Genomic DNA, 57,671 nt, shown 5'->3' with positions numbered 1-57,671 from the left:
AAAATTTTCTTCGCAGGTGTGTCCATCAATTTCATCAAGTTCCGAGGATCTTTTTGCTTATTCATCCATTTTTTTACAATCTGCCATCCTACAAACTGACCAATAAAACCTGGTGAAGCCTGGCCCAAAGTAGGGGTATTGGGTGCATCACTCATATAATCACGTACCATTTCCGGGTCAATGATGTACAACAAATTATTTTGTATAAAAAAACTCCAGATACTCTTTTCATTCTCTAAACAACCCTCCAATTGTTTAGCGGTATATCCGGTTTTCAGGGTATCGGCTGTTTCAGGAAGCAAATGATCCAAGAGATACAATCTTTTGCCCGCTTCTATCATTTGTTCTACCAGCGGCTTATCAGCATAATTGGGTGGGTACAGATCATCGATGATATTCTTGATGGCATTGACAGGAATATAGGCTCTGTCAAATCTTCTAGATATATATTTCGGATACATCTGTTGCCCCTCCTCAGACTGATAAATCGTATGATTGCTCCCTAAATATAATTGCAAGCCAACGCCCAATCCATCAGGCGTAATGATACTACCATAACTATTTAGTGGACCAATAAATGTAATTACTTTTTCGGGTAGTTTATATTCTGGAAAGTAGTATTTAACGAATTGAAGTCCTTGTTGTATCTCGTTCAACTCACGGCTCATGTCTTTGAACTGTGGTTGAATTTCTTTGAATAAAGATTGATATGAACGAATAAAACTAGGGATATCTTGTCGTACAGCATCCGGACGTGTACCCATGATATTAAACAGAAAGTCCTGAGGAAAACCGCGGTATTCATTGGTGAGTTCCATCAATGATTCTTCGAGTTGTAAAGTATCGATGGTAAAAAAGGATTGTTCAAATCTTTGCAAACTCAAGGGTGCTTCAATTCCGGCAACATCGGGAATGAATTTTTTTTCACCACAAGCGAAAAGTATCCATAAACATGAAAATAAATACCATCGACGCATCATATCCTGAATTTTGACAAAGATGCTGATAAAACCATCAGCTACCTGCAAAGAATCCTGTGAAACCTATGTAAAAGTTACTGAACTTTGCACCTAACCAGTAGTAAAAGCTAGTATTCATGAAGATCAGCATTGCACAACAGAATTATCATATCGGAAATTTTGAAGAGAATACACGCAAGATCATTGCTGCGATTGAAGCAGCCAAGGCAGAAGGATCTGAACTGATCATCTTCAGTGAAATGAGTGTATGTGGCTATCCTGCCAGAGATTTTGTGGAGTTCAGCGATTTTATTGATAAGTGCTACCAAGCTGTCGATCAAATAAAAGCACATGCGGATACCATTGCAGTTTTAATTGGTTCGCCGGCTCATAATACCATACAAAAAGGTAAAGACCTCTTCAATGCTGCTTTCTTCCTCTATGAAAAAGAAATCAAAGCAGAGATACACAAGACATTATTACCTACCTACGATGTATTTGACGAATACCGGTATTTCGAACCTGCCTACGAATGGAAAATCGTTCCTTACAAAGGAAAAAAATTAGCGATCACCATTTGTGAAGACATCTGGAACTTAGGCGACAACCCATTGTACAGAATTTGTCCAATGGATCAATTGATGGATCAACAACCGGATGTGATGCTGAATATTAGCGCCTCTCCTTTTGACTATACCCATGATGAAGACCGAAAATCTGTGATCAAGGCCAATGTGCAGAAGTATAAAATCCCGATGTTTTATTGTAACTCAGTGGGCAGTCAGACAGAAATTATTTTTGATGGTGCTTCATTGGTATTTGATAAAGATGCTAATCTGTGCGGAGCTTTACCTATGTTTCAGGAAGCCATGTCAACCTGGGAACTGAATGATGATGGTAGTATCAATGCTGCGATTTTGGAGCCTGCCAGTCGCGTACCCGATAAAGAACTCAACCCCGCTACTTTAGAACCCGAGTTGAACATTGCACAAGTATATGACGCATTGATTATGGGTATCCGTGATTATTTTACAAAGATGGGGTTCAGTAAAGCGATCCTTGGATCTTCCGGAGGTATTGATTCAGCAGTAACATTGGCGATTACTTGTGATGCATTGGGAAAAGAGAATGTTCGTGCAATACTTATGCCTTCACCTTATTCTACGGATCATTCAGTGAATGATGCTGTTCAATTAAGTAAGAATTTGGGTAATCCTTATGATATCATTCGTATTGATGAAGTATATGAGTCATTTTTACAAACATTAAAACCTGTTTTCAATGACTTACCATTTTCTTTAGCGGAAGAAAATATACAAAGCAGAAGCAGGGGAAATTTATTAATGGCTATCGCGAATAAGTTTGGATATATCTTACTCAATACTTCCAATAAAAGTGAACTGGCTACCGGATATGGAACTTTGTATGGAGATATGGCGGGTGGTTTAGGTGTATTGGGAGACTGCTATAAACTACAAGTCTATGCGCTGGCTCAATACATCAATCGTGAAAAAGAGATCATTCCTTCGAATATCATCACAAAAGCCCCCAGCGCAGAATTAAGACCGAATCAAAAAGACAGTGATAGTTTACCGGATTATACGGTGTTGGATCAGATACTTTACCAATACATTGAAAAACGAAAAGGTCCGGCTGAAATCAAAGCCATGGGATATGATGTAGCATTGGTAGACGGAACACTGAAGATGGTCAACAACAATGAATACAAACGCAATCAGTTTTGTCCGATTATTCGCATTTCTCCCAAGGCTTTTGGGGTGGGTAGACGGGTACCTATTGTGGGGAAGTATTTGAATTAATCTTACTCATGTATCACCATAATCGGCACATTACTATGATAAGCTAGTTTCTTAGTCGCACTGCTATGAAACAATCCTTCAAACAATCCATGTTTTTTTGGAATGGTAATGATGAGGCCGATCATTTTTTCCAGAGTTACAATGTTGACAGCTTCTACAAAGTTGTTATTGTTTTCAAATAGGTATTCGGGTTGATAACCGTATAGAAGTGTATCCAACATCAAACTTTCAAAAGGCGTATCTGCAGACCACTGTTTATTTTCATGATCAACATGTAACACAAACAATTTGGCACCAGTAGTATCCAATATATTTTTGATGGGTTGAACCGGGGTAGTTTCTACTACTTTTTTAAAATCACAGGCAAGCATTACTTCTTCAATTTTGGTAAACACTGCTTGTGGAGGAACAATGATGACCGGCACAGTTCCATTTTCTGCAACACTCAAAGTATTACTACCGATCAACTTCTCTTCCAATAAACCTGCACCTGTAATACCCATTACAATTAATGCGGCCCCCGTTTCGTGACAGATATCATCTAGTCCATCTCCTAAATGGTCATACCGCGCCAACGTAGACACTTTAATACCGGGCTCACAAAATGGACATACAACTGATTTAAAATGCGCTAAGGCTTTTTCACTACTCTCTCTCAAAGTATCAATATCCGGCATTACCACGGTTGGAACCATGGGATCAATATTCACAGGTGCCTGATAACCATGGTATAAGATCACTTCTTCAGCGCATAATTGTTCGACCAGCTTGAACGCATACAATGCGGCATTTTTTGCTGTAGCAGAGAAATCGGTAGGAACAAGAATCTTTTTCATAACGCTTATTTATAGTATAAAGCTACTCAGCCATTGATGCATAAAAAATGACATTGGTCAGTAAATCTTATTTTCTTTTTAATCATGCAGAAATGCCGTTTATCAACCCTAATATGCTGATCATGTAGCCTTAACAAATTCATTTACACCGCACAAATACCTTCGCGGACGAAATTCTAAGCAATGAAAACTGTTTTTCGATTTGTATGGGTCATCATAACAACTATCAGTGTTTTTGCAAGTTGTAAAACACTATCCTTTACGGAAAAGACCATTTTGGCTGAAATACCCGTACAGTATTATTCAAAATCCATCGTCGTAGTAGATGCAGGTGAAGTATACACACCCGGACTCGCCATCACTAAAAAAAGAGAAGAAGTAGTAACACAGATCAAACGTAAATATTTTTCCAATCTACCGGATGTGTTGAGAAAAGATCTGCAGATGACTGTGTTTACTGACACTTCTTTAACAGATGGCGAAAAGGCATTGTTACTTCAAAACGATAATAATGTGCGTGCAAAAATCATGGAGCAATACAAGGCGAATATTGTCATCATCTTACAGAATTATGAAGGTGGTTTTAGTCAGGATGAAATACAACGTTCCAGAAATAATGATGGGTCTGTTAATAAACAAGCTACTTACTCTGTTTTCTTCAATACCAATATAACGATCATACAAGGCGACCAACTGTATCGCAAACGAATTACTGCCAGTACATATCATCTCAAAGACAAGTACTCAGCGGACTCTTTGCACGCGGCCCCGGCTACGAAGCCAACAAAAAAGACATTGCTGCCATGGCCGATAGAAATGCTACTTATGTATCAGGATTGTTTAGAGATAGAAAGGGGCTTGTGAATGGTAGAGGGGAGTTTGTAGAGAAAGTTGATGGTCGATAGTCCATGGTTCATGGTAGATCCAAGAATTTTCCTAAACCATGGACTATCGACTATTGACTATTGACTAATCAAAGGTTCTCAATAATCCCCGCAATCCCCTGTCCACCACCCACACAAGCGGTTACCATACCGTATTTTTTATTGAGGCGTTTCATGTCGTTCAATAATTGCACGGTGAGTTTACATCCTGTGCATCCTAATGGATGTCCGAGTGCAATGGCGCCGCCATTGATGTTTACGATATCAGGATTTAAACCCAGTTCTCTGATCACTGCCAGTGATTGTGAAGCAAAAGCTTCATTGAGTTCAATCAAATCGATATCATTCTGACTCATGCCGGCTTGCTTCAATACTTTTGGTATCGCAGCAACAGGACCAATACCCATGATACGTGGATGTACACCTGCAGAAGCACAATTCACCAATCTACCGATAGGTTTCAATCCCAATTCTACCACCATGCGTTCACTCATCACGATCACAAATGCAGCACCGTCACTGGTTTGAGAAGAGTTGCCGGCAGTAACACTTCCCCCCATGGCAAATGCGGGTTTTAATTTTCCGAGCGCTTCAATATTGGTGTCAGCACGTACGCCTTCGTCGGTATCTACTACATAAGAGCGTACTGCTTTTTTCCCTTTTTCATTTAAATAAGTTTCTTCAACCGTAATAGGTAAAATGCCGGGTTTGAAATATCCATTCTCAATGGCTTGCATCGCTTTTTGATGCGACTGATAAGCAAAGGCATCCTGATCTTCACGGCTTACTTTGAATTCTTTGGCCACTGCTTCTGCGGTTAAACCCATGCTCAGGTAATAATCAGGTTCGTCTTTTGCGATGGAATAAGCTGGAACCGTTTTCCAACCTGCTGTTGGAACCAAACTCATACTCTCTGTACCACCGGCAATAATACAATCCGCCATACCGGTTCTGATCTTTGCAGTAGCAAGCGCAATGCTTTCCAATCCACTCGCACAATAACGATTGATGGTAAATCCGGCCACATCAATACCCAATGCACGGGCAGAAATAATTCTTCCAAACTGTAAACCTTGTTCTGCTTCAGGAACGGCATTACCCACGATCACATCATCCACTCTCTTTGCTTCCAATTGTGGCACGGCAGCCATCAGCCCTTTGATGACTTCAACGGCCAGATCATCCGGACGAAAAAATCTGAATCCGCCACGTTTACTTTTGGTCACAGCCGTTCTGTATCCGGCAACGATATAAGCTTCCTGCATAAACTCGATTTTACCTATCAAATGTAGGGAATTTTTCAAAAAAAGTTGTTTATGCAACCAAATTTAACGCAGACCGGTTCTTCCTACCGAAATCAAATGCCCCTTATCTTCGCAGCACCATGATCTACCCGCTTATCAGACAATTGCTTTTTTGTTTCCCACCTGAAGATGTACATTATTTTTCGATGGATATTTTGCATAGTATCTGTTCTGTACAGCCATTGAAAAAACTGATTACCGGATCCTTTTCCCCCAAACAAACCGGATTGGGGAAAGAGGTATTTGGATTGCATTTCCCGAATCCGGTGGGTTTGGGTGCCGGCTTTGATAAAAATGCTTTGTATCTGAACGAATTAGAAGCTTTGGGATTTGGGTTTGTAGAGATCGGAACGGTTACGCCACTACCCCAACCCGGTAATGACAAACCCCGACTTTTTCGATTACCTGCAGATCATGCATTGATCAACCGTATGGGTTTTAATAATTATGGAGCAAAAGCCATTGCAGGCAGATTGGAAATGCACAAGAAAAAACAGTCATCACTGATCGTCGGAGGAAATATTGGAAAGAACAAAGTAACAGCCAATGAAGATGCCTGGAAAGATTACCTGACCTGTTTTGATATTTTACACAATGGGGTCGATTATTTTGTAGTGAATGTAAGTTCACCCAATACGCCAGGACTGAGAGAATTGCAAGAAAAAGATTCCTTAAAGAAAATATTTAGTGAACTACAAAACAGTAATCAAGGAAAAGCAAATCCAAAACCACTCTTATTGAAAATTGCACCGGATCTTACCAAAGAGCAATTGGATGATATTGTAGCGTTGGCATTTGAAGTAAAACTTGATGGACTCGTTGCTACCAATACCACCATTAGCAGAGAACAACTTCAAACCACTGCATCAATCATTCAAAAAATAGGTGCTGGTGGATTGAGTGGTAAGCCTGTACAACAACGATCGACAGAAGTGGTACAATATCTTTCAGAACAAACCGGAAAACAGATTCCCATTATTGCCAGTGGTGGAATTTTTACGGGTGCAGATGCGAAAGAAAAAATGGATGCAGGCGCCAGTCTCGTTCAGGTATGGACCGGATTTGTGTATGAAGGTCCAAGTATTGTGAAACAAATTTGTAAGCATTTATAAATCATTTATGGAACATCTATTGACATCAGAGAGTTTGATCAGTTTTTTGATCCTTGTTGTTTTAGAAGTGGTATTGGGAATTGATAATGTGATTTTCGTGAGTATCATCATGAATCGCATGGATAAAAAACATCAGCCACGTGCCCGAATGTTATGGATGATCATGGGCATGAGCACCCGAATAATTTTATTATTTGGATTGGGATGGTTATTGGCGCAAAAAGGGAAACCGGTGTTTAGCGCATGGGGTAAGGATTTTGATCTGGCAAGTCTGGTGATGTTAGCAGGAGGATTATTTTTATTGTATAAAACAGTTCGTGAAATACATCATAAGCTGGAAGGTGATGAGGAAGCTTTACATGGTGGTAATGCAAAGAAGTTAGGTTTTGCAGCTGCTGTATTTCAAATCATGCTGATTGATATGGTATTCAGTTTTGATAGCATCATTACCGCCGGTGGTACCGCCAAACATATTGAAATCATGATAGCAGCGGTGGTGGTGGCAATGATTGTAATGTTTTTATTTAGTACCAATATTTCCAATTTCATTCACAAACATCCTACCTTAAAAATGTTGGCATTGTCATTTTTGGTGATGATTGGATTTGTATTGATCGTAGAAGGTTGGGATAGTGTGAATGCACATGAGTTACACCTCAAAAATTATGTGTACTTCGCGATGGCATTTTCATTTGTTGTGGAATTATTGAATATGCGTTTACGTAAAAAATATGTAAAACCGGTTGAACTACGCTCACCAGTTGTTCCGGAACAAAATGATCGTGATTCGGATATGGCTCACTAATCGTTCCTTATAGAAAAACAGCCATATTTGTTTTGATCTGTTTACTTTTAATCTCAAAGTGCTTTTATGAAAGAGGAACAAAAACATCTGGATACGCTTCAGGATATCAAGCAGATCATGGATCGAAGCAGTCGGTTCATCAGTTTAAGCGGACTCAGTGGTATTGCCGCAGGACTCTGCGCTTTGGGAGCTGTAAGCTATGTTTGGCCGCTGTGGAATACCTCTTTGGGTAGCAGTATTGAGGAATCCAATCCGGTTTTACTGATTTTAGATAGTCAACAGAAAGCACGTCTTTTAGTAACGGGTATTACTTGTTTTATTAGCTCCTTTATTTTTGCCGTTATTTTTACCTGGTTCAGAACCAAAAAAACATATGCTTCTCTTTGGAATAGTACGGTTCGCAAACTCGTCATGAATACAGGTATTCCTTTTGTTGCAGGTGCAATTCTCGTTGTGTATTTAATGAATTGGAATTTAACCGGATTGATCGCCCCGGTATGTCTTATTTTTTACGGTTTAGCTTTATTGAGCGGAAGTAAATACACCGTTTCTGAAATACGTTGGTTAGGTATCAGTGAATTGTTACTCGGGTTATTGACACTTCAATTCTTACAGTATGGCATTATCGCTTGGGGAATTGGATTTGGATTGCTGCATATCATTTATGGGGCATTGATGTGGTGGAAATATGAAAGAGTATGAAAAATCCGATTGAACAATTAAATAAAGTTTTTGATAGTCGTGTGCGACTGGGTATCATGAGTGCTGTGATGGTAAATGATGAAGTGAATTTCAATGAACTGAAAGAACTGATACAGGTTACGGATGGAAACCTCGCTAGTCATCTCAAAACACTCGAAGAAAATGGATACCTCCTGGTGAAAAAAGGTTTTATTGGTAGGAAGACCAACACTACCTATGCCATTACAAAATCAGGAGAGAAAGCATTCAAAGCACATATCGATGCTTTGGAAAAAATGATCAAGGGGTTACATTGAATTGATCTTTATATCATCACTTTGCATAAAACAAAAGCCCCGCAGAACGGGGCTTTAGATATAAGCAAGCAATCGAAAAGAGACTATCCATTGAGAACCTCTCGGGAGATGACCAGCTTCTGGATCTCTGAAGTTCCTTCTCCAATAGTACACAATTTTGCGTCACGATAGTACTTTTCTACCGGAAAATCTTTTGTATAACCATAACCACCGAATATTTGGATGGCTTCAGTAGCTGTTTTTACCGCTACTTCACTGGCATAATATTTAGCCATGGCCCCTTCCTTGGTTACTTTCTGTCCGCGATTTTTCAGGTCACAAGCCTGCCAGATGAGTAAGTCAGACGCCATGATCTCTGTAGCCATATCTGCCAGTTTGAAGCTGATGCCCTGAAAATTACTGATGGGTTGATCAAACTGATAGCGCTCTTTTGAGTATTTAGTGGCTGCTTCATAAGCCCCTTTGGCGATTCCGGCAGATAAAGCTGCAATGGATATTCTACCGCCATCCAGGATTTTCATCGCCTGTCTGAATCCGTCACCCACTTCACCCAAACGATTTGCATCCGAAATGCGGCAGTTTTCAAAGATCATCTCTGCTGTTTCACTGGCGCGCATACCCAATTTGTTTTCTTTTTTTCCGGCTGAAAATCCGGGGGTACCTCTTTCTACTACGAATGCAGTTGAATTACCGCTGGTTCTGGGCTCACCGGTTCTGCATATGACCACCGCTACATCGCCGCTTTTACCATGCGTGATCCAGCTTTTGGTACCATTCAATATCCAATCATTCCCGTCTTTTACAGCTACCGTTTTCATGTTTCCTGCATCACTGCCTGTATTGGGTTCTGTAAGTCCCCAAGCACCGATCCATTCAGCAGTAGCCAATTTCGGTAACCACTTCTTTTTTTGCTCTTCATTTCCAAAGGAAAGAATATGATTGGTACACAGTGAATTATGCGCTGCTAAACTCAGTCCGACAGATCCGCACACTTTTGATATTTCTTGAATAATGGCGTTGTATTCAAAGTATCCCAATCCTGCCCCACCATACTGCTCAGGTACCAATACCCCCATCAATCCAAGCTTCCCCATTTCTTTGAACACGTTTACAGGAAATTCCTGACTTTCATCCCAGTCCATCACATGAGGAAGAATATACTGTTGAGCAAAATCCCGTGCTGTTTGCGCTACCTGTTCTGTTAGTTCTGTTGGTTGGAAATGCATATATGATACTTTTTAAATAGACGAAGGTTGCCTAACTAAGCAATCGTTAACTAAGGCAACCTTCTGAAAACAAACTACTGTTTGTTAGTTTTCAATGCAAAAGAAATGCTTTTTGCTATCCCCTCCAAAAATGGTTTAAGGGTTAACATTTTTTTATTCGATGAAGAAAATGGCTTTAAATCGTCCAATCCATTCAGGTTTGAATCCGGGTATTGCTAATAATTCCTCTATTTCTGTGAACAAGCCATTTTCCTGACGCCAGCGAACAATATCTTTTGCGATCCCCATCGGAATGCCCGTTTTGACTACCAGTTGATACGCCGACGCACGGTTCAAGGGCATTTTTTGCAGGCTTGATTCATGAATCTGTAAATATGGATCAAGTTTTGTCAATAGACTATCGCTCAACCCAAAAATGGATCTCAATTCTTCTTTGGTACCGAATCCATGGGATTTTTCGCGGTATTTGATGATTCTCTCCGCCAACACATGTCCAATCCCCGGTAGAGATTTCCAGGCCTCTGCATCAGCTGTATTGATATCAATCGGGTATATCGAACGTATTGTCTTTTCAAAGACCTTTTCTCGATGCCGGATGCTGACATAAGGAATCAAACGGTTGGCCAATGATGGCGACATGCCCCATATTTTCCGCAGATCTTCTGCTTTGCGAAACCGTCCGCCTTTACTGAGATAATTCCTGATGCGCTTTGCTACTGCTACAGGTACACCCATTCTTTGCCATTCCGCTTCATCTAACAGATTGGGATCAAAAGGATACATAGTTGTGTTGATGGGGTTGGTTGCTGCAGCCACTAGTTCTTGGTTCAGCATCTCCTTCCATTTTGCTCCCTCTTTGGTCATAGTAGATACATCGGGCAATGGTTTCGGCGGTATCAGGTACGGGAGTAATAACAAACCTAGTGCAAATAGACATGCAGCTAGAATGCCGACTCGTTCCTTTTTACTGAAATGATCGTAAGCATGAAATTTCTTTTGCATACAATGGATTTGATTGTATGCCTTTCTTTCTGCTATACATGAACTTGTAATCCATCATACGCTAACTGTATATGTGATGGAAGTTCTTTATTGATTTGCTCGTGTAAGCCTAACTGATGACTAATATGCGTAAAATATACTTGGGGCACCGCCAGTTCCTGTGCTAAAGCAACTGCCTCATCCAGCGTAAAATGCGAAAGATGATTTTCTTTTCTTAGCGCATTCAGCACCAGTATTTTTGAACCACGTATTTTTTCTTTCTCGGATGCTTCAATTCTGTTAGCATCTGTAATATAGGTAAAATCACCAAACCGAAAACCAAAAACGGGCATCTTATAATGCCATACTTCTATCGGTAAAACAGGAATATCACCAACAAAAAAAGGATGTTCATCGATGGTGATCAAATTCAACTCCGGCACCCCAGGATATCGAGTATCAGAAAATGCGTAATAATAATCCCTGCGCAATGCCTCTTCGGTTAGTGTATTGGCATAAATATCCATGGGCTTTTTAGTGAAGTAATTGTATGCACGGATATCATCCAATCCGGCCAAATGATCTTTATGCGGATGGGTATATACAACAGCATCCAGTCTTCGATTATTGATACGCAACATCTGATACCGAAAATCGGGTGTTGTATCTACCACCAAAGAGGTTTGTGGAGATTGAATGAGTACACTACTTCTTAAACGATTATCATTGGGATCAGTAGAAGTACAGACTTCACAATCACAACCAATCATGGGTACACCACTACTGGTTCCTGTTCCCAAAAATGTTATGGTAAGAGACGGAATGTGCACAGATCAAATCTATGGAAATATGGGCAGACAAGGTATGCGTATTTTCCGTAAAAAATTAAGCCTCGGTAGCAGATTTTTTAACTACTTCTTCATAGAGTTTTTGTGACTCCAAAGTCAGCTTGTCAAAATCAATCTGTAATTGTGGAATGATTTCCATCAATGTATTGATCCTTCCTTCAATATTCAGGAATTTATTCAGTACTACGATACGCTTGGCTTCCAATAAACACCATCCGCTTTGAAAAGTGCCTCTCTCATATCGCACAACATACTCTGATTCACCCAGTATGTCTTCCAATTTGTCTAAAGTAGTTTGTGTGTATTTCATCCTGCTAATCGGTCATTAAATCATGAAACAATAACTCAGCAAATGTAAGATTCGAGGCTTGTTTGGAAGGGGGTGTTGGGGATTAGTTATTCACATTCAGCTGCTAGCTTTGCGCTGCAAGCATCAATCTGCCGGCTACAAGCTGCAAGTATATTGAATAGATGATGCTCCGACAGCAAACTTTGGAACCTGCAGCCTGCGGCTTGAAGCTTGTAGCTTGCAGCTATTTACTCACCATCTTAATAATCGGCACAATCATTTCCTCAAGACTGATGCCACCATGTTGGAAGGTGTTTTTGTAATAATTCACATAATGATTATAGTTATTGGGGTAACATAAAAAACCATCTTCTTTCGCGAAAATATAGGATGAATTTACATTGGGTACCGGAAGCCCTGCTTCCTTAGGGTCTTTGAATGCCAATACATCTCTAGGCTCAAAATTCAGGTTACGACCATGTTTGTATCTGAGATTGGTAGTAGTTTGTTTATCGCCTATGACTTTATGCGGTGTTTTTACTCGAACACTACCATGATCGGTAGCCAATACTACTTTAATAGATTTATCCGCAATTTTCTTCAAAGCTTGATGCAAGGGACTATGCTCAAACCAGCTTTTGGTTAAACTTCTATAACTCGTTTCATCACTTGCTAACTCTTTCAATACTTCCATTTCAGTTCTGGCATGACTGAGCATATCCACAAAATTGTATACGATCACATTCAGGTCGTTCTGTAACAGATTATGGATATTATTCACGAGTTGTTGTCCGTCGTTATGATTCAAAATCTTATGATAACTGATTTTGAGATCCTCTTTTTTCAAACGTTTTAACTGTGCACGGAAAAAAGTTTCTTCTTCATTATTTTTCCCGCCTTCCTCTTCATCATTTTTCCAAAGTTGAGGAAATTGTTTTTCGATATCTATCGGCATCAAACCTGCAAAGATGGCGTTGCGACAGTATTGTGTAGCGGTTGGAAGAATAGAGTAAAAGGTTTCTTCTTCTAATATCCGAAAGCTTTCTGCAAAAATGGGTTGGATGGCTTTCCATTGATCAAAGCGAAGATTATCTATGAGAATAAAAAAAAGTGGTGTTCCTTTCTCTACATGCGGCAGTACTTTAAACTTAAACAGCTGATGACTCATAATAGGAGACGCTGCGGAAGAAGGTGATACCCAGGATGCATAATGTTTACTGATAAATTTGAAGAACTCTGTATTGGCTTCTTGTTTTTGTGCATGAAACACTTCGCGCATTTCCGGACTATCGCTCTTTTCCATTTCCAGCTCCCAGTAAACGAGTTTTTTATAGATCTCCATCCACTGGTTGTAATCCGGATTATCATTCAATGCCATGAACAATTCCCGAAACTGTTGCTGATACGCTGTGGTAGTTGTTTCTGCCACCAATCTTTTATTATCAATGATTTTTTTTAAGCTCAGTAATACCTGATTGGGATTTACCGGTTTGATCAAATAATCACTGATTTGTCTACCAATCGCCTCATTCATCAAGTTCTCTGTTTCATTTTTGGTGATGAGCACCACCGGAATATTACTATTCACTTCTTTGATCCGAACCAAGGTCTCCAATCCGGTGATACCGGGCATGGTTTCATCCATCAACACCACATCTACCTGTTCATTTTTTACAAATTCGATGGCATCAAATCCGTTGGTAAGTGTAGTTACTGCATATCCTTTCTGTTCCAAAAACAATTTTTGCGACTGAAGGCTTTCGATCTCATCGTCGACCCATAAAATGTTGGCTAATGGCATATCCTATTTTGACTGATTACATGAAATCAACCATTGCGGTTGTATTCAACTGTTAAAATAAAGAAATAAATACGGTTTGTGTAACAGTAAAGAATAGGCGGAGTTATTGTTGCGTTTATAAGGCTTAACCGCCGTAAATCTATTTCATTCTGTTTGATCGGGTATCTATTTGTATTTTTGCCAACTGTCTTAATAACCGATTTAACAAATCACCAACAGGTATGGCTGATCTGAAGAGAAAAATCATCAATGACCCGGTCTATGGTTTTATTACCATCAATCATCCATTGATATTTGACATCATAGCCCACCCTTATTACCAACGTTTGCGTCGCATCAAACAAATGGCGATGGCTCAATTGGTGTATCCGGGTGCAGTACATACCCGATTGCATCACTCATTGGGTGCTTATCATTTGATGGGCAATGCAGTGAATGAACTCAGGAGTAAAGGCATTGATATTACCGTCGATGAAGAGATAGCTGTAAAAGCAGCTATCCTTTTGCATGATGTTGGACATGGACCTTTCTCACATGCGCTGGAGCAAGTAGTGGTTCAAGGTGTACACCACGAACAACTATCCTTACAAATCATGGAGAAAATGAACAGAGACCTGAACGGACAGCTATCATTAGCCATTGCCATTTTTACAGATCAATACCACAAACCTTTTTTGCATCAGTTGATCAGTGGTCAGTTGGATGTTGACAGAATGGATTATCTGAGTCGCGATAGTTTTTTTTGCGGCGTCAGTGAGGGTGTAATTGGTTATGACCGTATCCTCAAAATGCTGATGGTACATGAAGGACAATTGATGATAGAGGAAAAAGGGATTTACAGTGTCGAGAAATTTTTGGTGGCAAGAAGACAGATGTACTGGCAAGTTTATCTCCATAAAACGGTATTGGCAGCTGAAAAGATGCTGGTAAAAATATTGGAACGTGTTCGGGAAATTTATCAACCTACTGATACGGCTTTACAAACACAATCTGCCATCGATTTTTTTCTGGGAGGATTTGCTGGTCATATGAATGATGATACACTGGATTTGTTTTGTTCTTTGGATGATCATGATATCATGCATGCTTTAAAAAGATGGTCGAAACATCCGGATGCTATTCTTTCTTTATTGTGTACACGTTTTTTAAACAGACAATTGTACAAGTCTAGAATTCAGGCAGAACCATTTGATCCTACATGGGTAAAAGCGAAAGAAAAAGAAGTAGCAGAAAAGTTTGGCATTGGACTTGCACCTATTCACTACTTGTGTTTTACGGGTGAGGCAACCAATACGTTGTATCAAACCGTAGATGAAAGGATCAATATTTTGTTCAGAGATCAGACCATAAAAGACATATCCCAAGTGGATAACGCCCTGATCCACCAAAACCTTTCAGCACCGGTTAAAAAAAATTACATTTGTTTATTGACTTGACAATAGTCCATAGTCAATGGTCCATGGACTATGGACTATGGACTAAACCTAAACTCCACCATATGCAATTTACCGCCGCGCAGATCGCCATGATGATCAATGGCCAACTGGAAGGTGATGCCCAGGTTACCGTTTCTTCCTTTGGAAAAATTGAAGAGGCTGTTGATGGACAAATTTCTTTTTTAGCAAATCCGAAATACGAAGAATATTTATACAATACCAAAGCATCTGTAATTATCATCAACCAGCAATTGGTTCTAAAAAAGCCTGTAACAAATACATTGATCAGAGTACCTGATGCTTATACCGGTTTTGCTAGATTACTGACCATGTATCAGCAAATGAAGACCATGCAGTTACAAGGCATTCAGCAACCCAGTTATATTCATAGCTCTGCTAAATTGGGAGAAGATGTTTTTGTAGGCGCATTCGCATACCTAGATGAAGGGGTTGATATTGGTGTGAACGTAAAAATATTTCCCGGCGCAGTTTTGGGTAAGGATGTGAAGGTTGGACATAATACGATCATTCATGCAGGCGTAAAGATCTATCACGGTTGTGTCATCGGAAATAATGTGATCATACATGCTGGAGCTGTTATTGGTAGTGATGGTTTTGGTTTTGCACCACAGGCTGATGGCAGTTTTCAAAAAGTTCCACAGATCGGTAATGTGGTAATTGAAGATGAAGTAGAAATTGGTGCCAATACTACCATTGACCGTGCAACGATGGGTTCTACCATTATTAAAATGGGGGCTAAAATTGATAACCTGGTGCAGATTGCTCACAATGTAGAAGTAGGATGTAATACCGTGATTGCAGCGCAAACTGGTGTGAGTGGAAGTACCAAAATTGGGAAGTCGGTAATGATTGGCGGACAAACAGGTATCGCCGGACATATCACTATTGCCGATGGCAGTAAGATCAACGGACAAAGCGGTATCACAAAAAGTGTCAAAGAATCCAATCGAACATTAACAGGTACTCCTGCCGATGATTTTACCCGTTTCTTCCGGGCTCAGGCACAACTCAGGAATTTGCCGGATCTTGAAAAAAGGGTTAAAGAACTTGAAAAAATCCTCGCACAAGTCTTATCTGAGCGGGTAAATGCATCATAATCACCCATTAACCACCCTGAAATCTTATTTTTGCACTATATTTCTAAGCAGGGAATCACTGAACAGTGATTGAACCAGTTATCAAATGAGATAATCTGACCGGAAAAACAGTATAGCATGGACAATCTTTTCAACCCAGACAAACAACATACCCTCAGCAGTGCGGTAAGCATCAGCGGTACAGGTTTACATACCGGCGTATTGGTAGATATGACCCTAAAGCCGGCGAATCCGGGTTTTGGTATTCAGTTTCAACGTATTGACTTGGCGGCACAGCCCATCATCAAAGCCGATTGTGATTTGGTGACTGATACGAGTAGAGGAACGACGCTTCAGGTGGGAGACGCCAAAGTGAGCACGGTAGAACATGTATTGGCTGCCCTCGTTGGTATGGGTGTTGATAATGTACTGATTGAATTGAATGGACCTGAGATACCCATTATGGACGGAAGCTCTGCACCTTTTATTGAATTGATTGCATCAGCAGGTGTAGTTGAACAGGAAGCAGCAAAAGCTTGGTACAGCCTGGATGAAAATATCTATCATTACGATGAAGCCAAAAGAGTAGAGATGGTAGCTTTACCATCACTCGATTATCAAATTACTACACTGATTGATTTTAATAGTCCTGTATTGGGCACACAACATGCCGGATTAAAAACCATCAAAGATTTCAGAGCAGAAATTGCTCCATGCCGAACTTTCTGTTTTCTTCATGAACTGGAAGCATTGCTGGATAATGATCTCATCAAAGGTGGGGATATCAATAATGCCATCGTAGTGGTAGACAAACCGGTTACAGATGAGGAGATGGAGAGACTTGCAAAAGTGTTTAAGCGTGATAAAATTGAAGTGAAGAGCGAAGGCTATCTCAATAACCTTGAATTACGTTTCCCCAATGAACCCGCTCGACACAAATTATTGGATGTAGTAGGTGATTTGGCCTTGATTGGTTATCCAATTAAAGCCAGAATTATTGCTAATCGTCCGGGGCATAGCAGCAATGTTGAGTTTGCTAAAAAAATCAAACAGTATATCAAGAAGAATAAGCATGTGAAGGATGTTCCGGTCTATGATCCTACCATGCCTCCTATTTTTCCTCTTGAAAAAATTGAAAAAACATTACCACATCGTCACCCATTCTTGTTGGTTGATAAAATCATTGAGCTTACCGACACTCATATTGTTGGGGTAAAAAATGTAACATTCAACGAATGGTTCTTCCCGGGTCACTTCCCCGGAAATCCTGTGATGCCGGGCGTTTTACAAATTGAAGCTTTGGCGCAAACCGGTGGTATTCTTTGTATCAACTCTATGCCGGAAGGACAATATGATACTTACTTCCTGAAAATTGATAACTGTAAATTCAAACAAATGGTTCGTCCGGGTGACACCATGCTTTTAAAAATGGAGTTTACAGGGCCCATCCGCAGAGGTATCTGTGAAATGAGAGGTACTGTTTATGTAGGAGGTAAAGTAGCTACCGAGGCCGACCTTGTTGCACAAATTGTAAAAAGATCCTAATCCCTAACAACTTATTATCTACAACCGAATCCGCAAATAATGACACATCCGTATACCTATATAGATCCCAATGCAAGGGTTGCACCCAATGTCAAAATTGATCCCTTCACTGTTATACACGGTGATGTTCAAATTGGAGAAGGCACTTGGATTGGCAGTAATGTAACCATCATGGATGGAACACGTATCGGTAAAAACTGTCGCGTATTCCCCGGTGCAGTATTAGGTGCAATTCCTCAGGATTTAAAATTTGCGGGTGAAAGAACTACGGTTGAGATTGGAGACAATACTACCATCCGTGAATTTGTTACCATCAATCGCGGTACTACCGACAGATGGAAAACAAAAGTGGGTGATAACTGTCTGATCATGGCTTATAGCCATATTGCGCATGATTGCTTGATTGGAGACAATTGTATTCTGAGTAATAGTGTTCAATTAGCCGGTCACGTTGTAATGGGCGATTGGGCATGGATCGCCGGTGTGAGTGCGGTTCACCAATTCGTTACCATTGGACAACACGCTTATATTGCGGGAGGTAGCTTGGTAAGTAAAGATGTGCCCCCTTATATCAAAGCTGTAAGAAATCCATTGAGCTATGGTGGTGTGAATAGTGTAGGATTGAAAAGAAGAGGATTTGAACTGGAGAAAATCAATCATATTCTCGACATCTACAGGATTATCTTTAATAAAGGCATGAATACTTCACAAGCATTGGAGTTTATTGAAGAAGAGTTGACCGCCAGCGATGAAAGAGACGAGATCGTTACCTTTATTCGTGAAAGTGGTCGTGGTATCATCAAACGTTTTGTAAAAGGTGGTGGCGACGAAGATTAATTCATTACACCTATTCTTCCATTCATTAATTCATAAGGATACATGCTGATCGAACTCTCGGATGCTGGAAAAAGATTCAACCGGGAATGGATATTTCGTGGCATTCACTATCGTTTTGAACCCGGAAAAAAAATTGCACTAACAGGTCCAAATGGAAGTGGTAAAAGCACTTTACTACAAGTTTTGGCAGGAAGTATGAATTTGAGTGAAGGGAATATCAACTGGACAATCCATCAGCAATCCATTGAAGCAGATCGTGTGTTCAAATATCTTTCTATTGCAGCGCCCTATCTAGAGCTCATTGAAGAAATGACAGCTGTTGAATTCCTAAATTTTCATCGTTCTTTCAAACCGCTTCTCAATAATATTTCGATTGAAGAAATATTACAGATCATTGGATTGGAAAAAGCGTCTCAAAAACAAATTCGCTATTTCAGTAGTGGTATGAAACAAAGAATAAAATTGGCACAGGCTATTTTTAGTGATTGTCCTTTACTGTTGTTGGATGAGCCCTGTACCAATTTAGATGAGAATGGTTATATCTTATACCGCCATTTGATTGATACTTATACCAAAGACAAAACCATTATTGTGAGTAGTAATGATGTGAATGAATATGGCTTCTGCACGGATAAAATCTATGTGCCCGATCATAAATGAGATGAACTATTTCATCCATTGAAAGAAAAAAGTACTACCCTCTCCCTTTGTAGAGTCGACCCATATTCTACCACCTTGCTCTTCAACAATAATTTTTAGGAGATTTAAACCAATACCTGTACTGCTGTCGCGGGTAGAAGTGTTATCTGTGATCTCAAACAAACGAAAGATACGTGAGCGATCTTCTTCAGCAATACCCGGACCGTTATCTCTTACAAAAAATTCATAATGATTATCCCTGTCTGTATACCCTATTTCTATACGTCCGTTTGCCTTATCATTGTATTTGATGGCATTACTGATTAAGTTCTGAAATACCTGCTCAAGTTTTACTCTTCTTGTTCGGAATATGGGTAATGTTTGAAGGATCTGAATTTGGATATGTTTAGGGGGAAATAAAAGTGCAGCTAATTCTTCTACCATCGAATGGGTATTGGTCTCTTCCACCGTTTGCTGTGATAAACTGGTGGTTGAATATTCCAGCAAAGCCATGATCATTTCTGATAACCTACTTGTAGCCTGATATACCATACCTAGATTTTCACTGCTTTCAGCATCTGCTTTTATGTAGGGATCATTCTTGATCAATTCCAGCATCATGATAACAGATGACAATGGAGATTTTAAATCATGAGATACGATGTATACAAATTTCTCCAACTGCTTATTAATCCTATCTAATTCTGTCAGTGCCGTTTTAAGTCGATACTGATTAAAATACAGCTGTTCAAATACATTCACTTTTGCTCGAACCACATTGATATCAAGTGGTTTTTGGAGATAATCAACGGCTCCTTCTGCAAAGCCTTTCAAAACGTATTGCTCTTCCCGACTCAATGCTGTTACAAAAATGATAGAAATATCTTTTGTGCGTGGATTGGATTTCAGGATTCTGGCTACTTCAAATCCATCCATTTCCGGCATTTGTACATCCAGCATAATCAAACCAATATGATCATGTTTTAATACTTGTTTTAAAGCCTCATTCCCTGAATTAGCTTTGAGAAATTGTCGACCCTGCTTTATCAATATCTCTTCCAGTGACAACAGATTCTCAGGTCTGTCATCAACCAATAGTATGGTAAAATCATGCTGTTGTATGGGTGGAATATTCATGGGTAGCAGCAATTTAATTATAATTCCTGTAAGAAAGTAATCATCTCCGCTTCAGTCATGATGCGAATATTTTTCTCTAAAGCGATCGCTGAAGAAGGCATAGTTGGATATTGAGCGGAGTTAGGATCTTGCACAATACAATCTGCTCCGATATCTGATAAGTAAGATAAGCCTTCCGCTCCATCGGCATTGGCACCACTTAATAATATGGCTAATACCCTATTCCCATAAGCTCTACCTGCACTCTCAAAACTCACATCAATAGAAGGCCGACTATAATGAACAGCATCAGAATAATCGAGACTGAAGCTATGATCTTCTTCAAAGAGTAAATGATAATTCTGGGGAGCCAAATATATCTTTCCTTTGGTAATCGCTTGTTTATCCTCAGGTTCCGTAATTTTTACAGAACCTGCCTCACGTGTTAATAATTTATCCAACTGACTAACCACATTACGCATTCGATGGATAATCAATACTACCGGAATATGTTGATTATGGGTTAGTGCTTTAAGCAAAGAGATGCATACAGGAATGCTTCCCGCTGAACCACCAATGACAATCATATCATATCTAGGTGATGACATCATTTAGCTTTTTTTCCTGAAAATTTTGACACTACCATCTACAACTGAGTATTTAGATCTGTATTCGGAAAATAATAGACTCTCTTTCATCCCCAATCCAATAAACCCTAATGAGGATAAACTCTCATGAAACAATTTCAAAACTTTATTCTGCAATTGTTTATTGAAATAGATCATGACATTTCTACAAAGTATGAGTTGGAATTCATTAAATGATCGGTCCGTGACCAGATTATGTTGAAGAAATACTACTCGCTCTCTGATTTCTCGATGAATCAGTACATGATCATATAAAGCAGTATAATAATCTGAAAAATCACCTGTACAACCTGATTGCTGGTAATTAAGTGTATACTCGCGCATATGTGTCATAGGTAACACACCTGTTCTCGCTTTTTCAAGATAAGAGGCATTGATATCTGTAGCATAAATGCGCGTCCGATGCAACAATCCAGCTTCATACAGCAGGATACACAAAGAAAACACTTCTTCGCCTGTTGAACATCCTGCATGCCAGATATTGATCTGTGGATAGGTGGCCAATACGGGTAGTACTTTTTCGCGAATAGATTTATAAAAACCGGGATCTCTAAACATCTCGGTCACATTCACCGTAATGGTTTCAAGAAAGGAATGAAAAACAGAAGTGTCGCCTGCTAACAGTTGTATGAGTTGTTGCCCATCAGTGACCCCTTGCACATCCATAAATTTATAGATACGTCGTAGCAAGGAAGCTTTTGAATATCCTGAAAAATCATACCCATATACATGGTGCAGCAGATGAAGCAGTTGTTCAAAAGCTTGGGTACTAAGTTGCGGTTTGGGGTTGAGTCCGATCACATTGTTCATATACACATCATATCATCAGGTTAACCAAACTCTCATGAGTGATAACAATTTTTGCATATCTACAGGTTTGGTAATATAATCCGAAGCACCTGCGGTGATACATTTTTCTCGATCACCGACCATGGCTTTTGCAGTAAGCGCAATAATGGGCAGCTCCATCATTTTCAAATCTTTTCGGATTCGCTGCATCGCTTCATACCCATCCATTTCAGGCATCATGATATCCATCAGTACAATATGTGTATCTGGGAATTTTTTGAGCTGCTCCAATGCTTCCCTCCCATCACTAGCTGTTAAAACCTGCATTTTATTCGATTCCAGCACGGCACTCAAGGCAAATACATTACGCATATCATCATCCACTACCAATACTGTTTTATTCAACAAACTCTGATCATTCAATACCGAAACATTCATTCCCGATTCGGTTTTCTTATCAGACTTTTGCATTTTGTGCAGGAATAATTCCAACTCATCCAATAATCGAGTACTGGCATTCACGGCACTCCGGATAATGATTCCGGAAATTTTCCGATACTCCATCTCATCAGCCTGATTGATATCATCATCCAGATGAATGATAATAGGAATTTTTTGACCCACTACAAACTGACTGATCTGTTTAGCTTCTTGTAGTTGAATGGAGCCTCCAATATGAATAATGATACAATCATAATTGAGTTCACTAATATTTTTTCTTGCCGTATCAATATCCAATACCTGTTCAAAATGTAGTTTGTAGTCTTTTTCACTCGCCAGTTGGTGTAAATCCTGTTCTTCAAAATGAACAGCAGAGACAATCAATATCTGTTTTAAGCTTTTCCGAATGTGCTCTCCTAGCATTTGGAAAGCTTTTTCAAGCGAGTTGGCATCTATGGGTTTTTTAAGATATGCCATGATATCTTCCTGCTTAAATCGATTATCATCAATAGCCGAAATAATGTGCACAGGTATATGTTTGATAGACTCATCCGCTCTGATCTGTTTCAGGATCGTCCAACCATCCATTACCGGCAACTGAATATCCAGTATGATGGCATTCGGTTTATATCTCCTAGCATAATACAATCCTTCATCACCTCCCAACGCAATCACAACCTTATATCCCTTGTGCCGCGCATAGTCACGGATAATTGTAGCAAAATTCACATCGTCTTCAATAATCAGCATCAGCTTTTCACCAGCTGCAAGTTGATGCCTATCGTCCGGCACTTTATCTTGCTCTCGAATATTTTCAAAAGGTAAAATACTGATCGCGTCATGATCATCAGAGAGTGCAGCTAATTCTACAAATTCTTGTTGCGGTTGTATGACAGGTACATATTGATAAGGAATATAGATAGTGAATTCACTTCCTTTATTGACTTCACTTTTTACTTCGATAGATCCACCCAACAAACGTATCAATTCCCTACTAATAGAAAGTCCGAGACCTGTACCTCCATATTTTCTGCTCGTTGAACCATCTGCCTGTTGAAAGGCTTCAAAAATAAGTTTTTGTTTTTCCGGTGCTATACCGATACCTGTATCGATAACACGAATGGCCATTTCAGCTGTTCTACCGGGAACGGATCGGAAATCAACGGTGATCTTACCACCACCGGGAGTAAATTTGAATGCGTTAGAAAGCAGGTTTTTGATCACCTGAAATAATCGTTGTTTATCCGTATGAATCTGAGCTGGAATATCTTGCTGCTGTTCAATCTGTAAATTGATATTTTTCTCTAATGCAACTACCGAAAATAATTGTTGAATATCTGTGACCAATGATCGTATAGGTACATCCTCAATCAGCAGATCAATTTTTCCGGATTCGATTTTAGACAGATCCAAAATATCATTGATCAATTGCAATAAATCATTTCCTGATTTATAAATGATATTCGCATATTCAATCTGTTTCGTATTCAGATTTTGGGTATTGTTATCCGCCAGTAGTTTTGCAAGTATCAACACACTGTTCAATGGAGTACGCAGTTCATGCGACATATTGGCGAGGAATTCAGACTTATAGCGACTCGTCATCTCCAGCTCTTTGGCTTTTAGTGTGAGTGCTTGTCGGGCATTTTCGATGGCTTCATTTCTTTCTTTCAATTCTACGTTGATCTGCTTTAACTCTTCTTCCTGTGTTTTCAGTTCTTCTTCTGAAGCTTGTAACTCTTCTGCTTGTCTGCTGAGTTCATCATTGGTTTGACGCAGTTCCTCCTGTTGTTCCAGTAAAGCTTCTTTCTGCTCCTGTAATTCATCCAGCAGTTGATTGATCCTATCTCTGGACTGGTAAGAATTAATAGCTGCAGAAAGAATATCAGAAATGCTTTTTAATAAAGAAATTTGCAACTCTGTAAATTGGGTAAAACAACCCAGTTCTATCAATCCTTTTAGTTCTTCATTCATCCATAAAGGCACACAAGCTATTTCTCCATTACCACTCACTTGTCCGAGTGAAGAATCTACTTTCCAATAATCAGGTGGAATATTTTTGATGACGGTAACGGTTTTAGATAAAGCAGCATTACCTACCACTCCCTCTCCAATCACAAATGATTTTTTAGAAGAGGAGCTGACGGCTACTGAAGCAACCGTCACCAATTGTTCGGCTTTGGGATCTACAAAATAGATTACACCTGCATGTACTTCTAGGTATTGAACCATGGCGGTAATAATACGATGGGCTAATTCTCCTGAACTGTCTACTACTTGTAAGCGGTTATTGATATAACTCATACCCTCCAAAACCCAGTTTTTTTCCTGTGCGATGATACTGGCTTTCTCTGTTTCTTCAAGTGTAGCCTGTAGTTTTAATCCAGCTTTATATCGACTTTTCAATGTTTGGATGACTGCATTAATCAAGAGTAATACTACAATCAGTAATACACTTATCCCAATATATAGTATGAGTTTGGTTCTTTCATTGTAAGAAAGTACGACTGCTTCTCTTTCTGCTAACAAATCTTCTTCCTCAATTTTCACCTTTTCAATCTGTTGATAGATTTTATTGAATCTCCCTTCTTCTTCTAGAATTATTTTTTTAAAAGACTCGGTAGCCATATTAGGAAAAATCATTCCGTCTGTTCTCCAATACCGCAATAAATCCGTAATGAGAGAGTCCAGCCGCATGATATTGGCTACTTGTGGCGCATTGTCTTTTACAAGTTCTCTTAGATCGATCATTCGGTTGGGAATAAATGTGACCCCTTTCTCATAGGCATCCATATCTTTTGGATCGCTGGTTACCCAGTAAGTCCTTCTTCCCCCCCTGATTTGAGTCACAGAAAAACGTATATCTCTGACATATGTAATGGCCTGATTGGTATGGCGAACCTGATCTGCTTGTTTGGCTTGTTTTTCCAGAGAATCAATAGTGATAAAACCTACTAGAAATACGAGTAAAACTGCAATACCTAAACCGGAATACAGTCTGAGGGGCAGGGAACGAATCATTTGATATCGGCTTTTAAATGACTTGTAAGATAGGTAAATAAATGATACTCAATGCCCCACAATAAGATAAGAACCTTGAGCTTCGTTTGATGGGTTGTGGCTTATGGTCCATAGTCTATAGTAAAAGATATGGGTGTCTCAAAATAAAGTTACCACCTTGAAATTTGGGTTATGGCTTGTGATCGTTGGACCATGGACTATAGTCTATGGCCTATTGCAAAAAGAGGCTGTATCAAACTTTTGATACAGCCTCTTCAGATCCATATTTGAATAATTTAGAAAGCAGGATCTGCTGGGGTATTCGGGTTACTGTCACGCTCACGGAAAGGATAAGGGAAAAAGTTTCTCTTTCTCTCAGCGGTAGGTCTACCGAAACGACGCATGTCTTCTAGCTTCATACCAGACAGGTATAATTCGATACAACGATTGCGATAGATCTGTGTCAACAAATCATTAACCGTAGCAAGAGCAACCGGTGCAAGATCCGCACCGATACCCAATACATCATTGGCTGCTCTTTTAGTAACCACTCTATTCAGTTCAATATTACCATTCACCAGATCAGGTGTTCCCTGACGAGCATAACACTCGGCTTTGATCAGCATGATCTCACCGGGGAAATACAAGGGTATTGCTGTTGTTGGGGTATTCCAGAATCCATTCAATCTGAAACGTGGATTGATGGTGGCATTAATAACGGTATAAAATGGAATACGCTTGTCTGCCAGATCCGGTGCAATAGCCGCAGGTAAACCTAGTGTAGAATCAACCGGCTGGTACACATTATTGGTAGACGTTACAAAGTTGAAGATCGGATTTGGGTTGGCCGCTTCGAAATTCATGGTTGAACGCTTTGTGAGGTCTACTGCATTCGCTGCTTGTAAAGCTGCTGCATAGTTACCCGCAAACAATGAATAACGCGCTTTCAATGCATTCAATGTATTTACGATGTCTACACCAACCGGAACATCTGCTGCAAAGGAAGCAGAAATTGCATTGGCACTGATCATTGCTAGTGCTTTATCGATTGCTGCAATCGCTCTTGCAAAACCAACATTTCTGTCAGAGAATGTAGTGGTGGCCGTTCCAACGGTATCCGGTACTTTTTCCCAATAACTAGATAATGCTCCTAATGAAAGGGCTTTATAAATACTGGCATAACCGATCAATCCACTCGCATATCCTTTATCAGTAAGCTTTGCGGCAGCATTAATTACATTATTGGCATCAAAGATGATTTTATTTGCAGAACTCCACACATTACCCAATAAGGCATTGGTACCATCTACAGCCGCACCACCGGTACTGAATTGAAATTCAGAAACGTTACCCGGGTTCATCAAAATGGTTTCGTTGGTGATAAGTCCGGTTGCATCAGACATACCATATGCAACATTTGAAGCATAGGTTCTTTGTAAACCTACCACCACACCAGCCAAACCTTTCGCCGAACTAAAAACCTGATCCGAAGTAGCGGCATTCGGATTATTAAAGTCTTTTTTGCAACCCGCTGTTGTCAGAAGCAGTGCTGCCAGACCTGTATATAATGATGTTTGAATACTCTTTTTCATACAAGTAATTTTTGAGGATTAAAATTTAGCCTGAATACCAAAACTGAAAGTTCTTGGAATAGGCACTGCACCAAAATCAATTCCACGCAGAATGGTACTTTGTCCACCAGCATTTACTTCAGGATCATATCCTTTGTAATTGTCCCAACTGATTAAGTTGCGGCCACTGAAATTGATACTCAGGTCACTGAATCCTTTTACTTTTCCGAAATTATAACTGAGCGATAATTCACGCAACTTGGTATAACTACCATTATCAATTCTCCATTCTTCAATTGCATAAATACCACTGATATAACCGCGAGGTAATTGACCACGATGTTCCTGTTCTGCAATCTTACCATTACCTACACCCTGACGAGTACGGAAGTCGGCATTGAATACATCTACACCTTGTACCGCATCGATTTGAACACGTAAGCTCAATCTCTTGTAGGTAAACTCATTCACTAGACTTGTGGTATAATCAGGATTTGGATCACCAATTACTTTACGCAACACAGCACCACTAGGCAACCCTGCGGTTCTTCCCGGCGTAAATACCAATGCACTGTTTTGAACACCTCTTTCTGTTTGAGGAATACCACCTGCGTTTTTTACTTCACTTCCATCCGGATTACGTGCAAAGAAAGTTCCGTAGAATACACCTACCGGCTGACCTTCAATGATAGCAACCGGTGCACCTGCATTCGTACTCAACAGTGTTAATGCTTGTCCGATACGAACTGCTTTATTTCTGTTGTGATTGAAAATACCGGTAATGTTCCAGTTGAAATCTTTTTTAGCGATTGGATTACCGGTCAATACGATTTCAAAACCTTTATTCTCTAATGATCCAAAATTATCCAGCAAGCTACTGAAACCGGATGTTGGCGCGATGAAGCGATTGATCAACAGGTCTGTTACTTTCTTGTTGTAAATGTTTACGGTTAATCCTACTCTGTTATTCAAGAAAGCAAGATCAAAACCTAATTCGGTTTCTTGTTGTCTTTCAGGTTTTACATTTTCATTTGCCAGTGTACCACTAGAGTTCAATGCTGTTCTTCCTAAATAAGAGGATGAACTGTAAGTGTTGAATCTAGAGTAAGCACCGATACCTGTCAGGTTTCCGCTTTCACCATATGCCAAACGAACTTTGAACAAATCCCACCATTTAGCAACACCGGAATTGGCCCAGAAATCAGCTCCTGATATCACATAGCTACCACTCGCTTTGTAATAAGTTTGATTACGTTGGTTTTTACCAAACACAGATGATCCATCCACACGTATCGCACCTGTTACAAAGAACTGATTGCGATATTTGAAATTTTGCTGAACGTAAGCACCTGAGATAGACAACTCACTTCTTTCATCAACAGGATCCAATCTAGTACTGGCACCATTTACAGTTTGCACGAAGGGAGCAAGACCTCTTCCCTGTAAAAGAGAGAAATTATTTTTCTCGTACTGTTGAGAGAATCCAACTTGTGTAACTGAATTGATATTGTTCGTGATATTTCTTGAATAGGTAGCATTCAGATCATGGTTGATGGCAAAGAAATTATTATTCGCTGCACTTGAATAACCATTTTGTGTAGGATCCAATGCCGGACCACCTCCAAAGAATGCTGTGCTCACATTGTATGCGAATGGAGGAATATAAGTGGTACCATTCTGGGCATAATTATCAATACCCATAGTATAGTCAACGGTTAATCCGGTGATCGGACGCAGTTTCAATCCCAAATTCGCAATCAAACGATTCGTGGTTTGACGCTGCTTGATATCTTCAATCACAGATACCGGATTGGCGCGACCACGCTCACCTACTGCACGAATATTTCCCAAAGCATCTCTGGTCCAGATATCGTGGAAATTACCAATGATGGTAACAGAGTTCATGGGAGAGAAGAAAGAGTTACCATCAGGCTTTTCATTGGCTGTACTATTGATATAGTTCAACCCTAAATTGAAGCTGGCCCATTTATTCAATACCTGATCGATATTACTGCGGAAGCTATAACGTTGGAAATCTGTATTTCTCACAATACCTTGATTGTAGAAATAAGAACCCGAAATGTAATATTTCGTTTTATCAGTTCCACCACTGATAGAAATATTATTATCAGTACCATTGGCATTACGGAAAATATAATCTTGATAATCATAACGAGTAACAGGAGTAGTAGTTGTTTGTGCAGGGATCAGAATATCCTGTGTCAAAGCACCCGGACCATCTGTTGGACCACCAAACTTGGTGGGTGCCTGGTTCACATCTAATTTCTTACGCAGACTACTGGTTGTAAAGTTGGTAGAGAAGCTAACAGAAGGAGCACCGCTTTTACCTTTTTTGGTAAAGATCTGAACCACACCGGCATTCGCTCGGCTACCATAGATAGCAGCGGCAGCAGCACCATTCAGTACTTCAATTCTTTCAATATCATTTGGATTGATATCCACCAATCGGCTTTGACCAATGCTTCCTACAAAGTTTCCACCATCGTAGTTACCGGAGGTGTTGGTAACACGGTTGGTAGCATTGTTCACAATCACTCCATCAATGATATATAAAGGTTCTGATGATGAAGAAATAGAACTGATACCACGCAAGCGAACAGAGATACCACCAGCAGGATCACCTGAGTTTTGCGAGATCTGTGCACCGGCAGTTTTACCTTGTAATGCCGCCAGCACATTTCCGGTAGCGCCTTTGTTCAGGTCTTCGGCACTTACAGAACTGATATAGCTACCCAACTGACGACGAGTGGTACCTTGTGAGTTACCGGTAACAATCACTTCATCTAATTTGGAAACATCTTCTGCTAATTCAGCATTCAGCGTATAACTATTGTTACCTGCTGTTACGGTGAATGAAGCTTGTTGTGTTTTGTAGCCGGTACCGGAAAATACCAGTGTATAGCTACCGGGTTTTAAAGAAGCAGAGAAACTAAAAGTACCATTGTTGTCTGTAGCGGCACCTACATTATTTTCCCTGATGAATACGGAAGCCGCTTCCACAGCAGCCCCTCCTTTTGCAGTTACTTTACCGGATACGCGAACTTGCGCAATACCCGCAGCCGTAATCAAACTTGTCAACAGCAGCAAGAAAGCTGTTTTCAGTAAGACCGGCTTCAAGAGCGGTTTCATTTTCATATTTCAGCGTTTATAGATAATTACAAAATAGTAATGCCTTGTTTCTTATAAGGTTCAAATACAGGATTCGATGGATCGAGTTCTGTGATAATCGTATCGATTTCATCCAGCCCGCATATCGTCAATCGTTGATGTGTATTCAGCTTTTCAAAAATGGATAGTATCACTGTTTTTTCGGCAGCTTGTATCATAGCTTTTTTCACTTGTATCACTTCCCAATCATTGTCTGTAATACCCGTTTCATCAATAGCATTGATACCCATAATACAGAGGTCAGCTTTAATTCCTGCAATTTTGGAAATGGCTTCACCTCCTACAGCGATCTGTGAACTTTTAGAAATTTTATCCCCTAAAAAAATTACTTCAATATTCGGATGTTGTGCATACTCATGTGCAGCCGGAATACTACCGGTGAAAAAAGTAGCATTCAAATCAGAAGGTAATAAACGCGCCATTTCAATAACAGTGGTTCCCCCTGTTGTAAGTATAAACATATTATTCCGGATCAATGAAACCGCTTTACTGGCAATAACTCTTTTACTGTCTGCCTTGTAGACATCTGATTTTAAAAAGGAACTGTGAAAAGATTTAGACAAAGCACCACCATGTACTTTGATGATTTTATCCATGTCCGCAAGCTCATTCAAGTCGCGGCGAATCGTATCTTCAGACACATTGATTTCACTGCTGAGATCAGAGGATAGTATACGATTATGTAAGTCTATTTGGCGTAAGATATAAGCCTGTCTTTCAGTTTTCAGCATAGCAGCAATAAATAAGTTCCCTTAAAATTAATGCGGGGAATTGCGTATTTCCAAATATTTTTTGCAAGTAATTGCACAATGATGCGTTTTTAAGTCTAATTTAAAGTCATGAATCCGAATATTTCTGCATTGTATACCATCGCAAAAAAGCCTGAAAGGGTCATCATTGGCTTAATGAGCGGCACTTCAGTAGATGGATTAGATGTGGCTTTATGTCGCATATCCGGACAAGGAACCCAAACAAACGTGCAATTACTGGCATTTGAGACCGTAGTGTATGAGAAAAGCTTCAAAGACCATATCAAGTCGGTTTTTTCAAAACGAAATGTTGATCTGGAAAAAGTTTGTCTGCTGAATGCATGGGTAGGAACAGAACATGCCTCTATTATTTTGAGTTGTTTGAAAAGATGGGACATAGATCCCACTTCAGTGGACTTGATCGCCAGTCACGGACAAACTATTTATCATGCTCCTAAGTTATTACACCCGGATGATGAGTTTGATAACGCTACTTTACAGATTGGTGATGGAGATCATATTGCTGTCAAAACTGGCATCATTACCCTTAGCGACTTCAGACAGAAACATGTTGCGGCAGGTGGAGAAGGTGCACCATTAGCGGTGTATGGTGACTATTTGATTTTTAGTAGTCGAAAAGAAAATCGCATCATGTTGAACATTGGCGGTATTGCCAATTTTACTTATCTCCCTTCAGGACTAGATGTAGCAGAAGTATTCAGTACTGATGTGGGTACCGGAAACACATTGATGGATGCTTATATGCAAGCACATTTCCCCGGAAAGTATTTTGATGAAAACGCCGCCATCGCAAGACAAGGAAAAATACATGGAGCTTTATTACAAGCTTTGAAAGACAATGAATTTTTCACCAATGATTTTCCGAAAACCATCGGACCGGAATTGTTCAATTTGGATTATCTCAATGTTGCCATGCAAAAAACTGATACGAGTAATCTTTCACATGGAGATATCATGGCAACGCTCAATCGATTCTCTGCAGACATGATTGTAGATGCATTACATAGATGTATGACCAATAGAACTGATTTTGTGGTTTACACCAGTGGTGGTGGTATGCATAACCCCTTACTCATGGAACATATTCATGAGCAGTTACCCGGTATTACATTCAGAGACACTGCAGAATTGGAAGTAAATCCTGATGCTAAAGAAGCAGTATTATTTGCTATCCTTGCCAATGAAGCGGTAGCCGGTGGACAAGTAGCCCTTGGTGCCGGTAGAAATGGAATTCCTGCGGTTAGCATGGGCAAGATCAGTTTTCCGGCTTAGCAGATGAATTATTGAACTTATTTTTTCAACAATGCAAATGATTGGATGGTATGATTTGCCATCCAACATGCTACAGAACGCTTTATCCTATTTCACATGATTGTAATTTCTGGTCTTCCTAGTTTTACGAAAACGAAAAGTATGAAAGCAATATTTATAGTATTCCTGCTTTTGAAAGGCACTGTCGTTACTGCGCAAACAAATAATGCCATTGAAAAAAAGAAATTTCATTTTGGTGCAGAACAAGATACCAGCGCCGGTTATGCTCAGGCATTGAAAGTGGATAATGTGATCTATGTTTCCGGAACTGTTGCGCGTGATATTACACCGGCATCTATTGAAAGATAGTATCAAACCATTGAAAGAAGTCTCGCTGCATTCGGTGCTACTTTACAAAATGTAGTAAAAGAGAATCTGTACACAACCGATATCGAGGCTATGAAAACCCATAATGAAGCCAGAAAAGAAATGTATAAAGGAGATTATCCTGCGGCTACATGGGTACAGATTAGTCGACTATATATGCCCGATGCGAGACTAGAAATCGAGGTCATTGCTCATCTTCCAAAAAATAAAAATTAACGGCGGCTAGCGATCAATAAATTCAGATCGGTGAACTTCAGATCGAACTTTTGACTGATATAGAAATCGGTCAGTGCTCCTTTGAACATATAGATACCTTCTCGAAGGTTGAAGTTATGCCATACCATTTCTTCCAGTCCCCCTTCATCGCTCACTTCCAGAATCAAAGGCATGAGTACATTACTGATGGCCTGACTAGCTGTTCTGGCAAAACCACTGGGAATATTGGGTACACAATAGTGAATAACATCATGCTTTACAAATGTGGGATGCTGATGACTGGTTAATTCACTAGTCTCGAAACAACCACCACGATCAATCGCTACATCAATGATAATGCTTCCCGGACGCATAGCTGCCACCATTTCTTCTGTTACTACTACCGGCGCTCTTCCAAATTCATTACTCAAAGCCCCTACTGCTACTTCACAGGTTTTTAGTTGTTTTGAAAGTATACGTGGTTCTAGTACACTGGTCCAGATTCTTTGTCCCAAGTTATTCTGTAATTGCTTCAAGCGATACACATTGTTATCAAACACTTTTACAGAAGCACCCAATGCCAAAGCATTTCTAGTTGCGAATTCACCCACAATACCGGCGCCAACAATCACTACTTTGGTAGGAGGAATACCACTGATACCGCCTAATAAAACACCTTTCCCTTTATTAAAACTACTGAGGTATTGTCCGGCAATCAGCATCACCGCACTACCTGCAATCTCACTCATACTCCTTACGATTGGATAAGTACCACTGGCATCTTTGAAATTTTCAAAACTCAACGCCGTAATCTTCTTTTCCATCATCTTTTCGATGTACTCTTTTCTTAATGCAGAAAGATGTATGGGGGAAATAATGGTTTGATTCATCTGTAACAAAGGCATATCCTCTGCAACAGGGGGAGCACTTTTAACAAGTATGGGGCATTTAAAAATTTCAGCTCGCTCATATACAATGGTAGCTCCCATTTCAGAATAATCACGATCGGAATAATGGCTGCCCTCTCCTGCTCCATGTTCTACTACCACTTGATGTCCATTCGAAATCAAAACCCCAACCGCATCCGGTGTGAGTGCGATCCTATTTTCTTGAAAAGCGATCTCTTTTGGAATACCAATATGCAATTTTGCACCCTGAGGTTTAATATCAAGGGTCTCTTCCAATGTTTCATACGCAAATGAAGTGCTGATAGAAGGTTTACTGGTAGCCATGTAAGATTATAAGTTGGATGGAAAATGGATCTTAGTGTTTACTATAACTGATAAAATTCAGTCATTAAAGTTAGGACATTCCATGCAGAATCAAACAGCTGTTACATCTGTGTATAAACGTCGGGTAGAGGGATCTAGTATTTCGAGGTATACATGAAAGCTGTCATCGGGTAAAAGTCCGGATGCTTTTTCCGGCCATTCTATTAAACAATAATCACCGCTATTCAACTGATCTTCTATTCCAGCCTCAATTGCCTCTTCTTCATCTTTCAAGCGGTACCAATCCATGTGGAATACAACACCTGCATCTTTACTCTGGTATTGATTAACGATGGCAAAAGTGGGACTCCCCACCGCATCTGTTACGCCCAGGTATTCACAAAGTGCATGAATAAAAGTTGTTTTCCCTGTACCCATTTCAGCATGAAAAGCCCATACCTTATGTTTCTTGCCAGACGCCCAAAGCGCTTTTGCAACCTCCTTAATCTGCGCCAATCCAAAAATTGCATCCATGGGGCAAAGTTAGCAAGAAGAGGGGAAAGCACATCTCCTACCATGGACCATGGACTATCGACCATGGTCCATAGTCGATAGTCCATGGTAAAGCAACCGTTTTCACCTTTCTTGCAACCATGATGTAGAAATATTCTTCTCAAATCGAAAGAGCGTGCTTCTGCTATTCGGTAAATTTGTCATTCATTAACCTCAACCCCACAATATTGATTATGGAAAAAGTGAATTGGAAAGTGGAAGGTATGACCTGCACCAATTGTGCACTTACAGTAAATAAATACCTGCAATCGCAGGGAATGCAAAATGTAAAAGTGAATTTTATAGGAGGCGATGTAAGTTTTGAATTGCCTGAAAACAGCTCTACTACAGCAATAGCCAAAGGTATTAACGGTCTTGGATATACGGTGAAGAATGATAACAGCGATGATTCTTCAAAAAAATCAAAGCGCTTATTCTCTAATCACTTGCAACGTTTCTGGTTCTGCTTTGTATTTACAGCCCCATTGATGCTACACATGATTCCTGGTGTACATATTCATGTTCTGATGAACCCTTATGTACAACTTGGGCTCACCATTCCTGTTTTTATTGTTGGAATGGATTTTTTTGGCAGAAGTGCCATCAAAAGTCTGCTCAAGGGTATCCCGAATATGAATGTTTTGATTGCGCTTGGTGCAGTAGCAGCATTTGGGTATAGTTTATATGGTACATTGATTGGCAGAGCTGAAGAATTTTTATTTTATGAAACAGCTGCTACCATCATTACACTGGTATTTCTAGGAAACTGGATGGAAGACCGCTCGGTGGAAACTACACAAGCAGCCCTGAAAAAACTAGCAGTTACACAAAAATCAATGGCGAATATGATCGCCTATGATGACCACCATCAGGAACATGTTTTTCCGGTGGAAAGTACTAGTCTAAAAGTCGGAGATCTGTTATTGATCAAGAGTGGAGAACAAGTACCCATGGATTGTAAAATTTTATGGGGAGAAGCACAGATCAATGAAGCGATCATATCAGGAGAAAGTGTCCCTGTTTTCAAAAAAATGAATGACCACTTGATCGGAGGAAGTATTCTGGAAAGCGGAACTATCAAAGCTTATGTAACTGCAGTTGGAGAAGACACAGTACTTTCCAATATTCTTCGACTGGTAAGGGATGCACAATCTGAAAAACCTCCGGTGCAACAATTGGCGGATAAAATCAGTGCCATTTTTGTTCCAACAGTAGTGAGTATTGCAGTGGTCACTGTACTGATCAATTATTTCGCTACAGATATCGGCTTTGGCGCCAGTTTATTAAGAGGTATTGCCGTTCTTGTTATTTCATGTCCCTGTGCCATGGGATTGGCAACTCCGGCTGCTATTGCCGTAGGTCTCGGACGAGCAGCTCGTAATGGTATTTTATTTAAGAATGCAAAAAGTCTGGAGATCTTTAAACGTATCAAACAAGTAGTATTCGATAAAACGGGTACGCTTACGACAGGACATTTTACCATTGTGGATGAAAAAATGATCGCCCATAATATCACTCCGGAACAATTCAGACAAATCGCTTTTTCATTGGAAAAATATTCCAATCACCCCATCGCCAGTGCTATCAGTAAAAGTTGGAAGAGTAAAGAAGAGATCCGATGGGCAACAATTGAAGAAGTAAAGGGATTAGGAATGCATGCGACTGATAAAGAGGGAAATACTTATGTAGCAGGTTCTTTCAAAGCCGCAGCAGCACTTACAAACGATCATGCTCACAATGTTTATATCATTCGAAATAATGAGTTATTAGGATGGATTGATGTAGCCGATGAAATAAGAGCTGAAGCAAAAGAAGTCATTACATCACTCAAACAAAAAGGCATCAAAACCATATTGCTCAGCGGTGACAAAAAAGAGAAATGTGAACAGGTCGGAAAAGTATTGGGTATTGATGTGATCATAGGAGAGCAAACGCCTGAGCAAAAGCTTGAAAAAATTGCTCAATTCAATCAGGAAGTACCCACAGCTATGGTGGGTGATGGAATTAATGATGCCCCTGCATTGGCAAAAGCAACGGTAGGTATTTCATTAAGCGATTCTACCCAAGTAGCCATGCAAAGTGCACAAGTGGTTTTAATGAATCATGGATTGAAGAATTTACCACTGGCACTTGGATTGGGTAAACACACCTATATTACTATTAAAGAGAATCTTTTCTGGGCATTTGCCTATAACATTGTGGCGATTCCTGTTGCAGCACTTGGTTACCTAAATCCAACTTTTGGCGCTTTAGTAATGGGGTTAAGTGACGTAGTGCTGGCAGTGAATTCTGTTCGCTTGAATTTTAAGAAAGTAGCTTGAGGAAGTGAAGGGTCAAAGGTGAAAGGGTAAGTATTTCTACTATAGGTTTTTACCTGATATTTAAAAAACTTAATTCAGCCGATACAAGCTTGTTCTTTTTTTAATTCGCTAGATCATTTTTATAAATGATTTTACAGTTAAACCATAAGAATCTGGAAGTATATAAAGTTTCCAGATCTTTAGTTAAAGAATGCTATATACTAACCTCTTTTCTTCCTCCTGAAGAAAGGTTCAATCTGATACCTCAAATTAGAAGAGCCGCTATCTCAGTAAAACTTAATATAGCAGAGGACTCTTCGAGAATATCTCTTATCGAAAGGAAAAGATATTTTGAGATTTCCAGAGGTTCTTTAATTGAAATTGACGCTGCAATCGAAACAACTTTTGATTTGTCTTACTTAAGAAAAGAGCAGATTAGCAGCTTATCATTACATTTGAATAGGTGTTTTGCCTTACTAAGCGGCCTAATAAAATAATTCATTTCACTTTTCACCTTTCACTTTTCACCCAAATGAAATCCTCCCTTTCCATTCTCCAACACTACTGGAAGCATGATCAATTCCGACCGATGCAGGAAGAGATCATTCAGTCGGTATTAGATGGAAAAGATACACTGGCTTTATTACCAACCGGCGGAGGGAAATCCATTTGCTTTCAAGTACCCGCTTTATTGATGGACGGTCTTTGTTTGGTGATTAGTCCGTTAATTGCTTTGATGCAGGATCAGGTATCTCATTTAACGGAAAAAGGCATTCCGGCGGCATCACTCAATAGTGGCATGACCTATGCTGAAGTAAAATCTATCTTACAAAAAGCAGCTCGAGGCGATTATAAATTTCTGTATGTATCTCCGGAAAGAATTGAATCTGCTTTATTCAAAGAATACCTATCTGTTTTGGATATTAGCCTAATTGCTGTTGATGAAGCACATTGCATCTCACAATGGGGTTATGATTTCAGACCGCCTTATTTACGGATTGCTGCTTTACGTGAAGAGTTGGAAGGGGTTACCATCATTGCACTCACTGCTTCAGCTACAGAAAAAGTAAAAGACGATATCATTCAAAAACTACTATTAGAAAATGTAACAGTCTTTCGTCAGTCTTTTGAACGTGCTGCACTTTCTTACAGCTGTTTTGAAACAGAAAGTAAGATCAATAAACTCATACAAATACTACAAGGAGTTCCGGGAAGTAGTATTGTTTATGCCAATAGTAGAAGATTAACCAAAGAAGTCTGTCAGCTATTACAACTACAAGGTATCACTGCTGATTTTTATCATGCCGGATTAACACAGGAAGAAAGAGAAAGAAAACAAAAAGCATGGATTCAGGATCAGGTTCGGGTGATGGTTTGCACCAATGCATTTGGAATGGGAATTGATAAACCTTCCGTTCGTTCAGTGATCCATTACAATGTACCCGATTGTTTGGAAAACTACTACCAAGAAGCTGGTCGCGCCGGAAGAGATGGCAAAAAAGCTTTTGCAGTTTTATTGTATCATCCAAATGATGTATTACAGTTACAGGAATTGCCGGATAAAAAATTCCCGCCTGTTACTACCATCCAATCTATTTACCAATCGCTTGCGGATTTTTTTCAATTACCGGTTGGCTCCGGTGAGGGGGCTTATTTTGATTTTGACTTGCGACAGTTCACAGAGAATTTCAAACTTGATACCACCACCGTCATTAATACTTTAAAAGTACTCGAACAAGAAGGACATATCAGTTTTGCAGAAAGTATTTTTCTTCCATCTCAGGTCATGTTTACCACCGATAAAGAAGCATTGTATGCATTTGAAAATGCGCAACCATCATTAGAAACTCTGATCAAAATATTGCTGCGTACTTATGAGGGTATTTTCGATAATCGTGTTTCCATATTCGAATTATCGCTCGCTAAAGTCATGAGGACCGAACCTTCCCATATTCAACATCAGTTAAAGGAATTGGCAGCTTATGGAATCATTGAATACTTACCGAAAAAGGAGTCTCCACAAATCCATTACTTATTGAATCGTGCACCTGCCAAATATTTACATATTGATCATGATGCCTATCACGCGAGAAAAAAAAATTATACCGATCGTGTACAAGATATGATTCGTTACCTGCGCGATGCAGATAGTTGTAGAAGCCGGTTGATTGGTAATTATTTTGGCGATAAGGATTTATCCGCCTGTGGCATTTGCGATCACTGTCTGATCAAGAAGAAAAAAGAACTTAGTCATCAGGATTTTAGTGTAATCGAAAAGCACATTAGAAATACACTCACTGACACCACTCAACCGATTGATCAATTGTTAGTACAGCTATCTACTTTCTCCAAAGAAAAAGTATGGACCGTTTTAGATTTTCTACAAACGGAAGGTGAATTGATGATCAGTGAAAATGGACAGGTATCTCTTCTGAATCACTAATTATCTTCTTCTTGTAGATCTGGATCTTCCTCCCAATCCTAATGCACCCAGTAAGCTTCTGGTAATGACACTGGCAGCAGTTCTTCCTACTTGACGAACAACGGGGTTATCAAAAAAGCTTTCTTCTTTTTTGGGTCTTCCACTCTGTTTAGGTTCTTCGGCAGCTTCTATTTCTTTTGATTTCTCAGCCGCTTCTTCCAGCTTAGCCGTTAATATTTCATAGGCACTTTCGCTATCGATCTCTTTACTGTATTTGGCTGCGAGTTTACTGGAACTCACCAACTGTTCGATCTCTGCATCTGTTAATACATCCATTCTACTTCTGGGAGCACATAACATGGTATGCACCAATGGAGTGGGAATTCCTTTTTCATTCAATAACGTCACGAATGCTTCACCAATCCCTAATTGAGTCAGCAATTCATCGGTTTGATAAAATTCAGTTTCCGGAAAATTTTCTGCTGCTTGTTTGATTGTTTTTCTGTCTGCAGCTGTAAACGCGCGTAATGCATGCTGAATCTTCAAACCCAATTGACTCAAGATAGCAGCCGGTATATCCTGCGGGTTCTGGGTACAAAAGAAAATACCAATGCCTTTTGATCGTATGAGTTTAATGACAGTTTCTATCTGCTGTAACAAAGCTTCTGAAGCTTCATTAAATACCAAATGGGCTTCATCAATGAACAAAACCAACTTGGGTTTATCCATATCCCCTTCTTCAGGACAACTGGCATAGAGTTCTGCCAATAATTGTAACATGAAAGTAGAGAACAGTTTTGGTCTGTCTTGCATATCGGTTACCCGTAAGACATGGATCATTCCTCTGCCATCATCACTGATGCGCATCAAGTCATCTACTTCAAAACTTTTTTCACCAAAGAAAACATCTGCACCTTGCTGTTGAAGTTCTATCACTTTACGAAGAATGGTTCCTGTTGAAGTGGTCGATATTTTGCCGTATTCCTTTTCGATCTCTGTTTTTCCTTCATTACCGATGTATTGCAATACTTTGATAAAATCTTTCAGATTCAATAAAGGCATTTGATGATCGTCACAATACTTAAAGATGACAGCTACCAGACCTCCTTGCGTATCATTCAATCCCAATATCTTACTCAATAAAACGGGACCAAATTCACTAACAGTGGCACGCAAACGAACACCGGGTTGATGACTCAATGTAAGCAGCTCTACCGGAAAAGCTGTGGGTGAAAACTCAACGCCCAATTTCTTACTACGTTCAATTAATTTTTCATTAGCAGTTCCTGCAGCTGCAATACCACTGAGATCTCCTTTGATATCCATTAATACTACAGGCACACTGTTATCACTCAAGTATTCACTGATCAGTTGGAGTGTTTTTGTTTTACCCGTACCTGTGGCGCCGGCAATAAGCCCATGACGGTTCAATGTTTTTAATGGCAATGAAATGGATGCACCTTCTACCACTTCACCATCCAACATCCCCATCCCTATTTTCACATGTTCGCCTTTAAACGCATAACCTGTTGTAACTGATTGCAAAAAAGCCTGTTTGTCTGCCATGATCTCTGATTTATCACCCAATTTAAAATAAATGAACCAAGCTCAGACAATAATTTTTTTTATTATATTTTATTGTTTTTCGATAAAAAATCATTATTTAGCATTCAAATCCTGCTTATGCGTTTTATGAATTGGCTATTTATTGGCATTCGAATTATCATCCTTTGTCTAGGATTGTATGTACTGGCTCTTTTTATTTGGCCGAGTATATGGCAGCCAAAATTTGAAGCGTTTAATAATGAGACTGTTACTTTCATGGATTATGAACCTGATGCTTATGAAAAGCAGTTATTCTCAATTGACGATAACTTACCTCACCATCGTTATCAGCAGATATCAGATAGTATCAAATACATTCAAAATCTTGAGAAGTCTACTAATCACCTTTCCATAAGTGGTTGGGGATTCGGTAACATAGGATTCTATAAAAGGGATGAAAAAGGCATGATCATTTTTGATAGCACTTATAACCGTTATACCATCCAATACATTCCCGACACTACTTATTTTATCAGTCTGAATGGCTATTATTTAAAACAGGCTCATAGTACGTTCAGAAAAAATGATACTACTTTTTTGAAGTATCCCGTCATAACAAAACGAGACACGATCAACCATACCATTTCGGGGCGCTATGAAATAAAACCATTACGGGTGGATGTGCGAGATCTTCCTGATAAAATCATTAATCCGTCTGCAGAAAAAAGAGAACTACTCATCCGAGTGAGTAAAAGTCAATATAACTGGTATTTAATCATGATGACCCCTATTGCGTTACTCATACTATTGCTCTTTTTATGGGGTGTGATACTTCAAATGATTCGTGTTATTGAAGATATTGCCAATCAAGAAGCATTTAGAAAAAAAACATACCGTAGACTATATATTATCGCAGCCAGTCTCTGGAGTATTATTTTGATAGGATTAATGATAAAATATATAGCAAACTTTAAATTCAATACTTATATTGACCAAGCATTATATTTAAGTTTCATAGACGTATTTTCCACAAATATCACCAGCATAATTAGTGGGTTTATCGCTTTTTGTCTCGCACATGCATTTAGAAAAGGATATCAATTACAACAAGAACAAGAACTCACAATTTGATATACAAATCAATTAATTATGAAACGTTATAAAATCATTGCATGGATCATGTTAGTGTTATCGGTGATTCATATTATAACAGTTGTTGCCGGTATTGAAATTTTAAATGATAAACTGTTTAATCTCAAAGTAGCCCCCAATCCGGAAAGCACTTTGAGTAAAGAACCCATAAAAAAATTTGAGGGATCGGTGCTTTACTTTAAAGGAGATTTAATTATCAACGATCTCCCCTGGTGGAAAAGAGCGCTTTTATCGAATGATACCACAGATGCGTTAGCCATGAGCTTATTGGCTTTCTTGGTATTACTCATCATTCAAACTTTACAACGGTCGAATACCTATCATAAAAAAATTGGTAATTATATTTCTCTCGGTGGAGCCATATTTCTGTTCTCTACGATTTGTGATATTTTACAGCGATATTATTTAAAGGATGAGGTGCTAACAAGAACCAATGGTGAGTTTATACTGCTAAGAAATGAAGCTGCCATATTACCGGATACCATTGTAGGTGTTATTCTTTTGGTATTTAGCGCCGTTTACACCGAAGCCTATAAATTAAAAACCGAACAAGACCTTACCATCTGATGCCCATTGTTGTAAACTTAGATATCATGCTTGCCAGACGAAAAATGAGTCTGACCGAACTCAGTGAGCGCGTAGGTATTACCATTGCCAACATGAGCATCCTGAAAAGCGGCAGAGCCAAAGCCATCCGCTTCTCCACCTTGGAAGAAATATGCCGTATTCTAGATTGTCAGCCGGGAGATATTTTGGAGTATATGGATGAAGAGGGGTATAGGAAATTGTTTGATAGACCATAGTCGATGGTCTATGGACTATCGACTACAGCTCCTCCTCCCGCTCCAACATCAAAATCGCACTCTGGGGAACGATGAAGTATTTTTCATTTTCGTACATCACTTCTGTAGCACCACTGAGTAAGAATATGGCAAGGTCGCCTTCTCTGGCTTGTAAGGGCACATATTTTACTTGTTCATCTTCTGTTTTCCAAGGCTCATCATCAACAGGCATGGGAATAGCATAACCCGGACCTGTTTTGATGATATACCCTTGCTGTACTTTTTCCCTTTCCTGAACACCGGGTGGCAGGTATAAGCCACTGGCTGTTTGTTCATCCGGTTTTGACGGACGTACCAATACCCGATCTCCAATCACAATCAGCTTTTTCCACTTATTATCAGATGTTAACAACATATACGATGATTTTATTCGGTTATGATGCCGCAAAAATAAATCAGAAATGGACAATCTGATTGTGAACTATTTTTACATTATGAAAAGAACAGCCGGATTCATTGTTTTGTTGATTGGAGGTATTGCTGCTATTACTGCTTTCATCGCTCCGGCACCTATCACTACAAAAGCTGCGCTTGGTAAAAAGCTATTCAATGATAAAATTCTCTCCAAAAACAATACCATCAGTTGTGCCAGCTGTCATCTACCGGAATTTGGTTTTTCAGATACGGTAGCTTTTAGCAAAGGCATTGAAGGACGCGCCACCACCAGAAATACGCCTTCTGTGCTCAACATGAAAAACCGTCCTTATTTTTTCTGGGATGGAAGAGCTGCATCATTGGAACAACAGGCCCTGATGCCTATTGCTCATCCGGATGAAATGGGACTACCCATTCAAGAAGCAGTCGCCAGATTGAATGCCAGTAGCGAATACCGAAAGCTCTTCTTGCGAATTTTTAAAGCCTTACCCAATAGCAAAAATCTCGGTGCTGCATTCGCTGCCTTTGAACGTACACTCGAAACAGATAGTAGTCGATTTGATGCCTATATGGATGACCTGATTGCATTTACAGAATCGGAAGAAAGAGGAAGGAAATTATTCATCAGTGATAAAACCAAATGTTTTGATTGTCATCGTGGACCCGATTTTACGGATGATCAGTTTAAGAATATCGGGCTCTTTGATGGTTATGCGCTGAATGATTCAGGGCGTTACCTGATCACTCGGAAAAAAGAAGACTTGGGAAAATTTAAAACCCCTGGCTTAAGAAATATCGCCCTCACTGCTCCTTATATGCATAATGGCATGTTTCAGACTTTAGAAGAAGTGGTAGAATATTACAATAACCCCGGAGCTTTTGTATTGAGTCCTATCAATATTAACAGTACACTCGCCGAGCCATTAAGTCTGAGCAAACAGGAAAAAGCAGACTTGGTTGCTTTTTTGAAAACCTTAACAGATAAGCGTTTCCAAAAACAGCGATAAGTTCGTCTAACAGTGAAAAAGCTGCATGTTATTATTCTTTTTAACAAAAGATTGCACACAGTAGGATTCATGCACTTGTTGAATTATCTTTATTTCACACAAATTTTACAATTATGGAAGACAAGAAAAAGTACAAGATTCTTTTGTGCGAAGATGATACGAACCTTGGAATGGTATTAAAGAACTATCTCGAAATCAATGATTATGATGTTACACTGGAAAGAGATGGCCGTTTAGGTTTGGCTGCTTTTCAGCGTGAAAAATATGATATCTGTTTATTGGATGTGATGATGCCCAATATGGATGGTTTTACATTGGCGGAAGAGATCCGCGATGTGGATCCTGATATCCCCTTGTTCTTCCTGAGCGCAAAGACCATGAAAGAAGATTTGATCCAAGGATATAAACTGGGAGCTGATGACTATATCACCAAGCCCTTTGATAGCGAAGTTTTATTACTCAAGATCAAAGCCATCTTGAAAAGAAATGAGGAGGAGAATAAGGGTAATGATAATATAGAATTCGATCTGGGTAAATACCATTTCAATCCCAAGCTACGTGAACTCAAAAATGGTGATAGTACACAAACATTATCCCCCAAAGAAAATGAGTTATTGAAAATGCTGGCAGAGCACAAGAATGATCTTTTACCACGCGAACGTGCACTCAAAAAAATCTGGGGTAGTGATACCTATTTCAACGGAAGAAGTATGGATGTGTATATCGCCAAACTTCGTAAATACCTGAAAGAGGATGGAGATATTGAAATCGTGAATATACACGGCAATGGTTTTAGATTGGTAGCGCCTTAATCGCTTCCATCAATATTAATAAGAAAGCCATCCACCTTAGGCGGATGGCTTTCTTATGTGCTGCATTTCCTCTATTTACTTTGTACCTTTCAGGTATGAAAATCACTTTTTTTTCATCACAGCCCTATGATCGTAGCTTCTTTGAAAAGTTCAATGATTCCACCGGTTTTGAACTACATTTTTTAGATGTTGCGCTCAACGAGCATACCGCTGTAATGGCAAAAAATGCAATAGCAGTTTGTGTATTTGTGAATGATCAAATAACAACTGCTGTGATTCAACAATTGGCCGAATTAGGTGTAAAAGTCATTGCTCTTCGTTGCGCAGGTTTTAATAATGTGGATCTGGTTAGTGCACGTGAAAATGGCATCCGGGTTTGTCGCGTACCGGCATATTCTCCGGAAGCAGTAGCCGAACATGCCGTTGCCATGATCCTCACGCTCAACCGCAAAACACATAAAGCATATAATCGGGTCAGAGAACAGAATTTTTCATTGAATGGATTATTGGGTTTTAATCTGCACGGAAAAACCATAGGGGTAGTAGGCACCGGTAATATCGGACAGGCATTTTGCATGATCATGCTTGGATTTGGTTGTCGGGTAAAAGCTTTCGATCTTATTGCGAATAAGGAAATGGAATCCCTTGGGGTTACTTATCACCCATTAATGGAAGTATTGAACTCGGATATCATCTCCCTTCATTGTCCACTGAATGAACAAACCCGACATTTGATACAAGATGATACCCTTACCTATGTAAAACCCGGTGCTATGCTGATCAATACCGGAAGGGGTGGTTTAATCGATACCAAATCGGTCATCAGAGCTTTAAAAAAAGGGCAAATTGGGGCTTTGGGTATTGATGTATATGAGCAGGAAGAAAAGTTGTTTTTCAGAGACTTATCTGCCAATATTATTCAGGACGACGATATCCAGCGACTCATGAGTTTTCCGAATGTATTGATCACCGCTCACCAGGCCTTTTTCACCGATGAAGCCTTATCACAAATTGCCATTACTACGTTAAATAATGTACTCCAATTAGTAAAAAATAGTAATTTGAAGGATCAGGCTGCGTTATTGGCTTAATTTTAGTCTATAATAGTATACCAAAGAAGAGGAATTATGAAGAAGCTCACAATACAATGGATCTTAACCATTTGCACGGTATTATTTGTCGTATCGTGTCAAAAAGAACTCAGCGTAGAAGGTGAAGGATTAAAGGGTGCAGCACAAGGTTCTCTTACCGATAGTTCAGGCAATTGTAAAGATGCAGATGTGCGTGGTGAATATGTGATTGATCAACCGCTCGGTGATAGCAATTATATCGTTATCAAAGTGAACTTCACATTGCAAGGAAAGTACAAGATTTATAGTGATACTGTAAACGGTATGTGGTTTATTGATTCAGGCTTTGCCCTCACTACCGGACCCACTACTGTTAAATTAAAAGGAAATGGCAAACCCATTCTTCCCAATCGAGCAGATTTTGTATTGACTTTTAATAATAGTTTTTGTGCATTCTCTGTAATCAGCAGTACCACAGGCGGTAGCGGCGGCGGAACCAGTAATGATTATTTCCCTACCACACTGAATTCTAACTGGACTTATGAATATCTTCCTAAATTGGGAACACTAGATACGTTCAGGGTTGTAGCAACAAATCAAACCATTTTTGCTGATAATAAAGTATTCAGACAATACAGCACCGATCCTTTAGGCGAAGCTTATTATTTCAGTAAAGACAATGCCGGTAATTATTATGCTTACAGCACTGTAGACTTTGATTACCTCTTTATTTTTGATTCTATTCCTTCCACATTCATCTCCTATCCATTCTTGAAGGATAATGTGGCACAGGGAACTTCTTGGGAAAGTCCGGAATACGGTAAAGTGAAAATTGGTAATGATGTCGGTATCAGTAAAGCGGTCTTTACCATCGTTGGCAAAGGCATTACCTATGCAATATTCGGAACTACGTATAATGATGTCATCAATGTGAAAAGGAGTATTCAATTTAAAAAAGATGGCACCAATACTTTCACTACCGTAATTGAAGGCAATACTTATTATGCAAAAGGTGTTGGTATGATCGATCAGGTGATTCCTACCTCTTCTACTACCAGTCAAGCAGTTAGTTTAAAAAGGAAACAAATATTCTAATACTTACTATAAATAAGAATGCCGCTGAAAACAGCGGCATTCTTATTTATAGCTATGACTATGTTGTAATCAAAATATCTGTGTCTTATCATTCACTACAGAATCTGTTTCTACAGTGGCATGTTTCTCTTCTTCCACTGTTTTAAAGAATTTCTTTTGAAAAATCAAGATCGCAATCACACCTGAAGAAATGGCTGCATCAGCAAGGTTGAATACGGGTCTGAAGAATTCAAAATCATCTCCTCCTACAAAAGGTATCCATGCCGGGTACTTTGCATTGGTAATGATGGGAAAGTAAAACATATCTACCACCTTACCATAAAATAAACCTGCATAACCACCTCCATCCGGAAATAGGGTTGCTACATTTTGTGTAAAGGGGTTGCTTTGTTCAAAAATCAATCCATAAAATAAACTATCGATCAAATTCCCCAATGCTCCGGCGTAAATCAATCCCGCGCAGATCATAAATCCGCGATGATATTTTTTCTTCAGAAAATCATGTAGTAAAAAAGTACCCCAAATCACCGCTACCAAACGAAACAAGGTAAGCGCTATTTTCCCGATACCCCCTCCAAATTTCCAGCCCCAAGCCATGCCTTCATTCTCTACAAAATGCAGGCGGAACCAGTTCCCTATCATATTGTGTTCTTCACCGGCATAATAAGTCAGTTTGATATAGAACTTCAGTGCCTGATCGGCAACGATAATGGCGAGTATCAAAAAAATCAAATGCTTCGCTTTCACTGCTAGTAGTTTTTATCTGGCAACAAAGATAGGGCTTGGGTTATTCCAAAAAGGTTAAAGACTTATTCTTCTACATAAACCCTTTTCACCCTTTGACTTACAGAGGTCATAATCTCATAGGGTATCGTTCCTGCTGCTTTTGCCAGTTCCTGAATGGGTATTTGCCTTCCAAATATTTCTACCTCATCTCCTTCTATAACACCGGGAATGTTGGTTACATCAATCATCGTCATATCCATGCAAACATTCCCAATAACAGGTGCTTTTTGACCATGAACCCATACTTGTCCTATTCCATTTCCAAAACGACGGCTGTATCCATCGGCATAACCTATACGAATAGTGGCTATCCGGCTTTCATGCTCAACGATTCCATTTCTGTTATATCCTACTGTTTCACCCGCAGGAACAGTACGAATCTGAGCAATCGTGGATTTTAAAGTAGCCACCGGTTGCAAAGCGAGTTGATGGGTATCTGCACTATCTACTCCATATAAACCTATACCCAAACGAACCATGTCGAACTGATAAGCAGGATGACGAAATATACCTGCTGAATTGGCGATATGACGAATAAAAGAATAATTCAAATGACTACTTAACGTTTGACAAGCTTCGATAAATCCATGCACCTGTTGTTCGGTAAAAGCATCCAATGAGGGGTTTTCACTGCCGGCCAGATGACTCAATACCGACTTAACGATCATGGTTCCTTTTTCCTTCAACGCTATGGCTAAATCATGTGCTTCTTTGATTTCAAAACCCAATCGGTTCATTCCTGTATTGAATTTGACATGTACAGGATAATGTTGAATTCCTTGATTTTGTAAAAACGTATGAAAAGACCGATAGATATTGAAGGAATAAATCTCAGGCTCCAAATCATATTGAACCATCGCATCAAATCCTGCCTCGTCTACATTCATCACCATGATGGGTAAACTGATACCCGCTTTTCGTAACTCTACACCCTCGTCAGCATAGGCCACTGCGAGATAATCGATCTTATGAAATTGTAATACCCGCGCTACCTCTGCAGAACCGCTTCCATAACTAAATGCTTTCACCATCGCCATGAGTTTGGTACTGGGTTGCAAAAAATGCTGATATGCTTTCAGGTTATGGATCATGGCAGTAAGATTCACTTCCATAACCGTTTGATGCACTTTCTGTTCTAACCACTGACTGATCCGTTCAAAAGAAAAGATACGTGCTCCTTTTAAGAGAATGTATTCATCCTTGAACTGATTCAAATTTGCCTGTTCTAAAAAATCAGCTGTTGAAGGGTAACAAATAATGGTGGGAATACTATCTGACGTTGTATGAACAGACTGTGGCAAAGCATGTACATATCTTGCTATCACCGGACCAATACCTACAAATTTTTGAACGCCTCTTCTACTCAGCTTTTCCAATACAATCTGATACAGGCGATCATCAGGAATACCACTTTGCAAAATATCGGAAAGTATAACGGTTGTTTTATTGTTGCCGGCTTGTTGCACTAAAAAATCAAGCGCCAGCTCTAATGAAGCGATATCATTACTGTAACTATCATTCAGTAAATAACAATTATTCACAGCTTTGATCAACTGCATACGCATGTCCACGGGCTGTAATAACAACATCCTCTCTTGAATCATTTCGAATGCATAGCCCTGTGCTAACATGGTTGCCCAGCAGGTAATGGCATTATCAATGGATATACGGTCTGTGAATGGTATCGTAATGTTGATGGTATTCTGTTGATACAAAGCCACGATCATTGTTGTATGATCTGTGCGCACTTCACTAATAATTTTTAAATCGGCAGCTTCATTTCTACTCCATGAGAAAAAGCGAATACCCTCTTTAAAGAGTGCTTTATCATGTGTATCCGGATAACAATGAGGAGCAATTCCATCGCGATAAAAAACCAACAGATCTGCTTCTTTGAATAGTTTCGCTTTCTCCAATGCTTTTTCTCTTTCACCGGGGAATCCTTCATTATGTGCTGTCCCTAAATTGGTCCAAATCCCAATAGTGGGCTGAATGATTTGCTGAAGCGTATCCATTTCGCCCGGTTCAGAAATACCAGCTTCAAAAATGGCAAGTGTGTGCATGGATTGTAATTGCCAAACACTTAAGGGAACTCCAATTTGTGAGTTATAACTACGCGGACTTCTTACAATCTGCAGATCTGCATTCAGTAATTGATAGAGCCATTCTTTAACAATGGTTTTACCATTGCTGCCGGTAATACCTATAACAGGTACATGAAATTGACTACGATGAAAAGCAGCTAATTGTTGTAAGGCTTTGAGTACATCTTTTACGATCAGAAATGAAGCATCCGGATAGCTAGCAACTTCATGAAAAGAGGTGTGTACAACAAAAGATCTTAATCCACGATCATACAACTCAGGAATAAATGCATGCCCGTCTCTTCGCGGACCACTGATTGCAAAGAATAAAGTAGTATCGGGAAATAAAAGTTTGCGACTATCGGTCAATAAATATTGTACCATTCTATTATCAGCAGGCGGTGCTTTGGCCTGAATAATGGTGGCGATATGTTGCAAAGAATAAATCAAGAAAAATGATTAATGATCAGATAGAACCATCATGCACATCCTGCGGTGTTCCTTTTTTACTCGCAAACATGGAGTAGAAAATAGAGCCGGAGATACAAAGTACAATCAATCCAAGAGAAATGAATACCTGGGTTGATTTATCCACCCACATATTGATATAATGTTCTCCCAGCATTTTGATACCGATGATCACGAGTACAATCGCAATACCTTGTTGTAAATAATCAAACTTAGAAACGGCACCTCTTAACAAAAAGAATAAGGAACGGAGTCCAAGTACAGCAAAAATATTCGATGTATAAATCACCAGTTTGTCTCTTGAAATACCCATCACAGCAGGAATAGAATCCAGCGCAAAAACAAGGTCAATAGAGGCAAGCAATACCACTACCACGAACAGTGTGGTATACAAAGGTTTACCATTTTCTCTTACCACATATTTACCATCTCCATCGTGAGGTGCCAGCGGTAAATAAGTTTTCAAAAAGCGATAGATCTTAGTGTCATGCGGCTCAAATTCTTTTTCTTCATTCGCCGTAAACATTTTATAACCGGTATACACCAGAAAAACACCAAATATGTAAAGCACCCAATGAAACTGTTCTACCAATGCCACACCAATGGTGATGAACAATACGCGGAAAACGATGGCCATCAAAATACCGATCAATAATACGCGCGAATAATACTTCTCTTTTACTTTGAAGGAGTTGAAAATAAGGATGAAGACAAAAATATTGTCAATACTTAAACTCCATTCCATGAGATAAGCACTCAAGTATTCTAAGGCAAGTTTTTGTCCTTCCTCTACCCACATAAACACAAAAAATCCCAATGCCAGCGATACCCAAAAGAATGTTTGCATTAATGCTTGCTTGATGGTGATCTGAGCATTTTTTTTACTCAATAATCCTAAGTCGAATACTAATGCGAGTATCAATACGATTCCGAAAACAAGATAAACGATCTGGTGAGTGGTCATGCGGGTAAATTATGGCGTAAAGATAGCGCCCAACCTCTTCAGAGCCTTTTTAAAGACCGTATTTCTTTTTTCTTCGCCATTGTATAATTCCCCCGGCAATAGCTAAGGCGAGTAAAGGGGTGACAATATTGATAAATTGCCAAGTGGTTTTTTGGGATGCAATCTTTTCTTTGTCCAAAAGCCTTAAAACAATGGTTTTATTCCTACTTTCAAACAAGCCATTATTGCTTACGAGATAATCGATACAATTCAAAAAGAATTCACGATTGGCAAAACGGTAGCCTTCAAATGGAAGTTCTCCCATGGGTAAGGGACCGGTGGTATTACTAAGTGCATTGGTTACGATATCAGCATCCGAAACCACAATCTGTTTTCCTTCTTTTAAGGCAGCTCGCTGAAAGGGCTTGCCGGTTGTACGTTCTACGGAATCCATCAAATCAACCCCCACTCTATTGGCAAAAAGCGATTGAAATTTACCCTCCAATAATACGGCTACAGGAACATAACTTCTGTTGAATGTAAAAAGATCTTCTTCACTTTTAACGCTATTGAGAGATACCAACGCTGGGGAAGAAATACTTCGGCTATTCGTATCTGAAGCCAATAAAATAGTCTTTTGTATACCCGGTGCTTTCACCGTATCAATACTGGATGGGAAAATGGGCAGTACCCGATCCAGATTTTTGGAAATAGGATTGTCTGTTTTTGATGATAGAAAAGGATAATAAGGCCATGGTACTCTTTGCATATTGGGAGAACCATCCGGATTTCTACCGACTACGATCGGGATTTTAGAGCAATTCAAATCTTGCAGCAGATCACCATTGATGCGTACTCCATATTTGAATAGTAGATCATCAATATCCAGTCCACGATCGTAGGCTGTATATTCTGCCTGGCTTCTCATCAAGCTATCTAATTCAGCATGGAGTTTATCGATAAACCAAATGATTTTACCGCCGTTCATGACATATTGATCCAGCTTCAGTTTATCTTCTTCTGTAAAAACACTGGTGGGTTTTACAATCACCAAAGCATCTATGATGGTGGGATCAGGATATCCTTGTTTCAGATCGAATACAGCCAAGCGGTAATCATTTCTCAAACTCTCACCAAGATCATTAATTTTCATATCGATGGGCTCACCATTACCCACGAGATAGGCAATGGTTGGAATGTATTCACGCGTCAGCTTATCAATAGCATTGGCAAATTTGTACTCCAATAAAGCCTCTGCTGCATTACGTGTAGCTTCTTTGTCTTCCAGTGGCTCTACATCATTCACTACATTATATTGTTTGAATACCCGTCTGCTACTTCTCAGGTCAATGGCAATAGGCTTCCGATTACCATACTTCACCAATGCGGATGGAATGATGAGTTGAGAGGTAGATTCATCTGTATTGGTAACTTCTGTTCTTTCAAACACAACACCTAAACGAGCCAAGCTATCATACAAAATGGCCTTAGCAGTATCATTGCTAATATCTTCTCCGGGCTTTTCAAATTTTACACGAACGAGATTACCGGAAAGCGATGAAAATTCTTCGAGTAATTCCTTTGTTGCAACAGATAATTTTTTATAATCAGCAGGAAGATTACCTGTCAAGAATACATCAATTTCAATGACTGAGTCTACATTAGTTAATAGTTGCTTGGTTGCATTTGTAAGGCTGTATCTTTTATCTTCAGTAAGATCCGCACGCATTCCAATATTAGCTGTTAGGTAAATGATTGCTACCAGTAAGATCGTCGAAAACAACACACCATATTTATATTCAGATAGTTTTTGCATACACTTACATTAGCGTTTTAGCAGATTTCTTTGTGTGATGGTTAAGAAAAAATAAATAAGCCACCCGAAATAAACAATATCACTAACACGAATCACACCTCTACTAATACTTCTATAATGAAAACTGATCCCTAACATTTCAAGATAATAATCCAATCCACCACTGAATACAGAGAGTTTACTAATGGCTTCAAATCCATTGTATAGTAAAAAACAAACAAATGCACCTGCAATAAATGCAACAACAGTATTGGATGTAAAGCTACTGGTACAAATGCCTATTGCCGTGAATACAGCACCTAATAATAACAATCCGATATAACTGCCTGCCGTAGCTCCCATGTCAATACCTCCGGTAACACTGAGTTGTTGAACTGATACGGCATACATCAATGTAGGTATGACTGCACAGAAGGCAATAAGTATTGCGCCAAAAAATTTACCCCATACTAGTTGTGCGGGTGTAAGAGGCAAAGTTCTGAGCAACTCAAAACTCCCTGATTTGAATTCGTCTGCAAAACTGCGCATGGTAATGGTAGGAATCATGAGTAACAGCATCCATGGTGCCAGATTAAAAAAACCGGATAAACTGGCATAGCCAAATTCAAGGATACTAGTCTCCGGGAAGACGAACAACATTAATCCGTTCACCAATAAGAATACGGCCAGAGCGATATATCCGGTAAGGCTGTTAAAAAATTGTTGCCATTCTTTTTTGCAGATCATCCACATGGTGTCAAAACTAATTGTTCTCTGCCATACAGCTACCGATCATGGATATTTTATGTGTTCTTTATGGAATTGATAGATCACAGCATCCTATGAAAAAGAACTACTATGAAACTACGCATTGCATTATTGCTGCTGGGTTTGTTGGGAATAGGCATACTAGCCCAGAGTCAGCAAGAGCCTCCAAAGCCAAAGAAACCGGAAGCTCCGCCTAAAGTTTTAGATGGGAAAGATGCTATTCCCGTAACGGTATGGAGTAATAAAAAATCTAAAGTTCCTACCCCACCACCCCCGCCGGCACCTCCTAAGGTAAACCCACCAAAAGTGGTAAAGCAGCCCGGCAAACCTGCGCCGCCACCCCCGCCACCTAAACCGGAAAAGGCAAAAATTGAACAAGATTGAAAGGGGTATATATAATAAAAAAGCCCGAAGGGATTACCTTCGGGCTTAACCAATTATGTCATTTGTTATGTGTTCTACACCGCAAAACTCTCACCACAACCACAACTTCTGCTGGCATTGGGATTGTTGAAATAAAATCCTTTGCCATTCAATCCATCAGAAAAATCCAATTCTGTGTTTACCAGGTATAAAAAGCTTTTCAGATCCGTCACTACTTTTACACCATTGTCTTCAAATACCTGATCCATCGGTTTGATCTCATTATCGAAATCAAGTTTGTAGCTGAGTCCTGAACAACCTCCACCCACTACACCTACACGCAGAAAGTAAGAAGCATCACCAGCCACCCCTGCCTCATCCATCAGTTGCTGTACTTTCTTTTTTGCTTTATCGCTTACGTAGATACTGTTTTCTGTTGCTACCATTGGCTTATAGTTAATGGTTCATGGCTAATAGTGTTTTACATATCAGCCATATACAATTAATGAACTCCTTTTTCTTCGAATACCAGTTCTTCTAAACCGTTCTTTTTACGGTAGTCATTGATCGCTGCTTTGATTGCATCTTCTGCTAATACTGAGCAGTGAATTTTCACTGGAGGAAGATTCAATTCTTCTACCAGATCCATATTATCAATAGCTACTGCTTGGTCTACAGTTTTGCCTTTCAGCCATTCCGTAGCTAGTGAAGAAGAGGCGATAGCTGAACCGCAACCAAAGGTTTTGAATTTGGCATCGGTAATAACTCCGGTCGTGTCATCTACTTCAATCTGTAAACGCATCACGTCACCACATTCCGGCGCACCAACTAGTCCTGTACCTACGTTCTTCTTTGCTTTATCAAGAGTACCTACATTTTTGGGGTTGTTGTAATGGTCGATTACTTTTTCTGAATATGCCATGGTTGAAGAAAATTTAAAAATTAAACAATTTGAAAAATCAATTTGAAAATAGTGTTGAAGAATTCTTCTCCATTTTCAAATTTTCATCCGCCTTAGGCGGACAAATTATCAATGATGCGCCCACTCAATCGAATTCAAGTCTATTCCTTCTTTGAACATTTCCCAAAGTGGACTCATTTCACGCAATTTAATCACAGTGTCACTGACTGCTTTAATGGTATAGTCGATCTGTTCTTCTGTCGTAAATCTACCCAAACCAAAACGAAGTGAACTATGTGCTAAGTCATCACCCAAGCCCAATGCCTTCAATACATAGCTAGGTTCAAGTGATGCAGAAGTACAAGCTGAGCCTGATGACAAAGCAATATTTTTATTGAAACCCATCATCAAACCTTCTCCTTCCACATATTTGAAAGAGATGTTAGATACGTGTGGCAGTCGATGTTCACGGCTACCATTTACATAGGCTTCTTCCAGTTGCATCAATGCATTTTCCAATTTATCGCGCAGCTTGCTCAATCTGGCTGCATCATCCGCCATCTCTAAACGAGCCAGTTCACAGGCTTTACCAAAACCTACGATACCCGGTACATTCAAAGTGCCGCTACGCATGCCTCTTTCATGTCCGCCACCATCCATTTGCGCGGTTACTTTCACACGCGGATTTTTTCTGCGAACATACAGTGCGCCCACTCCTTTCGGACCGTACATTTTGTGTCCGGTGAAAGCCATAATATCAATGCCATCTTTATTTACATCCACAGGTATTTTACCCACTGCCTGGGTTCCATCAGTAAAGAATAATACACCATGTTTACGAGCAATGGCACTGATTTCTTTTACAGGTTGAACAACACCAATTTCATTGTTTGCATACATGATAGCAATCAAAATAGTGGTTGGCTTGATGGCCGCTTCCAATTGCTTCAGATCAATCAACCCTTCTGGATTTACTTCCAGATAAGTTACTTCACCACCCTGACGCTCAATATGCTTACAAGTATCTAATACAGCTTTATGCTCAGTAGTGCAGGTGATGATATGATTACCCTTGCTGGCATACATTTCAAACACCCCTTTGATTCCCAGGTTATCACCTTCGGTAGCACCTGAGGTAAAGATGATCTCTTTAGGGTCAGCGCCAATCAATTTGGCTACTTGTTCACGAGCATAGTCAACTGCTTCTTCTGCCTGCCAACCAAAAGAGTGGTTACGGCTGGCTGCATTACCAAAGTGCTCGGTAAAATAAGGTATCATCGCTTCCAACACACGCGGGTCCATGGGTGTGGTGGCATTGTTGTCAAGGTAAATCGGTAGTTTCAACATAATCCTCAGAAATTTGCTTGCTTATTAACACAAAAATACGTCAATAGGTTTATACTTGCGGAACTGAAAAGCCCGCCCGATGGCTTTTTTTCACAAATCGAAAGCCCTGTATTAAAACTAATAGTTATGTTAAAAGTTGAGCATATCGGATTGGCTGTGAAGAGTTTTGAGCAATCCATCCCTTTATTCGAGCAATTACTGTCTACCCCATGCTATAAAACCGAAATGGTGGCTTCTGAAAAAGTGAATACTGCTTTTTTCCAGGTAGGCGAAACCAAAATAGAACTACTGGAAAGTACTGATCCGGAGGGCGTGATTGCGAAGTTTATCGAAAAAAAGGGGGAAGGCATGCATCATATTGCTTTTGAAGTAGCTGATATTGAAGCAGAAATGAAACGTCTATCCGATCTAGGCTTCCAACTGCTGAACCCCGTGCCCAAACAAGGTGCCGACAATAAACTGGTCTGCTTCCTCCATCCCAAGGGAACGAATGGGGTGTTGATTGAATTGTGTCAGGAGGTGATTGAAACAGAGAAATAAGGAATAAAAAATCATTATTGTCCGACTAAATTTATTGTAAATTCTTTGTAAACTGCAGCGGGTCGTCAATTTGAAAGATTTTAATAATATCCTTAAATACGGGGGAGTTCCCCCATATTTTTTATGGTGAAAAGTTAATGCTTTGACCATTAGCTTTTCGCCAGGCTTTATAAGTGTCTTTTATAAAGTATAACAGTTCTACGTAGCTCATCAAATGCAGCCTGATAACTGTGATCATGTTGCTAAATGACTTTTTAGTTGTTGCTTTTTTTCTGATTACTACCATTAAAAGTTGCGCCATTAGTACACAGTATATCTGTGTTTTGATGGCATTAGAACTTTCTCCCCAAAAATACCGCAATGGGAAGTTTTGTTTGATCTGCTTGAAGAGCAGTTCTATCATCCATCGGTTTTTATAAATAGTCGCAATCTGGTTGGGTTGAAGTGTAAAATTATTTGTCAGGAACGTATATATCTTACCATCTTCCGCTCTAAAAATGATCCGCCTGAGCTTTAATCG

At 39.6% G+C, this 57,671-nt stretch carries 54 protein-coding genes (1 of these 54 running past the window's edge); 26 read left to right on the top strand and 28 right to left on the bottom strand.

Annotated features, from left to right (window positions below; translation table 11 throughout):
• A protein-coding gene (locus ACTIEV_RS09800; protein WP_322196143.1) for a hypothetical protein crosses the window boundary here: on the bottom strand, window positions 1–980 show its 5' portion. The gene continues 25 nt to the left of window position 1, outside the view; only the first 980 of its 1,005 coding nucleotides appear in the window; the start codon lies at window positions 978–980; the stop codon falls past the left edge of the window.
• Between the two features lie 116 nt (window positions 981–1,096).
• Here ACTIEV_RS09800 and ACTIEV_RS09795 point away from each other — a divergent pair, with 116 nt between their 5' ends.
• On the top strand, window positions 1,097–2,779 hold the full coding sequence (locus tag ACTIEV_RS09795) for an NAD+ synthase (RefSeq protein WP_322196144.1): 1,683 nt from the start codon (window positions 1,097–1,099) through the stop codon (window positions 2,777–2,779).
• Between the two features lie 2 nt (window positions 2,780–2,781).
• Here the strand turns inward: ACTIEV_RS09795 and ACTIEV_RS09790 are convergent, their stop codons facing one another.
• Window positions 2,782–3,615, bottom strand: a complete 834-nt coding sequence (locus ACTIEV_RS09790; RefSeq protein ID WP_322196145.1) for a universal stress protein — start codon at window positions 3,613–3,615, stop codon at window positions 2,782–2,784.
• A 183-nt stretch (window positions 3,616–3,798) separates the two neighbouring features.
• On the opposite strand from ACTIEV_RS09790, the gene ACTIEV_RS09785 reads away from it, so the two are divergent.
• Complete coding sequence (locus tag ACTIEV_RS09785; protein WP_322196146.1) at window positions 3,799–4,479, top strand: hypothetical protein; 681 nt, start codon at window positions 3,799–3,801, stop codon at window positions 4,477–4,479.
• A 109-nt stretch (window positions 4,480–4,588) separates the two neighbouring features.
• Here the strand turns inward: ACTIEV_RS09785 and ACTIEV_RS09780 are convergent, their stop codons facing one another.
• On the bottom strand, window positions 4,589–5,803 hold the full coding sequence (locus tag ACTIEV_RS09780; RefSeq protein WP_322196147.1) for an acetyl-CoA C-acyltransferase: 1,215 nt from the start codon (window positions 5,801–5,803) through the stop codon (window positions 4,589–4,591).
• 80 nt (window positions 5,804–5,883) lie between these two features.
• Between ACTIEV_RS09780 and ACTIEV_RS09775 the strand changes: the two genes are divergently transcribed.
• From ACTIEV_RS09775 to ACTIEV_RS09760, 4 genes are all read left to right on the top strand, one after another.
• Entirely contained in the window at window positions 5,884–6,915 is a 1,032-nt protein-coding gene (locus ACTIEV_RS09775; RefSeq protein WP_439516406.1) for a quinone-dependent dihydroorotate dehydrogenase, read from the top strand.
• Between the two features lie 7 nt (window positions 6,916–6,922).
• Window positions 6,923–7,720, top strand: a complete 798-nt coding sequence (locus ACTIEV_RS09770) for a TerC family protein (protein WP_439516405.1) — start codon at window positions 6,923–6,925, stop codon at window positions 7,718–7,720.
• A 66-nt stretch (window positions 7,721–7,786) separates the two neighbouring features.
• Window positions 7,787–8,422, top strand: coding sequence for a hypothetical protein (locus ACTIEV_RS09765; RefSeq protein ID WP_439516404.1), 636 nt, complete (start codon window positions 7,787–7,789; stop codon window positions 8,420–8,422).
• Window positions 8,419–8,718 (top strand): winged helix-turn-helix domain-containing protein, encoded by a 300-nt coding sequence (locus tag ACTIEV_RS09760; protein WP_178888130.1) that lies wholly within the window; start codon window positions 8,419–8,421, stop codon window positions 8,716–8,718. Before ACTIEV_RS09765 ends, ACTIEV_RS09760 begins: the two co-directional genes overlap by 4 nt.
• 83 nt (window positions 8,719–8,801) lie before the next feature.
• Here the strand turns inward: ACTIEV_RS09760 and ACTIEV_RS09755 are convergent, their stop codons facing one another.
• The 5 genes from ACTIEV_RS09755 to ACTIEV_RS09735 all read right to left on the bottom strand — a co-directional run bounded on the left by ACTIEV_RS09755 (window position 8,802) and on the right by ACTIEV_RS09735 (window position 13,863).
• Complete coding sequence (locus ACTIEV_RS09755) at window positions 8,802–9,944, bottom strand: acyl-CoA dehydrogenase family protein (protein WP_439516403.1); 1,143 nt, start codon at window positions 9,942–9,944, stop codon at window positions 8,802–8,804.
• A 153-nt stretch (window positions 9,945–10,097) separates the two neighbouring features.
• Entirely contained in the window at window positions 10,098–10,946 is an 849-nt protein-coding gene (locus ACTIEV_RS09750; protein WP_439516402.1) for a ComEA family DNA-binding protein, read from the bottom strand.
• 32 nt (window positions 10,947–10,978) lie between these two features.
• A complete protein-coding gene (locus ACTIEV_RS09745) occupies window positions 10,979–11,725 on the bottom strand; it encodes an MBL fold metallo-hydrolase (RefSeq protein ID WP_439516401.1) in 747 nt (248 codons plus the stop codon).
• Window positions 11,726–11,810: 85 nt separating this feature from the next.
• A complete protein-coding gene (locus tag ACTIEV_RS09740) occupies window positions 11,811–12,083 on the bottom strand; it encodes a hypothetical protein (protein WP_178888133.1) in 273 nt (90 codons plus the stop codon).
• 223 nt (window positions 12,084–12,306) lie between these two features.
• Window positions 12,307–13,863: a response regulator gene (locus ACTIEV_RS09735; protein ID WP_322196153.1), complete on the bottom strand. Its 1,557-nt coding sequence runs from the start codon at window positions 13,861–13,863 to the stop codon at window positions 12,307–12,309.
• A gap of 221 nt (window positions 13,864–14,084) precedes the next feature.
• Here ACTIEV_RS09735 and ACTIEV_RS09730 point away from each other — a divergent pair, with 221 nt between their 5' ends.
• From ACTIEV_RS09730 to ACTIEV_RS09710, 5 genes are all read left to right on the top strand, one after another.
• Window positions 14,085–15,299 (top strand): HD domain-containing protein, encoded by a 1,215-nt coding sequence (locus ACTIEV_RS09730; RefSeq protein WP_322196155.1) that lies wholly within the window; start codon window positions 14,085–14,087, stop codon window positions 15,297–15,299.
• A 62-nt stretch (window positions 15,300–15,361) separates the two neighbouring features.
• Window positions 15,362–16,417: a UDP-3-O-(3-hydroxymyristoyl)glucosamine N-acyltransferase gene (lpxD, locus tag ACTIEV_RS09725; protein WP_439516400.1), complete on the top strand. Its 1,056-nt coding sequence runs from the start codon at window positions 15,362–15,364 to the stop codon at window positions 16,415–16,417.
• Window positions 16,418–16,534: 117 nt separating this feature from the next.
• Window positions 16,535–17,941: a bifunctional UDP-3-O-[3-hydroxymyristoyl] N-acetylglucosamine deacetylase/3-hydroxyacyl-ACP dehydratase gene (locus ACTIEV_RS09720; RefSeq protein ID WP_178888137.1), complete on the top strand. Its 1,407-nt coding sequence runs from the start codon at window positions 16,535–16,537 to the stop codon at window positions 17,939–17,941.
• 39 nt (window positions 17,942–17,980) lie between these two features.
• The gene (gene lpxA / locus ACTIEV_RS09715) at window positions 17,981–18,778 is read left to right on the top strand and encodes an acyl-ACP--UDP-N-acetylglucosamine O-acyltransferase (protein WP_178888138.1); all 798 of its coding nucleotides are present in this window, start codon (window positions 17,981–17,983) and stop codon (window positions 18,776–18,778) included.
• A 42-nt stretch (window positions 18,779–18,820) separates the two neighbouring features.
• Window positions 18,821–19,438 (top strand): ABC transporter ATP-binding protein, encoded by a 618-nt coding sequence (locus ACTIEV_RS09710; RefSeq protein ID WP_322196158.1) that lies wholly within the window; start codon window positions 18,821–18,823, stop codon window positions 19,436–19,438.
• Between the two features lie 6 nt (window positions 19,439–19,444).
• Here ACTIEV_RS09710 and ACTIEV_RS09705 read toward each other — a convergent pair whose 3' ends face one another.
• The 7 genes from ACTIEV_RS09705 to ACTIEV_RS09675 form a co-directional block, all read right to left on the bottom strand.
• Window positions 19,445–20,554, bottom strand: a complete 1,110-nt coding sequence (locus tag ACTIEV_RS09705) for a sensor histidine kinase (RefSeq protein ID WP_439516399.1) — start codon at window positions 20,552–20,554, stop codon at window positions 19,445–19,447.
• Between the two features lie 17 nt (window positions 20,555–20,571).
• Window positions 20,572–21,141 carry a chemotaxis protein CheB gene (locus ACTIEV_RS09700; protein ID WP_322196160.1) on the bottom strand — a complete coding sequence of 190 codons (570 nt, stop codon included), beginning with the start codon at window positions 21,139–21,141 and terminating at the stop codon, window positions 20,572–20,574.
• Window positions 21,142–21,144: 3 nt separating this feature from the next.
• On the bottom strand, window positions 21,145–21,990 hold the full coding sequence (locus ACTIEV_RS09695) for a CheR family methyltransferase (protein ID WP_322196161.1): 846 nt from the start codon (window positions 21,988–21,990) through the stop codon (window positions 21,145–21,147).
• A gap of 15 nt (window positions 21,991–22,005) precedes the next feature.
• Window positions 22,006–25,431, bottom strand: coding sequence for a hybrid sensor histidine kinase/response regulator (locus tag ACTIEV_RS09690; protein ID WP_322196162.1), 3,426 nt, complete (start codon window positions 25,429–25,431; stop codon window positions 22,006–22,008).
• Between the two features lie 275 nt (window positions 25,432–25,706).
• The gene (locus tag ACTIEV_RS09685; protein WP_322196163.1) at window positions 25,707–27,002 is read right to left on the bottom strand and encodes a RagB/SusD family nutrient uptake outer membrane protein; all 1,296 of its coding nucleotides are present in this window, start codon (window positions 27,000–27,002) and stop codon (window positions 25,707–25,709) included.
• A gap of 18 nt (window positions 27,003–27,020) precedes the next feature.
• Entirely contained in the window at window positions 27,021–30,137 is a 3,117-nt protein-coding gene (locus ACTIEV_RS09680) for a SusC/RagA family TonB-linked outer membrane protein (RefSeq protein ID WP_322196164.1), read from the bottom strand.
• Between the two features lie 20 nt (window positions 30,138–30,157).
• On the bottom strand, window positions 30,158–30,901 hold the full coding sequence (locus ACTIEV_RS09675) for a DeoR/GlpR family DNA-binding transcription regulator (protein ID WP_322196165.1): 744 nt from the start codon (window positions 30,899–30,901) through the stop codon (window positions 30,158–30,160).
• Between the two features lie 108 nt (window positions 30,902–31,009).
• Between ACTIEV_RS09675 and ACTIEV_RS09670 the strand changes: the two genes are divergently transcribed.
• The 3 genes from ACTIEV_RS09670 to ACTIEV_RS09660 all read left to right on the top strand — a co-directional run bounded on the left by ACTIEV_RS09670 (window position 31,010) and on the right by ACTIEV_RS09660 (window position 32,794).
• Complete coding sequence (locus ACTIEV_RS09670) at window positions 31,010–32,212, top strand: anhydro-N-acetylmuramic acid kinase (protein ID WP_322196166.1); 1,203 nt, start codon at window positions 31,010–31,012, stop codon at window positions 32,210–32,212.
• A 141-nt stretch (window positions 32,213–32,353) separates the two neighbouring features.
• Window positions 32,354–32,560, top strand: coding sequence for a hypothetical protein (locus ACTIEV_RS09665; RefSeq protein ID WP_322196167.1), 207 nt, complete (start codon window positions 32,354–32,356; stop codon window positions 32,558–32,560).
• Window positions 32,561–32,569: 9 nt separating this feature from the next.
• Complete coding sequence (locus tag ACTIEV_RS09660; protein WP_322196188.1) at window positions 32,570–32,794, top strand: RidA family protein; 225 nt, start codon at window positions 32,570–32,572, stop codon at window positions 32,792–32,794.
• Here the strand turns inward: ACTIEV_RS09660 and ACTIEV_RS09655 are convergent.
• Both ACTIEV_RS09655 and tsaE read right to left on the bottom strand, forming a co-directional pair.
• Window positions 32,791–34,005: an alanine dehydrogenase gene (locus tag ACTIEV_RS09655; protein ID WP_322196168.1), complete on the bottom strand. Its 1,215-nt coding sequence runs from the start codon at window positions 34,003–34,005 to the stop codon at window positions 32,791–32,793. The genes ACTIEV_RS09660 and ACTIEV_RS09655 overlap by 4 nt on opposite strands.
• Window positions 34,006–34,095: 90 nt before the next feature.
• Window positions 34,096–34,518, bottom strand: a complete 423-nt coding sequence (tsaE, locus tag ACTIEV_RS09650; protein WP_322196169.1) for a tRNA (adenosine(37)-N6)-threonylcarbamoyltransferase complex ATPase subunit type 1 TsaE — start codon at window positions 34,516–34,518, stop codon at window positions 34,096–34,098.
• A gap of 212 nt (window positions 34,519–34,730) precedes the next feature.
• On the opposite strand from tsaE, the gene ACTIEV_RS09645 reads away from it, so the two are divergent.
• The 3 genes from ACTIEV_RS09645 (at window position 34,731) to ACTIEV_RS09635 (ending at window position 39,279) form a co-directional block, all read left to right on the top strand.
• Window positions 34,731–36,857 (top strand): heavy metal translocating P-type ATPase, encoded by a 2,127-nt coding sequence (locus ACTIEV_RS09645; protein WP_322196170.1) that lies wholly within the window; start codon window positions 34,731–34,733, stop codon window positions 36,855–36,857.
• Window positions 36,858–36,982: 125 nt separating this feature from the next.
• A complete protein-coding gene (locus tag ACTIEV_RS09640; RefSeq protein ID WP_322196171.1) occupies window positions 36,983–37,333 on the top strand; it encodes a four helix bundle protein in 351 nt (116 codons plus the stop codon).
• 35 nt (window positions 37,334–37,368) lie between these two features.
• Window positions 37,369–39,279 (top strand): RecQ family ATP-dependent DNA helicase, encoded by a 1,911-nt coding sequence (locus ACTIEV_RS09635; RefSeq protein WP_322196172.1) that lies wholly within the window; start codon window positions 37,369–37,371, stop codon window positions 39,277–39,279.
• Here the strand turns inward: ACTIEV_RS09635 and ACTIEV_RS09630 are convergent, their stop codons facing one another.
• The gene (locus ACTIEV_RS09630; protein ID WP_322196173.1) at window positions 39,280–40,824 is read right to left on the bottom strand and encodes a helicase HerA-like domain-containing protein; all 1,545 of its coding nucleotides are present in this window, start codon (window positions 40,822–40,824) and stop codon (window positions 39,280–39,282) included.
• A 117-nt stretch (window positions 40,825–40,941) separates the two neighbouring features.
• Here ACTIEV_RS09630 and ACTIEV_RS09625 point away from each other — a divergent pair, with 117 nt between their 5' ends.
• The 3 genes from ACTIEV_RS09625 to ACTIEV_RS09615 are packed head-to-tail and all read left to right on the top strand — an operon-like array spanning window position 40,942 to window position 42,758.
• Window positions 40,942–41,934 (top strand): DUF2975 domain-containing protein, encoded by a 993-nt coding sequence (locus ACTIEV_RS09625; RefSeq protein WP_439516398.1) that lies wholly within the window; start codon window positions 40,942–40,944, stop codon window positions 41,932–41,934.
• A gap of 18 nt (window positions 41,935–41,952) precedes the next feature.
• Window positions 41,953–42,522, top strand: a complete 570-nt coding sequence (locus ACTIEV_RS09620) for a hypothetical protein (protein WP_322196175.1) — start codon at window positions 41,953–41,955, stop codon at window positions 42,520–42,522.
• Window positions 42,523–42,548: 26 nt separating this feature from the next.
• The gene (locus tag ACTIEV_RS09615) at window positions 42,549–42,758 is read left to right on the top strand and encodes a helix-turn-helix domain-containing protein (protein ID WP_439516397.1); all 210 of its coding nucleotides are present in this window, start codon (window positions 42,549–42,551) and stop codon (window positions 42,756–42,758) included.
• A 22-nt stretch (window positions 42,759–42,780) separates the two neighbouring features.
• Here the strand turns inward: ACTIEV_RS09615 and ACTIEV_RS09610 are convergent, their stop codons facing one another.
• Window positions 42,781–43,152, bottom strand: coding sequence for a co-chaperone GroES (locus tag ACTIEV_RS09610; RefSeq protein WP_250686480.1), 372 nt, complete (start codon window positions 43,150–43,152; stop codon window positions 42,781–42,783).
• A gap of 79 nt (window positions 43,153–43,231) precedes the next feature.
• Here ACTIEV_RS09610 and ACTIEV_RS09605 point away from each other — a divergent pair, with 79 nt between their 5' ends.
• The 4 genes from ACTIEV_RS09605 (at window position 43,232) to ACTIEV_RS09590 (ending at window position 47,156) form a co-directional block, all read left to right on the top strand.
• On the top strand, window positions 43,232–44,179 hold the full coding sequence (locus tag ACTIEV_RS09605) for a cytochrome-c peroxidase (protein WP_322196177.1): 948 nt from the start codon (window positions 43,232–43,234) through the stop codon (window positions 44,177–44,179).
• A gap of 113 nt (window positions 44,180–44,292) precedes the next feature.
• Complete coding sequence (locus ACTIEV_RS09600; RefSeq protein ID WP_250686482.1) at window positions 44,293–44,991, top strand: response regulator transcription factor; 699 nt, start codon at window positions 44,293–44,295, stop codon at window positions 44,989–44,991.
• 95 nt (window positions 44,992–45,086) lie between these two features.
• Complete coding sequence (locus tag ACTIEV_RS09595) at window positions 45,087–46,082, top strand: 2-hydroxyacid dehydrogenase (protein ID WP_322196178.1); 996 nt, start codon at window positions 45,087–45,089, stop codon at window positions 46,080–46,082.
• A 36-nt stretch (window positions 46,083–46,118) separates the two neighbouring features.
• Window positions 46,119–47,156: a hypothetical protein gene (locus ACTIEV_RS09590; protein WP_322196179.1), complete on the top strand. Its 1,038-nt coding sequence runs from the start codon at window positions 46,119–46,121 to the stop codon at window positions 47,154–47,156.
• Between the two features lie 69 nt (window positions 47,157–47,225).
• Here the strand turns inward: ACTIEV_RS09590 and ACTIEV_RS09585 are convergent, their stop codons facing one another.
• From ACTIEV_RS09585 to ACTIEV_RS09565, 5 genes are all read right to left on the bottom strand, one after another.
• Complete coding sequence (locus ACTIEV_RS09585; RefSeq protein WP_322196180.1) at window positions 47,226–47,903, bottom strand: lipoprotein signal peptidase; 678 nt, start codon at window positions 47,901–47,903, stop codon at window positions 47,226–47,228.
• Window positions 47,904–47,965: 62 nt separating this feature from the next.
• Window positions 47,966–50,476 carry a bifunctional UDP-N-acetylmuramoyl-tripeptide:D-alanyl-D-alanine ligase/alanine racemase gene (locus ACTIEV_RS09580; RefSeq protein ID WP_322196181.1) on the bottom strand — a complete coding sequence of 837 codons (2,511 nt, stop codon included), beginning with the start codon at window positions 50,474–50,476 and terminating at the stop codon, window positions 47,966–47,968.
• A 16-nt stretch (window positions 50,477–50,492) separates the two neighbouring features.
• Entirely contained in the window at window positions 50,493–51,458 is a 966-nt protein-coding gene (locus tag ACTIEV_RS09575) for a TerC/Alx family metal homeostasis membrane protein (RefSeq protein ID WP_322196182.1), read from the bottom strand.
• 49 nt (window positions 51,459–51,507) lie between these two features.
• Window positions 51,508–53,253: a gliding motility-associated ABC transporter substrate-binding protein GldG gene (gldG, locus tag ACTIEV_RS09570; protein WP_322196183.1), complete on the bottom strand. Its 1,746-nt coding sequence runs from the start codon at window positions 53,251–53,253 to the stop codon at window positions 51,508–51,510.
• A 9-nt stretch (window positions 53,254–53,262) separates the two neighbouring features.
• Window positions 53,263–53,985, bottom strand: coding sequence for an ABC transporter permease subunit (locus tag ACTIEV_RS09565; protein WP_322196184.1), 723 nt, complete (start codon window positions 53,983–53,985; stop codon window positions 53,263–53,265).
• A gap of 105 nt (window positions 53,986–54,090) precedes the next feature.
• On the opposite strand from ACTIEV_RS09565, the gene ACTIEV_RS09560 reads away from it, so the two are divergent.
• On the top strand, window positions 54,091–54,384 hold the full coding sequence (locus ACTIEV_RS09560) for a hypothetical protein (RefSeq protein ID WP_322196185.1): 294 nt from the start codon (window positions 54,091–54,093) through the stop codon (window positions 54,382–54,384).
• Between the two features lie 74 nt (window positions 54,385–54,458).
• Here the strand turns inward: ACTIEV_RS09560 and ACTIEV_RS09555 are convergent, their stop codons facing one another.
• The 3 genes from ACTIEV_RS09555 to ACTIEV_RS09545 form a co-directional block, all read right to left on the bottom strand.
• On the bottom strand, window positions 54,459–54,809 hold the full coding sequence (locus tag ACTIEV_RS09555) for a HesB/IscA family protein (RefSeq protein ID WP_178888168.1): 351 nt from the start codon (window positions 54,807–54,809) through the stop codon (window positions 54,459–54,461).
• A 56-nt stretch (window positions 54,810–54,865) separates the two neighbouring features.
• Window positions 54,866–55,285, bottom strand: a complete 420-nt coding sequence (iscU, locus tag ACTIEV_RS09550; RefSeq protein ID WP_250686491.1) for a Fe-S cluster assembly scaffold IscU — start codon at window positions 55,283–55,285, stop codon at window positions 54,866–54,868.
• 108 nt (window positions 55,286–55,393) lie between these two features.
• The gene (locus ACTIEV_RS09545) at window positions 55,394–56,611 is read right to left on the bottom strand and encodes an IscS subfamily cysteine desulfurase (protein WP_322196186.1); all 1,218 of its coding nucleotides are present in this window, start codon (window positions 56,609–56,611) and stop codon (window positions 55,394–55,396) included.
• Window positions 56,612–56,737: 126 nt separating this feature from the next.
• Here ACTIEV_RS09545 and mce point away from each other — a divergent pair, with 126 nt between their 5' ends.
• Window positions 56,738–57,151, top strand: coding sequence for a methylmalonyl-CoA epimerase (gene mce / locus ACTIEV_RS09540; RefSeq protein ID WP_322196187.1), 414 nt, complete (start codon window positions 56,738–56,740; stop codon window positions 57,149–57,151).
• 121 nt (window positions 57,152–57,272) lie between these two features.
• Here mce and ACTIEV_RS09535 read toward each other — a convergent pair.
• Window positions 57,273–57,671, bottom strand: a 399-nt coding sequence (locus tag ACTIEV_RS09535) for a transposase (protein WP_439516396.1), incomplete at its 5' end; no start/stop codon positions are given.

This window comes from Sediminibacterium sp. (assembly GCF_051861365.1).
Lineage (GTDB): Bacteria > Bacteroidota > Bacteroidia > Chitinophagales > Chitinophagaceae > Sediminibacterium.
Note: the sequence above shows the minus strand (reverse complement) of the source record. Positions and strands in the feature narration are given on the sequence as shown.

Coding starts and splice junctions, on each gene's coding strand:
- ACTIEV_RS09795 (WP_322196144.1), top strand. CDS start 1,097: ATGAAGATCAGCATTGCACAACAGAATTATCATATCGGAAATTTTGAA.
- ACTIEV_RS09790 (WP_322196145.1), bottom strand. CDS start 3,615: ATGAAAAAGATTCTTGTTCCTACCGATTTCTCTGCTACAGCAAAAAAT.
- ACTIEV_RS09785 (WP_322196146.1), top strand. CDS start 3,799: ATGAAAACTGTTTTTCGATTTGTATGGGTCATCATAACAACTATCAGT.
- ACTIEV_RS09775 (WP_439516406.1), top strand. CDS start 5,884: ATGATCTACCCGCTTATCAGACAATTGCTTTTTTGTTTCCCACCTGAA.
- ACTIEV_RS09770 (WP_439516405.1), top strand. CDS start 6,923: ATGGAACATCTATTGACATCAGAGAGTTTGATCAGTTTTTTGATCCTT.
- ACTIEV_RS09765 (WP_439516404.1), top strand. CDS start 7,787: ATGAAAGAGGAACAAAAACATCTGGATACGCTTCAGGATATCAAGCAG.
- ACTIEV_RS09760 (WP_178888130.1), top strand. CDS start 8,419: ATGAAAAATCCGATTGAACAATTAAATAAAGTTTTTGATAGTCGTGTG.
- ACTIEV_RS09755 (WP_439516403.1), bottom strand. CDS start 9,944: ATGCATTTCCAACCAACAGAACTAACAGAACAGGTAGCGCAAACAGCA.
- ACTIEV_RS09750 (WP_439516402.1), bottom strand. CDS start 10,946: ATGCAAAAGAAATTTCATGCTTACGATCATTTCAGTAAAAAGGAACGA.
- ACTIEV_RS09740 (WP_178888133.1), bottom strand. CDS start 12,083: ATGAAATACACACAAACTACTTTAGACAAATTGGAAGACATACTGGGT.
- ACTIEV_RS09735 (WP_322196153.1), bottom strand. CDS start 13,863: ATGCCATTAGCCAACATTTTATGGGTCGACGATGAGATCGAAAGCCTT.
- ACTIEV_RS09730 (WP_322196155.1), top strand. CDS start 14,085: ATGGCTGATCTGAAGAGAAAAATCATCAATGACCCGGTCTATGGTTTT.
- lpxD (WP_439516400.1), top strand. CDS start 15,362: ATGCAATTTACCGCCGCGCAGATCGCCATGATGATCAATGGCCAACTG.
- ACTIEV_RS09720 (WP_178888137.1), top strand. CDS start 16,535: ATGGACAATCTTTTCAACCCAGACAAACAACATACCCTCAGCAGTGCG.
- lpxA (WP_178888138.1), top strand. CDS start 17,981: ATGACACATCCGTATACCTATATAGATCCCAATGCAAGGGTTGCACCC.
- ACTIEV_RS09710 (WP_322196158.1), top strand. CDS start 18,821: ATGCTGATCGAACTCTCGGATGCTGGAAAAAGATTCAACCGGGAATGG.
- ACTIEV_RS09705 (WP_439516399.1), bottom strand. CDS start 20,554: ATGAATATTCCACCCATACAACAGCATGATTTTACCATACTATTGGTT.
- ACTIEV_RS09700 (WP_322196160.1), bottom strand. CDS start 21,141: ATGTCATCACCTAGATATGATATGATTGTCATTGGTGGTTCAGCGGGA.
- ACTIEV_RS09695 (WP_322196161.1), bottom strand. CDS start 21,990: ATGAACAATGTGATCGGACTCAACCCCAAACCGCAACTTAGTACCCAA.
- ACTIEV_RS09690 (WP_322196162.1), bottom strand. CDS start 25,431: ATGATTCGTTCCCTGCCCCTCAGACTGTATTCCGGTTTAGGTATTGCA.
- ACTIEV_RS09685 (WP_322196163.1), bottom strand. CDS start 27,002: ATGAAAAAGAGTATTCAAACATCATTATATACAGGTCTGGCAGCACTG.
- ACTIEV_RS09680 (WP_322196164.1), bottom strand. CDS start 30,137: ATGAAAATGAAACCGCTCTTGAAGCCGGTCTTACTGAAAACAGCTTTC.
- ACTIEV_RS09675 (WP_322196165.1), bottom strand. CDS start 30,901: ATGCTGAAAACTGAAAGACAGGCTTATATCTTACGCCAAATAGACTTA.
- ACTIEV_RS09670 (WP_322196166.1), top strand. CDS start 31,010: ATGAATCCGAATATTTCTGCATTGTATACCATCGCAAAAAAGCCTGAA.
- ACTIEV_RS09665 (WP_322196167.1), top strand. CDS start 32,354: ATGAAAGCAATATTTATAGTATTCCTGCTTTTGAAAGGCACTGTCGTT.
- ACTIEV_RS09655 (WP_322196168.1), bottom strand. CDS start 34,005: ATGGCTACCAGTAAACCTTCTATCAGCACTTCATTTGCGTATGAAACA.
- tsaE (WP_322196169.1), bottom strand. CDS start 34,518: ATGGATGCAATTTTTGGATTGGCGCAGATTAAGGAGGTTGCAAAAGCG.
- ACTIEV_RS09645 (WP_322196170.1), top strand. CDS start 34,731: ATGGAAAAAGTGAATTGGAAAGTGGAAGGTATGACCTGCACCAATTGT.
- ACTIEV_RS09640 (WP_322196171.1), top strand. CDS start 36,983: ATGATTTTACAGTTAAACCATAAGAATCTGGAAGTATATAAAGTTTCC.
- ACTIEV_RS09635 (WP_322196172.1), top strand. CDS start 37,369: ATGAAATCCTCCCTTTCCATTCTCCAACACTACTGGAAGCATGATCAA.
- ACTIEV_RS09630 (WP_322196173.1), bottom strand. CDS start 40,824: ATGGCAGACAAACAGGCTTTTTTGCAATCAGTTACAACAGGTTATGCG.
- ACTIEV_RS09625 (WP_439516398.1), top strand. CDS start 40,942: ATGCGTTTTATGAATTGGCTATTTATTGGCATTCGAATTATCATCCTT.
- ACTIEV_RS09620 (WP_322196175.1), top strand. CDS start 41,953: ATGAAACGTTATAAAATCATTGCATGGATCATGTTAGTGTTATCGGTG.
- ACTIEV_RS09615 (WP_439516397.1), top strand. CDS start 42,549: ATGCTTGCCAGACGAAAAATGAGTCTGACCGAACTCAGTGAGCGCGTA.
- ACTIEV_RS09610 (WP_250686480.1), bottom strand. CDS start 43,152: ATGTTGTTAACATCTGATAATAAGTGGAAAAAGCTGATTGTGATTGGA.
- ACTIEV_RS09605 (WP_322196177.1), top strand. CDS start 43,232: ATGAAAAGAACAGCCGGATTCATTGTTTTGTTGATTGGAGGTATTGCT.
- ACTIEV_RS09600 (WP_250686482.1), top strand. CDS start 44,293: ATGGAAGACAAGAAAAAGTACAAGATTCTTTTGTGCGAAGATGATACG.
- ACTIEV_RS09595 (WP_322196178.1), top strand. CDS start 45,087: ATGAAAATCACTTTTTTTTCATCACAGCCCTATGATCGTAGCTTCTTT.
- ACTIEV_RS09590 (WP_322196179.1), top strand. CDS start 46,119: ATGAAGAAGCTCACAATACAATGGATCTTAACCATTTGCACGGTATTA.
- ACTIEV_RS09575 (WP_322196182.1), bottom strand. CDS start 51,458: ATGACCACTCACCAGATCGTTTATCTTGTTTTCGGAATCGTATTGATA.
- gldG (WP_322196183.1), bottom strand. CDS start 53,253: ATGCAAAAACTATCTGAATATAAATATGGTGTGTTGTTTTCGACGATC.
- ACTIEV_RS09565 (WP_322196184.1), bottom strand. CDS start 53,985: ATGTGGATGATCTGCAAAAAAGAATGGCAACAATTTTTTAACAGCCTT.
- ACTIEV_RS09560 (WP_322196185.1), top strand. CDS start 54,091: ATGAAACTACGCATTGCATTATTGCTGCTGGGTTTGTTGGGAATAGGC.
- ACTIEV_RS09555 (WP_178888168.1), bottom strand. CDS start 54,809: ATGGTAGCAACAGAAAACAGTATCTACGTAAGCGATAAAGCAAAAAAG.
- iscU (WP_250686491.1), bottom strand. CDS start 55,285: ATGGCATATTCAGAAAAAGTAATCGACCATTACAACAACCCCAAAAAT.
- ACTIEV_RS09545 (WP_322196186.1), bottom strand. CDS start 56,611: ATGTTGAAACTACCGATTTACCTTGACAACAATGCCACCACACCCATG.
- mce (WP_322196187.1), top strand. CDS start 56,738: ATGTTAAAAGTTGAGCATATCGGATTGGCTGTGAAGAGTTTTGAGCAA.